Source organism: Streptomyces sp. NPDC053431 (genome assembly GCF_044544925.1).
Taxonomy (GTDB): Bacteria; Actinomycetota; Actinomycetes; order Streptomycetales; family Streptomycetaceae; genus Streptomyces.
The window spans coordinates 242567-296612 of sequence record NZ_JBITXX010000008.1 but is presented as its reverse complement, the minus strand read 5'-3'; the positions used below and the strand labels follow the sequence as shown (position 1 = coordinate 296612).

Annotated in this window: 50 protein-coding genes, 1 tRNA gene and 2 pseudogenes (1 of these 53 only partly in view); 24 read left to right on the top strand and 29 right to left on the bottom strand. The window is 74.5% G+C overall.

The window, feature by feature from the left end; translation table 11 throughout:
* A protein-coding gene (locus tag ACIGXE_RS21255; protein ID WP_399749554.1) for a M64 family metallopeptidase crosses the window boundary here: on the top strand, nt 1–1862 show its 3' portion. Its footprint begins 40 nt before the window's first position; 1862 of the gene's 1902 nt are visible here — the last part of the coding sequence; its start codon lies off the left edge, out of view; it ends in the stop codon at nt 1860–1862.
* 127 nt (nt 1863–1989) lie between these two features.
* Here ACIGXE_RS21255 and ACIGXE_RS21250 read toward each other — a convergent pair whose 3' ends face one another.
* The 3 genes from ACIGXE_RS21250 to ACIGXE_RS21240 all read right to left on the bottom strand — a co-directional run bounded on the left by ACIGXE_RS21250 (nt 1990) and on the right by ACIGXE_RS21240 (nt 3985).
* Nucleotides 1990–2808, bottom strand: coding sequence for an SAM-dependent methyltransferase (locus tag ACIGXE_RS21250; RefSeq protein WP_399749552.1), 819 nt, complete (start codon nt 2806–2808; stop codon nt 1990–1992).
* Nucleotides 2809–2884: 76 nt separating this feature from the next.
* Complete coding sequence (locus ACIGXE_RS21245) at nt 2885–3121, bottom strand: DUF397 domain-containing protein (protein WP_015037566.1); 237 nt, start codon at nt 3119–3121, stop codon at nt 2885–2887.
* Complete coding sequence (locus ACIGXE_RS21240) at nt 3122–3985, bottom strand: helix-turn-helix domain-containing protein (RefSeq protein ID WP_399749550.1); 864 nt, start codon at nt 3983–3985, stop codon at nt 3122–3124.
* A 256-nt stretch (nt 3986–4241) separates the two neighbouring features.
* Here ACIGXE_RS21240 and ACIGXE_RS21235 point away from each other — a divergent pair, with 256 nt between their 5' ends.
* From ACIGXE_RS21235 to ACIGXE_RS21225, 3 genes are read left to right on the top strand one after another with little or no spacing between them, the layout of a single operon-like run.
* Nucleotides 4242–4670 (top strand): ATP-binding protein, encoded by a 429-nt coding sequence (locus tag ACIGXE_RS21235; RefSeq protein WP_399749682.1) that lies wholly within the window; start codon nt 4242–4244, stop codon nt 4668–4670.
* A gap of 5 nt (nt 4671–4675) precedes the next feature.
* Nucleotides 4676–5116 (top strand): hypothetical protein, encoded by a 441-nt coding sequence (locus ACIGXE_RS21230; RefSeq protein WP_399749548.1) that lies wholly within the window; start codon nt 4676–4678, stop codon nt 5114–5116.
* A gap of 29 nt (nt 5117–5145) precedes the next feature.
* Nucleotides 5146–5865, top strand: coding sequence for a class I SAM-dependent DNA methyltransferase (locus ACIGXE_RS21225; protein ID WP_399749546.1), 720 nt, complete (start codon nt 5146–5148; stop codon nt 5863–5865).
* Nucleotides 5866–5969: 104 nt separating this feature from the next.
* Here the strand turns inward: ACIGXE_RS21225 and ACIGXE_RS21220 are convergent.
* Nucleotides 5970–6057: transfer RNA gene (locus ACIGXE_RS21220), tRNA-Leu, on the bottom strand.
* Nucleotides 6058–6306: 249 nt separating this feature from the next.
* On the opposite strand from ACIGXE_RS21220, the gene ACIGXE_RS21215 reads away from it, so the two are divergent.
* Nucleotides 6307–7584 carry a DUF2254 domain-containing protein gene (locus ACIGXE_RS21215; RefSeq protein WP_399749680.1) on the top strand — a complete coding sequence of 426 codons (1278 nt, stop codon included), beginning with the start codon at nt 6307–6309 and terminating at the stop codon, nt 7582–7584.
* Nucleotides 7585–7706: 122 nt separating this feature from the next.
* On the opposite strand, the gene ACIGXE_RS21210 is transcribed toward ACIGXE_RS21215, so the two are convergent.
* From ACIGXE_RS21210 to ACIGXE_RS21195, 4 genes are all read right to left on the bottom strand, one after another.
* The gene (locus ACIGXE_RS21210; protein WP_399749544.1) at nt 7707–8405 is read right to left on the bottom strand and encodes a class F sortase; all 699 of its coding nucleotides are present in this window, start codon (nt 8403–8405) and stop codon (nt 7707–7709) included.
* A gap of 87 nt (nt 8406–8492) precedes the next feature.
* A complete protein-coding gene (locus ACIGXE_RS21205) occupies nt 8493–9023 on the bottom strand; it encodes a hypothetical protein (RefSeq protein WP_399749542.1) in 531 nt (176 codons plus the stop codon).
* Between the two features lie 274 nt (nt 9024–9297).
* Nucleotides 9298–11235 (bottom strand): serine/threonine-protein kinase, encoded by a 1938-nt coding sequence (locus ACIGXE_RS21200; protein WP_399749540.1) that lies wholly within the window; start codon nt 11233–11235, stop codon nt 9298–9300.
* A gap of 51 nt (nt 11236–11286) precedes the next feature.
* Nucleotides 11287–12231 carry a beta-ketoacyl-ACP synthase III gene (locus ACIGXE_RS21195; protein ID WP_399749538.1) on the bottom strand — a complete coding sequence of 315 codons (945 nt, stop codon included), beginning with the start codon at nt 12229–12231 and terminating at the stop codon, nt 11287–11289.
* 229 nt (nt 12232–12460) lie between these two features.
* Between ACIGXE_RS21195 and fdhD the strand changes: the two genes are divergently transcribed.
* Nucleotides 12461–13306, top strand: a complete 846-nt coding sequence (gene fdhD / locus ACIGXE_RS21190) for a formate dehydrogenase accessory sulfurtransferase FdhD (protein WP_399749536.1) — start codon at nt 12461–12463, stop codon at nt 13304–13306.
* 15 nt (nt 13307–13321) lie between these two features.
* Here fdhD and ACIGXE_RS21185 read toward each other — a convergent pair whose 3' ends face one another.
* The 3 genes and pseudogenes from ACIGXE_RS21185 to ACIGXE_RS21175 form a co-directional block, all read right to left on the bottom strand.
* Nucleotides 13322–13705: a (2Fe-2S) ferredoxin domain-containing protein gene (locus tag ACIGXE_RS21185; protein WP_399749534.1), complete on the bottom strand. Its 384-nt coding sequence runs from the start codon at nt 13703–13705 to the stop codon at nt 13322–13324.
* Nucleotides 13702–14221: pseudogene (locus ACIGXE_RS21180) on the bottom strand (isochorismatase family protein). Before ACIGXE_RS21180 ends, ACIGXE_RS21185 begins: the two are co-directional and overlap by 4 nt.
* A 25-nt stretch (nt 14222–14246) precedes the next feature.
* Nucleotides 14247–14756, bottom strand: a complete 510-nt coding sequence (locus ACIGXE_RS21175) for a MarR family winged helix-turn-helix transcriptional regulator (protein WP_399749532.1) — start codon at nt 14754–14756, stop codon at nt 14247–14249.
* A gap of 175 nt (nt 14757–14931) precedes the next feature.
* Between ACIGXE_RS21175 and ACIGXE_RS21170 the strand changes: the two are divergent.
* Nucleotides 14932–15858 (top strand): annotated as a pseudogene (locus ACIGXE_RS21170) (zinc-binding alcohol dehydrogenase family protein); the annotation flags it as partial.
* Here ACIGXE_RS21170 and ACIGXE_RS21165 read toward each other — a convergent pair.
* Nucleotides 15815–16954, bottom strand: coding sequence for a bile acid:sodium symporter family protein (locus ACIGXE_RS21165; RefSeq protein WP_399749530.1), 1140 nt, complete (start codon nt 16952–16954; stop codon nt 15815–15817). The pseudogene ACIGXE_RS21170 and the gene ACIGXE_RS21165 overlap by 44 nt on opposite strands.
* A 97-nt stretch (nt 16955–17051) precedes the next feature.
* Between ACIGXE_RS21165 and ACIGXE_RS21160 the strand changes: the two genes are divergently transcribed.
* The 6 genes from ACIGXE_RS21160 to ACIGXE_RS21135 all read left to right on the top strand — a co-directional run bounded on the left by ACIGXE_RS21160 (nt 17052) and on the right by ACIGXE_RS21135 (nt 25942).
* Nucleotides 17052–17927: a LysR substrate-binding domain-containing protein gene (locus tag ACIGXE_RS21160; protein WP_399749678.1), complete on the top strand. Its 876-nt coding sequence runs from the start codon at nt 17052–17054 to the stop codon at nt 17925–17927.
* Between the two features lie 421 nt (nt 17928–18348).
* Nucleotides 18349–20172, top strand: coding sequence for an AMP-dependent synthetase/ligase (locus tag ACIGXE_RS21155; RefSeq protein WP_399749528.1), 1824 nt, complete (start codon nt 18349–18351; stop codon nt 20170–20172).
* A gap of 111 nt (nt 20173–20283) precedes the next feature.
* Nucleotides 20284–21549 carry an ABC transporter substrate-binding protein gene (locus tag ACIGXE_RS21150; RefSeq protein ID WP_399749526.1) on the top strand — a complete coding sequence of 422 codons (1266 nt, stop codon included), beginning with the start codon at nt 20284–20286 and terminating at the stop codon, nt 21547–21549.
* A 12-nt stretch (nt 21550–21561) separates the two neighbouring features.
* Nucleotides 21562–24294, top strand: a complete 2733-nt coding sequence (locus tag ACIGXE_RS21145; RefSeq protein ID WP_399749524.1) for an ATP-binding cassette domain-containing protein — start codon at nt 21562–21564, stop codon at nt 24292–24294.
* Entirely contained in the window at nt 24291–25055 is a 765-nt protein-coding gene (locus ACIGXE_RS21140; RefSeq protein WP_399749522.1) for an ABC transporter ATP-binding protein, read from the top strand. The genes ACIGXE_RS21145 and ACIGXE_RS21140 overlap by 4 nt, the downstream gene beginning before the upstream one ends.
* 92 nt (nt 25056–25147) lie before the next feature.
* Nucleotides 25148–25942 (top strand): aldo/keto reductase, encoded by a 795-nt coding sequence (locus ACIGXE_RS21135; RefSeq protein WP_399749676.1) that lies wholly within the window; start codon nt 25148–25150, stop codon nt 25940–25942.
* Between the two features lie 105 nt (nt 25943–26047).
* Here ACIGXE_RS21135 and ACIGXE_RS21130 read toward each other — a convergent pair whose 3' ends face one another.
* Both ACIGXE_RS21130 and ACIGXE_RS21125 read right to left on the bottom strand, forming a co-directional pair.
* Nucleotides 26048–26968 carry a class I SAM-dependent methyltransferase gene (locus ACIGXE_RS21130; protein WP_399749520.1) on the bottom strand — a complete coding sequence of 307 codons (921 nt, stop codon included), beginning with the start codon at nt 26966–26968 and terminating at the stop codon, nt 26048–26050.
* Nucleotides 26969–27072: 104 nt separating this feature from the next.
* A complete protein-coding gene (locus tag ACIGXE_RS21125) occupies nt 27073–28005 on the bottom strand; it encodes a cupin domain-containing protein (protein WP_399749518.1) in 933 nt (310 codons plus the stop codon).
* 81 nt (nt 28006–28086) lie between these two features.
* Here ACIGXE_RS21125 and ACIGXE_RS21120 point away from each other — a divergent pair, with 81 nt between their 5' ends.
* Nucleotides 28087–29082: an NmrA family NAD(P)-binding protein gene (locus tag ACIGXE_RS21120; protein WP_399749516.1), complete on the top strand. Its 996-nt coding sequence runs from the start codon at nt 28087–28089 to the stop codon at nt 29080–29082.
* Here ACIGXE_RS21120 and ACIGXE_RS21115 read toward each other — a convergent pair.
* A complete protein-coding gene (locus ACIGXE_RS21115) occupies nt 29073–30023 on the bottom strand; it encodes a helix-turn-helix transcriptional regulator (protein WP_399749514.1) in 951 nt (316 codons plus the stop codon). The genes ACIGXE_RS21120 and ACIGXE_RS21115 overlap by 10 nt on opposite strands.
* Nucleotides 30024–30062: 39 nt before the next feature.
* Here ACIGXE_RS21115 and ACIGXE_RS21110 point away from each other — a divergent pair, with 39 nt between their 5' ends.
* Complete coding sequence (locus ACIGXE_RS21110) at nt 30063–30551, top strand: hypothetical protein (protein WP_399749512.1); 489 nt, start codon at nt 30063–30065, stop codon at nt 30549–30551.
* A gap of 35 nt (nt 30552–30586) precedes the next feature.
* Here ACIGXE_RS21110 and ACIGXE_RS21105 read toward each other — a convergent pair whose 3' ends face one another.
* Nucleotides 30587–31330 carry a class I SAM-dependent methyltransferase gene (locus ACIGXE_RS21105; protein WP_399749674.1) on the bottom strand — a complete coding sequence of 248 codons (744 nt, stop codon included), beginning with the start codon at nt 31328–31330 and terminating at the stop codon, nt 30587–30589.
* A 42-nt stretch (nt 31331–31372) separates the two neighbouring features.
* Entirely contained in the window at nt 31373–31675 is a 303-nt protein-coding gene (locus tag ACIGXE_RS21100) for a 4a-hydroxytetrahydrobiopterin dehydratase (RefSeq protein ID WP_399749510.1), read from the bottom strand.
* A gap of 105 nt (nt 31676–31780) precedes the next feature.
* Here ACIGXE_RS21100 and ACIGXE_RS21095 point away from each other — a divergent pair, with 105 nt between their 5' ends.
* Nucleotides 31781–32590 (top strand): helix-turn-helix domain-containing protein, encoded by an 810-nt coding sequence (locus ACIGXE_RS21095; RefSeq protein ID WP_399749508.1) that lies wholly within the window; start codon nt 31781–31783, stop codon nt 32588–32590.
* Here the strand turns inward: ACIGXE_RS21095 and ACIGXE_RS21090 are convergent.
* Nucleotides 32580–32996: a hypothetical protein gene (locus ACIGXE_RS21090; RefSeq protein WP_399749506.1), complete on the bottom strand. Its 417-nt coding sequence runs from the start codon at nt 32994–32996 to the stop codon at nt 32580–32582. The genes ACIGXE_RS21095 and ACIGXE_RS21090 overlap by 11 nt on opposite strands.
* Nucleotides 32997–33322: 326 nt before the next feature.
* On the opposite strand from ACIGXE_RS21090, the gene ACIGXE_RS21085 reads away from it, so the two are divergent.
* Nucleotides 33323–34540: a low temperature requirement protein A gene (locus ACIGXE_RS21085; RefSeq protein ID WP_399749504.1), complete on the top strand. Its 1218-nt coding sequence runs from the start codon at nt 33323–33325 to the stop codon at nt 34538–34540.
* Between the two features lie 58 nt (nt 34541–34598).
* On the opposite strand, the gene ACIGXE_RS21080 is transcribed toward ACIGXE_RS21085, so the two are convergent.
* The 5 genes from ACIGXE_RS21080 to ACIGXE_RS21060 all read right to left on the bottom strand — a co-directional run bounded on the left by ACIGXE_RS21080 (nt 34599) and on the right by ACIGXE_RS21060 (nt 39757).
* Nucleotides 34599–34760 carry a hypothetical protein gene (locus ACIGXE_RS21080; RefSeq protein WP_399749502.1) on the bottom strand — a complete coding sequence of 54 codons (162 nt, stop codon included), beginning with the start codon at nt 34758–34760 and terminating at the stop codon, nt 34599–34601.
* A gap of 53 nt (nt 34761–34813) precedes the next feature.
* Entirely contained in the window at nt 34814–35116 is a 303-nt protein-coding gene (locus tag ACIGXE_RS21075; RefSeq protein WP_399749500.1) for a hypothetical protein, read from the bottom strand.
* An 85-nt stretch (nt 35117–35201) separates the two neighbouring features.
* A complete protein-coding gene (locus tag ACIGXE_RS21070; protein WP_399749498.1) occupies nt 35202–36707 on the bottom strand; it encodes an amino acid permease in 1506 nt (501 codons plus the stop codon).
* A gap of 66 nt (nt 36708–36773) precedes the next feature.
* The gene (locus tag ACIGXE_RS21065; protein ID WP_399749496.1) at nt 36774–38966 is read right to left on the bottom strand and encodes a phage holin family protein; all 2193 of its coding nucleotides are present in this window, start codon (nt 38964–38966) and stop codon (nt 36774–36776) included.
* Nucleotides 38967–39352: 386 nt separating this feature from the next.
* The gene (locus ACIGXE_RS21060; protein WP_399749494.1) at nt 39353–39757 is read right to left on the bottom strand and encodes a hypothetical protein; all 405 of its coding nucleotides are present in this window, start codon (nt 39755–39757) and stop codon (nt 39353–39355) included.
* Between the two features lie 230 nt (nt 39758–39987).
* On the opposite strand from ACIGXE_RS21060, the gene ACIGXE_RS21055 reads away from it, so the two are divergent.
* Nucleotides 39988–40761 (top strand): MBL fold metallo-hydrolase, encoded by a 774-nt coding sequence (locus tag ACIGXE_RS21055; protein ID WP_399749492.1) that lies wholly within the window; start codon nt 39988–39990, stop codon nt 40759–40761.
* A 124-nt stretch (nt 40762–40885) separates the two neighbouring features.
* Nucleotides 40886–41530 carry a DedA family protein gene (locus ACIGXE_RS21050; RefSeq protein ID WP_399749672.1) on the top strand — a complete coding sequence of 215 codons (645 nt, stop codon included), beginning with the start codon at nt 40886–40888 and terminating at the stop codon, nt 41528–41530.
* Nucleotides 41531–41627: 97 nt separating this feature from the next.
* On the opposite strand, the gene ACIGXE_RS21045 is transcribed toward ACIGXE_RS21050, so the two are convergent.
* The 4 genes from ACIGXE_RS21045 to ACIGXE_RS21030 all read right to left on the bottom strand — a co-directional run bounded on the left by ACIGXE_RS21045 (nt 41628) and on the right by ACIGXE_RS21030 (nt 46574).
* Nucleotides 41628–42443 carry a HEAT repeat domain-containing protein gene (locus ACIGXE_RS21045; protein WP_399749490.1) on the bottom strand — a complete coding sequence of 272 codons (816 nt, stop codon included), beginning with the start codon at nt 42441–42443 and terminating at the stop codon, nt 41628–41630.
* A 114-nt stretch (nt 42444–42557) separates the two neighbouring features.
* Nucleotides 42558–43595, bottom strand: coding sequence for an MBL fold metallo-hydrolase (locus ACIGXE_RS21040; RefSeq protein ID WP_399749488.1), 1038 nt, complete (start codon nt 43593–43595; stop codon nt 42558–42560).
* An 83-nt stretch (nt 43596–43678) separates the two neighbouring features.
* Complete coding sequence (locus ACIGXE_RS21035; protein WP_399749486.1) at nt 43679–44926, bottom strand: aminotransferase class I/II-fold pyridoxal phosphate-dependent enzyme; 1248 nt, start codon at nt 44924–44926, stop codon at nt 43679–43681.
* A 454-nt stretch (nt 44927–45380) separates the two neighbouring features.
* Nucleotides 45381–46574, bottom strand: a complete 1194-nt coding sequence (locus ACIGXE_RS21030; RefSeq protein WP_399749485.1) for a sulfite oxidase — start codon at nt 46572–46574, stop codon at nt 45381–45383.
* Nucleotides 46575–46691: 117 nt separating this feature from the next.
* Here ACIGXE_RS21030 and ACIGXE_RS21025 point away from each other — a divergent pair, with 117 nt between their 5' ends.
* From ACIGXE_RS21025 to ACIGXE_RS21010, 4 genes are all read left to right on the top strand, one after another.
* Complete coding sequence (locus ACIGXE_RS21025; RefSeq protein ID WP_399749483.1) at nt 46692–47210, top strand: GNAT family N-acetyltransferase; 519 nt, start codon at nt 46692–46694, stop codon at nt 47208–47210.
* Nucleotides 47211–47326: 116 nt separating this feature from the next.
* Nucleotides 47327–47953 (top strand): GNAT family N-acetyltransferase, encoded by a 627-nt coding sequence (locus ACIGXE_RS21020; protein ID WP_399749481.1) that lies wholly within the window; start codon nt 47327–47329, stop codon nt 47951–47953.
* A gap of 88 nt (nt 47954–48041) precedes the next feature.
* Nucleotides 48042–48854 (top strand): methyltransferase domain-containing protein, encoded by an 813-nt coding sequence (locus ACIGXE_RS21015; protein WP_399749479.1) that lies wholly within the window; start codon nt 48042–48044, stop codon nt 48852–48854.
* A 191-nt stretch (nt 48855–49045) separates the two neighbouring features.
* Nucleotides 49046–49912, top strand: coding sequence for an alpha/beta hydrolase family protein (locus ACIGXE_RS21010; RefSeq protein ID WP_399749477.1), 867 nt, complete (start codon nt 49046–49048; stop codon nt 49910–49912).
* Between the two features lie 66 nt (nt 49913–49978).
* Here ACIGXE_RS21010 and ACIGXE_RS21005 read toward each other — a convergent pair whose 3' ends face one another.
* The gene (locus ACIGXE_RS21005) at nt 49979–52039 is read right to left on the bottom strand and encodes a DUF5107 domain-containing protein (protein WP_399749475.1); all 2061 of its coding nucleotides are present in this window, start codon (nt 52037–52039) and stop codon (nt 49979–49981) included.
* 149 nt (nt 52040–52188) lie between these two features.
* Between ACIGXE_RS21005 and ACIGXE_RS21000 the strand changes: the two genes are divergently transcribed.
* Nucleotides 52189–52521 (top strand): DUF6204 family protein, encoded by a 333-nt coding sequence (locus ACIGXE_RS21000; RefSeq protein ID WP_399749473.1) that lies wholly within the window; start codon nt 52189–52191, stop codon nt 52519–52521.
* Here the strand turns inward: ACIGXE_RS21000 and ACIGXE_RS20995 are convergent.
* Nucleotides 52509–53072, bottom strand: coding sequence for a GNAT family N-acetyltransferase (locus ACIGXE_RS20995; RefSeq protein ID WP_399749471.1), 564 nt, complete (start codon nt 53070–53072; stop codon nt 52509–52511). The genes ACIGXE_RS21000 and ACIGXE_RS20995 overlap by 13 nt on opposite strands.
* Nucleotides 53073–54046 lie beyond the last annotated feature (974 nt).

Here is a 54046-nt window from a genome sequence, read left to right as displayed (position 1 = left end):
CCCGGCTCGTCGCGGGCTGTCTGCTGGCCGCGGGCCTGGTGAGCACGGGCACCGCGGCCGTCGGCAGTCCGGCCGCCGCCGAGACGGGCGGGGCCACCGTCGTGCCCGTCCAGACCACCGGGCCCGCCGATCGGCGGTTCAATCTGGTGATCATGGGTGACGGGTACACGGCCGAGGAGATGCCGGCCTTCCGGGCGGACCTGGAACGGCATCTGAGCATGTTGTGGAGCATCGAGCCGTTCGCCTCGTACCGCTCGTACGTCAACGTGTGGGCGGTGGAGGTGCCGTCGCGGGAGTCGGGCGTCGACTGCGATCCGGGGCTCGACGCGCCGGCCCGTGACACCGCGCTCGGCATGGGGTTCTGGGGCGGCTGCAACGCCGGCAGCGTGCAGCGGCTGCTCACGGTCGACGGCGCGAAGGCCGCCGGGTACGCCGACCTGGTGCCGGGCACCAGCCGTGCGAACCGGCAGATCGTGGCGCTCGCCCACAGCTCCACCTACGGCGGCGCGGGCGGCAGTTACGCGACCGCGTCCGGCGGCAACGCCCTCTCGGCGCTGATCACCCCGCACGAGATAGGCCATTCGCTCGGCGGACTCCAGGACGAGTACGACTACTACGGGCGCGGTGTGCCCGGCGGCGCGTACACCGACGCCACCGAGCCGGCCTCCGTCCATCACACGCTCCTGACGGAGCGGCAGATGCGGGAACAGCGGGCCAAGTGGTGGCGCTGGCTCGGCGAGGAGAGCGAGTCGGGCGGCGTCATCGGCCGGCACGAAGGCGGCCTCTACAGCACCACGGGCGTCTGGCGGCCGAGCCGCCACTCCATGATGAAGACCCTCGGCTACGCCTTCGACCAGGTCGAGCGCGAGGTGATGGTGCAGGCGATCTCGGCCAAGGTGAACCTGGTCCAGGACCACACCCCGAACGACACGCCGATCGGGGCCGACCGGACGGTCTGGGTCGACACCCTGCATCCGCTGGGCGGCGAACTCGGCGTGGAATGGCGGCTCGACGGCCGGCCCCTGAAGACCGACGGAGCCCGGACGGTCGACCTGCGCGCCCTGGGCCTCTCCCCCGGGCGCCCCTACGCGCTGACGGCGACGGTCACGGATCCGACCCCGTTCGTCCGCGACCCCGCGGTGCGCGCCTCGGCCGCGCTGACCCGTACCGTGAAGTGGACCGTCGACCCGGCGCTCCGCACGCCGGACGACGCCACGCCGACGGCGTTCACCGGGCACACGGCGACCACCGCCCCGGTCGGGGCGCGGTCCGTCGTGCACGCCGACACCACCCATCCGGTACGCCGGACGCCGGACGTGCGCTGGAGCCTGGACGGGCGGACGGTCCCGAATCCGGGCAACGACCGTGACCTGGACCTGCGTTCGCTGCGCCTGGCCCCCGGCACCCACTCCCTGACGGCCCGCGTCCCCGGCACGCGCCAGGAGCTGCGGTGGACCGTCGACGCGCTCGCCGCCTCCGCCGCGTACGAGCTGTCGCCCCCGCTGCGGACGGTGCACCGGCCGGGGCGGCCCGTCGAGTACGTCTACGACAAGGAGTTCACCCTGCGGCTGACCGCGCGGGACGACCAGCAGGGTGCCGTGGTGAGCCAGTTCCGGGTGGACGGCGACGGCTGGTACACGTACTACGGCTGGCCGACGGACGCGGCGGCGCCGTTCCGCTTCTCGCCCTCGGGCACGGTGATCGACGACCTCGTCTACGGCAAGCTCGGCCGGAGCCGGGCGGTGCCGTGGGACGACGCGACGCCCGACTACGGCACGCACACCGTGGAGTACCGCACGGTCGACGCGGCCGGGAACGTCGGCCGCGCGCACAGCTTCCTGGTGACGCTGGTCAGGCCGTGAGTCGAGGACCCTCAGCCGCGAGGCAGCAAGGCCGCGGCGCCCCGAGGCCGTGAGGCCTGAACGTACGGGCACGAGGAGAGGCCCCCGCCGGTGCCGGCGGGGGCCTCTCCTCGCGTACGGGGTGCGGTCAGCGCTTGCGGCCGACCGCGGCCCAGCCCGGGATGGGGTCGTCGCCCTGGACCGGGACGGGCTCGCCGAGCTCCGGGTGCCACTCGGCGGTGAGGGAGACGCCGGGCTCGACCAGGTCGAGGCCGTCGAAGAACGCGGCCAGCTCGTCGCGCGAGCGGGGCCGCAGGGTCAGGCCGCGCGCCTTGTACATGGCGGCGGCCTTCGCCGCGCCTTCCGGGTCGAAGTCGCCGGTGACGTGCGAGAGGACGAGGTAGCTGCCCGGGGCGAGCTTGTCGACGATCTTGCCGACGAGTTCGTAGGCGCCGTCCTCGTCGCCGACGAAGTGCAGCAGCGCGAGCATCGACAGGGCGATGGGCTGGTCGAAATCAAGGACCTTTCCGGCCCTTTCGAGGATCAGTTCGGGGTCACGGGCGTCCGCCTGGATGTACTCGGTGGCCCCTTCCGGGGTCGAGCGCAACAGCGCGGCGGCGTGCGCGAGCACGATCGGGTCGTTGTCGCAGTAGACGATCCGGGACTCCGGCGCGGCCGCCTGCGCGATCTGGTGCAGGTTGGGCTCGGTCGGGATCCCGGTGCCGACGTCCAGGTACTGCCGTACGCCGTCGGCGCTCAGCCAGCGGATGGCGCGGTGCATGAAGGCCCGGTTGACGCGGGCCATGTCCCGGCCGCGGGCGTCGACGGTGAGGAGCTGGCGGGCCATCTCCTCGTCCACGGGGTAGTTGTCCTTGCCGCCCAGGAACCAGTCGTACATGCGCGCGGGATGCGGCTTGCTGGTGTCGATGCGTATGCCGCTCTGCGGTGATGCGGGTTCCTGGGTCATCGGGCCTCTCCTCGGCGGGACGAACGGTGTTGCGTACAGCAAGAGTTACGCGATGTGAGGGGTGGGGCGGAAGGGTTCAGGTGAGCAGGAAGTCAGCCTGACCGGATTTCGCCCCCTGGATGAACGCGGCGATCTCGCCGTGGGTGTAGATCAGCGCTGGTCCTTCAGGGTCTGCGGACTGTCGCACGGCGACCCTGCCGTCGGCCAGCTTCATGGCCTCCACGCAGTTGCCCCCGTTCCCGCCGCTCCACGGCTTGTGCCATCCCTCGGCACCGAGCTCAGCGGCGGGCATGCCGTTGTATATGCGATCCATTCACAGCTCCTTGCGGAGATCCCGGAGGATCTCCTTCGTGCGTTGTGCAGTCGCGGCCTGGGCCGCCATGCGGTCCATGACCTCGAGGTGGGAGGCCACCTCGGGGCGCGCGTCGAGGTAGACGGCGCCGGTCAGGTACTCGCTGTAGACCATGTCCGGGAGTTCGGGCATGGCGAAGCGGAAGAGGACGAACGGTCCGTAGGTGCCGGGGTGGTGGCCGGACCGGAACTCCGCGATCTGCAGGGTGACGTTCGGCAGCTCCGACGCTTCGAGCAGCCGGTCGAGCTGGGCGCGCATCACTTCGGGCCCGTCGCCGACCGGTCGGCGGAAGACCGTCTCGTCCATGATCACCCAGAACTTGGGCGCGTCCTCCCTGGTCAGGAGGGACTGCCGCTCCATGCGGAGGGCTACATGACGCTCGGTCTCCTCGGCATCGCTGCCGCCGACGGCCCCGCTGCGCAGAATGGCGCGGGCGTACTCCTCGGTCTGCAGCAGACCGGGGACGAACTGGGGCTCGTAGGCCCGGATGAGGCTCGCGGCCCCCTCCAGGCTCACGTACATGGAGAACCAGCCGGGCAGCACGTCGTGGAACCGCTGCCACCAGCCGGGGAGATTGGCCTCCTCCGCGAGGGCGACGAAGCCCTCGGCCTCGGAGTCCGTGATGCCGTACGCCTTCAGCAGGAGCTGGACGTACGGGATCTTCAGCGCGACCTCGGCGGTCTCCATGCGCCGGATCGTGGCCGGAGCGACCCGCAGGATCTTGGCGGCCTCTTCCCGCTTGAGGCCGGCCCGCTCGCGCAGATCCTGCAGACGCTTGCCGAGGACGACCTGTCCCACCGTGGGGGCGGACCGCGGCTCGCTCACTCTGAAGACCTCCCCGACGCGCTGATTTCGATGAGAGTGTGCCACGAACCCGGCCAGAGAGAACACAGCACTCTGCATTTTTCAGAGTGCCACTTGCCAAGTGTCCGACTCGGGAGCAGAGTATTCCGGTGAACCAGTACGCGTCGTGCGCTTCTGCGCGCGGAGGGCGTACGGCACTCCCTCCTGCCCACAGTTGTGAGGATCGGTCGTGGCTTCTGGTAACGCGCACCCCTCGGGTCTCATGAGCCCCCGCGTCATGAACCAGCGCTCCCGACCGCACATCGAGGACCGCCGCTTCGCCTTCGAGCTGCCCGCCCGCACCGACTCGGTCGCCCGGGCCCGGCTGCTCGCCGAGGAGCGCCTCATCCTCTGGGGCTGCGACACCGAGATCCGCGAGACCGTCGCGCTCGTCGTCTCCGAGCTCGTCACCAACGCCGTCGTGCACACCGCGAGCGCCCGCTTCGTGTGCGAACTGCGCGAGGGCGAGGAGCGGCTGCGGATATCCGTCCGCGACGAGGGCGGCCCGGCCGGGCCGCGCATCCGGGACTGCGGCGAGGAGGAGCGCGGCCGCGGACTCATCCTCGTCGACGCGCTGTGCAGCGCCTGGGGCGCGGACCGCACCGGCCACGGCACGGCACAGATCGTCTGGGCTGAGCTGGCGCACGGCATGGGAGAGCCGTGCTGAGGTCCATGGCGACGCTGCTCGTCCCGCGCGCCCGCAAGAACCCCGAGAACCCCTCCGGCAGGTCCCCCTCCCCCGCGCCCCTCGGCGTGACCCGGCTGCCCGTGCCCGTCGACCTCCCCGCCACCCTGGGCTGCGACGCGGTCGGCGTCCCCGCCCGCTACGGATTCCGCATCCTCTCCCGGCTGCCCGCCAAAGGCTGCGTCTACGCCGACGTCGACTGGTGGTGGTGGCTGGTGCCGGCCGGCTCCGACCACGACCTGACCTGGCCCTTCCCGGCCTGCTACGCCCCCGGCGCGGTGATCCCGGACCGCCGGCCGCGGCTGATCCACCTCCCCGACGGCGACTCCCCGTACACCCCGCCCATCCCCCTCTATCTGCTGATCTGCCAGCTGACCGGGATCGCGCCGGCGTGGAGCGTGCCGCCACAGGTGCGCAGTGCTCTGTGACACGGGGCGGAAGACCGTAGGGTCGAAGCATGTTCTCCCCCGAGGGCCCCACGCTCCGTGAGCTGACCCGCCAGGCACTGTCGTCGGTCGAGCAGGGCTACGACCTGCTCGCCGGCAAGTTCGACGCCACCCCGTTCCGCACCCCGGACCGCCTGCTCGCGGCCGTCGCCGACGCCCTGGAGCCGCTCGGCCCCTTCGACTCGGGGCTGGACGTCTGCTGCGGGACGGGCGCCGGGCTCCCGGTGCTGCGCTCGGTCTGCGCGGGCCGGATCGCCGGGGTCGACTTCAGCGCCGGCATGATCGCCGAGGCTCGCGCCGCCCACCCCACGGCCACCCTGGTACGGGCCGACGCCCTGGCCCTGCCGTTCGGGCCGGTCTTCGACCTGGCGGTCAGCTTCGGCGCCTTCGGCCACTTCCTGCCCGCCCAGCAGCGGGCGCTCTTCGCGCAGGTGCACGCCTCCCTGCGGCCCGGCGGCACCTTCGCCTTCCCCCTGCCGGCCCCGCCGCGGGTGGGCTCCGCCCCGTACTGGACGCTGTGGGGCTTCGACGCGGTGATGCGGCTCCGTAACGCGCTGTGGCGGCCCCCGTTCGTCATGTACTACCGGACCTTCCGCCTCGCGGACGTCCGCGAGCGCCTCCGGTCGGCCGGCTTCCGGGTGGAGCTCCGCCCGATCCGGTCCCTGGGAACGCGCGAGGACGGCAGCCCGCAGTGCCGGCTGGTCGTGGCCCGCAAGAGCCTGGCGGCGTAGCACGGCGAGCCCGGGGCCGGGGTCTCGCCGGCCCCTGCCCCGTACACACGAGGACCTCGGCGCACACGCGAAAGGACCCCGACTTTCGTCGGGGTCCTGTTCTGTGGTGTCCGAGGGGGGACTTGAACCCCCACGCCCGATAAAGGGCACTAGCACCTCAAGCTAGCGCGTCTGCCATTCCGCCACCCGGACAAGGTGTCTGCCGCTGCGGTGTTCCCCGCGGCGACATGGATAACTCTACCAGGGGTTCGAGGTGCCTTTCACCAGCGTTTTCCGTGGTCAGTGGGGGGAGCCGGCCGCTCGTACGTCCGGAGGACCGTTCCGCGTACGACGCGGGGCGCACGGGGCGTCGCCGCTCCCGCGGGGGCGGCTGCGCCTAGCCTGCGCCGGGTGAGTCACCTTCCCCCTACGCCGCCCGGCTCCTCGTACCGCAGGCCGCGGATGCTGTCGCCGCTGCGGGAGCATCTGCGGGACACCTTCTGGTTCGCCCCGGTCGCGGCCATGGTCGCCGTCTTCCTCGTCTGGTGGGCGTGCGCCGAGATCGACCAGGCGATCGTCGCGGCGCTCCAGGATCAGGGGGAGTACGAGGCCGTCGCCGACCTCGCCGCGATCGCCCAGGACGCGCAGACCGTCGTGACGACGGTCAGCTCGGCGATGATGACCTTCATCGGTGTGGTCTTCTCCATCTCGCTGGTGGCGGTGCAGATGGCGAGCGGGCAGTTCAGCCCGCGCGTGGTGCGGATCTTCGTCCGGAGCCGGATCACCAAGGCGACCCTGGCGGTCTTCCTCGCCACCTTCCTGCTGTCGCTGCTCGTGCTCGCCTCGTACGAGAGCGACACCGACCCTCGGCACGTCACGACCGTGCCGCTGCTGCAGTCGGTCCTGACCCTGCTGATGGTGGGACTCAGCCTGCTGCTCTTCGTGGCCTACGTGAACTCGACCCTGCGCCTGATGCGGGTGAGCCACGTGGTGGACCGGATCACGCAGGAGTCGTTCCGGGTGCTCACGAAGATGCCCTGGGACGAAGGCGGGGGCGGCGAGCTCGGACCGGTGACCGGGCACGTGGTGCACCGGGGGCGGGCCGGGGTGCTGCGCGACGTGAACGTGGCGCGTCTCGTGCGGGCGGCGCGGCGGCACGGGCTCGTGCTGCGGCTGCTGCCGCGGACCGGGGACTTCGTGGTGCCGGGCACGCCCCTTCTGGCCGTGCACGGCGGCGCCGCCCCGAAGGGACTCGCGTCCTCCGTGTCGGTGGGGATCGAGCGCACCTTCCACCAGGACCTGGGCTTCGGGCTGCGGCAGCTCGCCGACATCGGCCTGCGCGCGCTCTCCCCCGCCGTCAACGACCCGACGACCGCCGTGCAGTGCCTGGACCGGATCACCCAGTTCCTGGCGGCGGTGGCCCGACGGCCGCTCGGCGCGGTGGCGTACCGGGACGGGCGGAACGGCGCCGGAGCGGTGCGGCTCGTGCAGGACGTGCCGGGGTGGACCGACCTGGTGGATCTCGGCTTCGCCGAGCTGCGGGGGTGCGCGACGGCCAGTCCGCAGGTGTCGCGGCGGATGCTGGCCGGGTTGGACGACCTGCTGTCGCTGGTGCCGGAGGAGCGCCGGGCGCCGCTGCTCCGGCACCGCGCGCTCCTGGTCGAGCTCGTGGAGCGTACGGTGCCGGTGGCCGCGGACCGGGACTTCGCCCTGGAGGCGGACCGTCAGGGCATCGGCTGACGCGCGGCGCGCGGCGGCGTGGCACGTGCCGGTGGGAGCCTGACGCCCCCCGACGCCGGCTCCCGCGACACCACCATTGACCACCACGACCCGGTCCAGGTCCAGTCCATTGCCGAAGTACGTCAGGTCCGCGGAGGATGCCGGTGACCGGGCCCCGGCGCCCCCGGCGACGGGGCCCGGAGGGGTGAGCGCACCTCGGTCAGGCGGGCGGAGACGACCACGTTGCCCGCGTATCCGCCGTCCTGCGCGTACGGACCGCCGCAGGTGATGAGCCGGAGTTCCGGACGGCCGGTGGAGCCGTAGACCCGTTCGGCGGGGAACCCCTCCTTCGGGACCACCTCGACGCCGTACACGGTGAACACCGCCGTGCGTCCGTCGCCACGCGTGATCTCGATCCGTCCGCCGGGGGCCAGCGCGCCGAGGTCGTAGAAGACGGCGCGGCCCTCGGGGGTGTCGACGTGCCCGACGACGACCGCCGTGCCGCGCTCCCCCGGGGAGACGGCGCCGGTGAACCAGCCGGCGAGGTTGCGGTCGTCCGGCGGCGGGGCCTCGATCCACCCCTCGGCGTCCAGACCGACCCGGACCACCGGCGCGTCGATCCGGATGCCCGGCACCCGCACGCGGACCGGTGGCGAGGCGGGCAGCGGCTCGGCGACCGCGGCCGGGGCCCGGCCGCCCGGCGCGGCGGCGGCCAGCGGCTGCGGCGGCCCGGTGGCCGGCCACTCCCCCGTACCGCCCCGGACGAGGTGTACGCCCACCAGGAGCACGACGGCGACGACGCCCCAGGCGCCGCGCCGGTTCGGCCCGTTCGACCCCTGCACGCCGTCCCGCCCTCTCCTCGCTCGTAACGCCTCAGGTGTGGCGCCCCTTCGCCCCGGACCTCGTCACACCGGGGCGAAGGGGCCGTTTCAGGACCCGGTGGTCTGGCGGCGGCGCATGAGGACCACGGCGGCGCCGAGCGCGCCGGCGATCAGCACGCCGCCGGTCACCATCTCGGTGGTGCCGACGCCTGCGGAGCCGCTGTTGCCGAAGCCCGCCTTCACGCCCTTGTGGGCGCCGGTCGCGCCGGTGGAGGCGCCGTCGATGGTGACCTTCGCGGTGCCGCGCTCGCCCTTGCAGTCGAAGGTGACCTCGTACTGGGCGCCGATCTTGGCCTCGAAGTCGACGGTGGCGGTGCTCTGGCGGCCCTCGTTCAGGGTGACGGTCTCGAAGATCCCCGAGGTGACGGTGACGGTGGGGACCTCGCATCCGTCGGACTTGAGCGTGACCGTGCCGCCCGGGGCGACGGTCTCGGGGGTGACGGAGTAGCCGAACGACGTGACGCCGTGCGCGGTTCCCTCCTGGGGAAAGCCGTCGTCCTCCGCGGACGCGGTGGGGGCCGCGAGGGTGAGCGGGGCGACGGCGAGCAGGGCAGCGGCGGCGGCACGTATCGCGCGCATGATGGTCCTCCCGATCACGCGAGGGCGGATTGCGGAAGGGTTCCGCAGGGGGGCCGGTGGAAGACCCTCGCCGCGATCGAAGCTAGGCGCGCCCGGACCCCCTCGCCACCGCTCTCCGCCGAACGGGTCATCCCCCCCACCGGCTCCGCCGCCTCCGTGCGGGCCGTCGCCCGCAGGGCGGGACGGGTGGGCACGCGGGACGTCGCCCCCGCCGCGCCGAGGCGCCCCGCGCGGGAACGCCGCCCACCACCGTGCCGCGCCAGCCCCGGTGGCCTCAGGGGGCGAGACGGGACCTGACGGTGCGCCAGCCCTGGGTGACCTGGTCGTGGAGCGACCGCCCGTCGGGCACGGTGCTCCCGGGCCCCTCCGTGAGCAGCGCCACCAACGCCGCACCGTCCGCCGGACGGTCCTGCGCCCGCGGACTCAACGCCCGCCGCACGACCGCCGCGAGTCCCGGGTCGATCCTCTCGACCGCGGCCAGGGCGGCCGGTTCGGGCCCGGTCTCGGTGATCTTGCGGTACGCGGCGCCGATGCCCGTCGCCGCGAACGGGCTGTCGCCGTGCACCGCGCAGACCACGCAGCAGCCCCACGCCCAGATGTCGGCGGCGGGCCCCACCGGCCCGTCCTCGAACTGCTCCGGCGCCATGTACGTGAGCGTGCCGGGCCCGCCGCCGGCCGCGGTGAGCCGCGTACGGTCCACGATCGTCGCGATGCCGAAGTCGAGCAGGCGGGGCCCCGCGCTGGTCAGCATGATGTTGCCGGGCTTGAGGTCCCGGTGGACCAGGCCGAGCCGGTGGACGGCGGAGAGCGCCGCCGCCAGGGCGAGGGCGAGCGCGCGGAGCGCCGGCGCGCCGCCGAGGGGGCCGAGTTCGCGGAGGTGCGCGTCGAGCGGGCGCCCGTCGAGCAGTTCCATGGCGAGGTACGGCCGTCCGGCGTCCACGCCGCTGTCGAGCACGCGGGCCGTGTAGGCCCCGGAGACCATGGACAGCACCTCGGCCTCGCGCTCGAACCGCCCGAGGAGTTCGGCGTTGCCGAGCAGCTCGGCGTGGATGGTCTTCAGGGCGACCTGGGTCGCGGAGCCGTCCCGCCGCGCAAGGTAGACGGTGCCCATGCCACCGGACCCGATCCGGCCGAGGAGTCGGTAGGTGCCGATGGTCCGCGGCTCGTGCGGGTAGAGCTCCTGGACGGCGGGGGCCGAGTCGGCGGGGGCCGAGTCGGCCGCCGCCGCGGGCCCGCGCCGGGCGACGTCCCGCGGCCCGGGTACGGCGGAGGCGGCGGCCTCGGCGGCGGGCGGCGGCGCGGGGGTCGGCGCGGGCGTGGGCGTGGGCGTGGGAGTCGGCGGGGGCGCGGGCGCGGGCGTGGGAGTCGCCCCGGTGGGCTCCTCGCCCGAGGGCTTCGGACCGGCGGTCGGTTCGGCAGAGGCGGTCGGCCGGGCGGAGGCGGACGGCTCGGGGGAGGCGCTCGGCTCGCCGGATGCGCTCGGTCCGGTGTCCGGCCCGGCGGCGGCCGCCCGTCCGGCGGCCTCGCCCGACGGCGCCGCGAACGCCACGCCCGACGGCGAGCCGGACGCGTCGACCGACGGCGGCGACCCCCCGGCCTCGCTCACGAGCGGCTGCTGCCTGCGGGCGGCCACCAGCGCGACGACCTGGCACACCAGCGCCACGGCGGTGACCCCCACCGGCAGCACGACGACGAGCAGCACCACGTACAGCACGAACCCGGCGATCACCCGGACGCGGGTCCGCTGCGCGGCCCACAGTCCCGTGGGCATTCCGGCGGTCAGCAGGCTCTGCCGGGTCAGGAACCACAGGACGACGCCCAGCACCGCGAACACGCTCGCCGTCACGCTCGCGTCCTGCGTCAGATAGGCGTGCGCGCCCGCGATCTCGCCGAACAGGCTGCCGAGGTCGAGCGGGTTGTCCGGCCACTGCGCCATCGACAGCTGCTCGAAGTCGATCGGCTCGTCGACGTTGGCGAGGAAGGCGAGCAGGCCGACGCAGAGCGCCACGGTCAGCGCCCGTTCGACGAACGGGGCCGTCCAGTCGGCACCGGAGGGCCCGCCGCCCGTGAAGGCCGCGGCCTCCCGCTGCCGGAACGCGCGCTGGGTGCGCAGGAGCAGCGGAAGCGTCGCCAGGCGCACCACCAGGGCGGCGCCGATCAGTACGAGCCAGGCCTCGCCCGGTGTCGACGCGAGCTCCGCGGCCTCGACCATCTCTCCCCCGTCCGACGGCTCAACGACCGCTTGGAGTATAGGAGATGGGACCTACGGCAGCCGGACGACCTGACCCGCGTAGGAGAGGTTGCCGCCGAAGCCGAAGAGCAGGACCGGCGCGCCGGAGGGGAGTTCGCCGCGCTCGACGAGCTTGGCGAGGGCGAGGGGGACGGAGGCGGCGGAGGTGTTGCCGGAGTCGACGACGTCGCGGGCGACGACCGCGTTGACCGCACCGATCTTCGCGGCGAGCGGCTCGACGATCCGCAGGTTGGCCTGGTGCAGGACGACGCCGGCCAGGTCCTCGGGGACGATCCCGGAGCGCTCGCAGACCTGGCGGGCGAGCGACGGCAGCTGCTGGGTGGCCCAGCGGTAGACGGCCTGGCCCTCCTGGGCGAAGCGCGGCGGGGTGCCCTCGATGCGGACGGCGTGGCCCATCTCGGGGACGGAGCCCCACAGGACGGGGCCGATGGCACCCGTGTCGGTGTCCGTCGCCTCGACGACGGCCGCGCCGGCGCCGTCGCCGACGAGCACACAGGTGGTGCGGTCCGTCCAGTCCGTCACCTCGGTCATCTTGTCGGCACCGATGACCAGGGCGCGGCGGGCGGCCCCGGCCCGTACGGCGTGGTCGGCGGTGGCGAGGGCGTGGGTGAAGCCGGCGCACACCACGTTGAGGTCCATGGTGGCGGGCGAGCCCATGCCGAGGCGGGCGGCGACGCGGGCGGCGGTGTTCGGCGAACGGTCGATCGCGGTGGAGGTGGCGACGAGCACCAGATCGATGTCCCCGGGGCCGAGGCCGGCCGCGGCCAGAGCCTTGCCGGCGGCGTGCGCGGCCAGCTCGTCCACCGGCTCCTCGGGTCCGGCGACGTGCCGGGTGCGGATGCCGACCCGGCTGGTGATCCACTCGTCGCTGGTCTCGACGAGGGCGGCCAGGTCGTGGTTGGTGAGCACCTTGGCGGGCTGATAGTGCCCGAGCGCGGCGATTCGAGTGCCCGTCATGCCCGGGACCCCCTAGGTCTTTCGATCGGTGGTTCGTCGTGCGGTGTTCGTGCGTGCGGCAGGACCACCCAGTCTTGCCAGCGACTGATGGGTAACAGGTGACGTAAACCACCAAGATTCACCCGAAGTGCCTGTCCGACCGTGACAAGAGGAGAATGGGCCGGTCAGGCCTCTCAGGGCGGGCCGCGGGAAAGCGGCCACCCGCACGACAGAAACGAGTGCAGCGACCATGGGACGGGTCACCGAGCGACGGCGCGTGCTGCGCATACGGGGCGGGGCGGTGAACGAGCGGCCGGACACCCTGGTCGCGGAGGAGCCCCTGGAGATCCGGCTGAACGGCCGGCCGATCGCGATCACCATGCGGACGCCGGGCGACGACTTCGCGCTCGCGGCGGGGTTCCTGGTGAGCGAGGGAGTGCTGGCGACCGCCTCCGACGTGCGGAACATCGTGTACTGCGCGGGCGCCAAGGACGACGGCTCCAACACCTACAACGTGGTGGACGTCCAGCTGGCCCCCGGGGTGGCCGTCCCGGACATCACCCTGGAGCGGAACGTCTACACCACCTCGTCCTGCGGCCTGTGCGGCAAGGCGAGTCTGGACGCGGTCCGCACCACGGCCCGCTTCCCGATCGCCGACACTCCCCCGGTGCGGCTCACGCCCGAGCTGCTCGCCGTGCTGCCCGAGCGGCTGCGGGCGGCGCAGCGGGTCTTCGACCGGACCGGTGGCCTGCACGCGGCGGCGCTGTTCTCGGAGGACGGCGAGCTGCTCGACGTGCGGGAGGACGTGGGCCGGCACAACGCCGTGGACAAGCTGGTGGGCCGGGCGCTGCGCGAGGGTCTGCTGCCTCTGGAGCGGGCGGTGCTGCTGGTGTCGGGGCGGGCCTCGTTCGAGCTGGCGCAGAAGGCGGTGATGGCGGGCGTTCCGGTGCTGGCGGCGGTGTCGGCGCCGTCCTCGCTGGCGGTGGACCTGGCGGCGGAGTCGGGTCTGACGCTGGTCGGCTTCCTGCGGGGGCGGGACATGAACGTGTACGCGGGCGAGCACCGGATCGCGCTGGAGACGCCGACGGCGCCTTGAGGGGTGTCCGGACGATCAGTTCTTGGGCGGGTCGATCATCTGGAGTTCGAGCGTGGCCGGGGGCGGGGCGATGCCGGGGCCGCCGGCCGCGGTCCAGGCGAGGACCTCGTCGAGGCAGTCCTCGTCGGCGCTCCAGCCGATCCAGGCGGCCCGCCCGCCCCGTCGCCGTCCCTCGGTGGACGGCTGGACCACGAGCACGTTGGCCTGGGCGCAGGGGCCGAGGCAGTCGCTGGTACGGACGATCAGCCGGCCGGCCGAGGCCGCGGCGGCCGCCCGCAGCCGGGCCAGCTGCCCGTCGTGGTCCATGCCGGGGTTCTTCCGGGCGTCGCCGCAGCAGCAGCCGCGGCAGACGACCAGGGAGCAGGGGCGGGCCCCGTAACGTATCGGCACCCGGGTCACGCGGCCCCGCCGAGGGTGATGGCGTCGGCGGGGGCGACGGTGCCGAGCCGCGGGAAGTCCAGCTGGACGGAGGCGCGGTGCTCGTCGGCGGTGAGGGCGGTCATGGCGTCCTCGGCGAAGACGAGGTCGTAGCCGAGGTCGCCGGCGGCGCGGGCGGTGGACTCGACGCCGAGATTGGTGGCGATGCCGCCGAAGACGACGGTGTCGACGCCGTGCTTCTGGAGGAGCTCGTGGAGGCCGGTGTCCTGGAAGCCCCCGATGCTGCGCTTGACGACGACGGCGTCGCCGTCGTGGACGAGGGCGGCGACGAGTTCGCTGCCGGGCGGCTGGGTGTCGACGCCCGGCCGTTCGACCCGGATGTGGACGACGGGCGCGCCGGCGGCCCGGAAGGCGTCGGCGAGGCGGCCGGCCGCGGCGAGGACTTCGGTGCCGGGGCGGGGGGCGGGGCAGCGCGACGATGCGCTCCATCAGGTCGACGAGGACGAGCGCGGTACGGCCGGGATCGAGTGCGGGCATGGGAGCACCGTAGCGGCCCCGATGATCACCGCGGGGCGGTCGGGGATGTGATCCCGCCAACGGAGTCCGGCCCGGCCTCCGTACCCGTCACGTCCGGCTCGAAGGCGACGCGGCGCAGCAGGGCCAGGAACCGGGTGCGCTCGGCGGGGTCGAGGGGCGCGAGGAGTTCGTCGTTGGCGCGGTCGGCGAGGCGCCGGCAGCGGTCGAGGAGGTGGCGGCCGTCGGGGGTGACGGTGATGGCGTTCTTGCGCCGGTCCGTGGGATCGGGTTCGCGGCTGACGAGACCGCCTGCCTGGAGGTCGTTGAGGACGCCGACCATGTCCTTGGGGTCGATGGCGAGGCTGCGGCCGAGGGCGGCCTGGGCGACGGGGCCTCGCTCGGCGACGGCCGCGAGGACGGCGTGGTGCCACATGCGAAGCCCCTCTTCGGCGAGGGCGGCGGCGACGAGTCCGCGGCCCCGGGCGGCGGCGCGGCCGAGGAGCCAACTGGGCAGGTCGGCGATGGCGCGGGGGGCGGGCGGGGTGTCGGCGGCCATGGCCGGAGTCTACGCCGCATCACGAGAAACCGTTGGACTTCCCCACGATGCCCGCTCTAAGGTGACTAATCGTTGGGGGCCCCAATGATCCTGCCGGCAGTGTCGGACGGCGCCTTCCGGGCCGGGTCCCCACCCCTCACCCTCTCCCCTCACTCGACTCCTGGAGGTGTCGCCCATGCGGCGGGTGCGTCATACGGTGAACGGCGGTCCCGAGGTCCTCTTCGTCGAGGACGCGCCCGTCCCGGAGCCCGGCTCCGGCGAGCTCCTCGTCCGGGTCGAGGCGGTCGGCGTGAGCCTCGCCGGGGTTCGGCGCGTGCGGGGCGGCGACGGACCTCAGCCGCTCGGCGGCGAGCTGGCCGGGGTCGTGGAGGCACTGGGCCCGGAGACCGCCGGATCGGGCTTCGCGGTCGGCGACCGCGTCACGGGGATCTGCTTCGGGCACGGCTACGCCGACCACGCCCTGCTCCACACCGCGACAACCTCCGCCGTGCCGGACGGGGCGAGCGCGGAGGACGCCGTGTCCCTGGTCCGCAGCGGTCTGGTGGCCCGGGGGGCCCTGGACGCCGGCCGGATCCGCTCCGGGGAGTCCGTCCTGGTCACGGCGGCGGCCAGCGGCGTGGGCCAGCTCGCCGTGCCGCTCGCGAAGCTGCTCGGCGCCGGCCGGGTGGTGGCCGCGGCGGGCTGCGCGGACAAGGCCGCGTTCCTGCGCGGACTCGGCGCCGACGAGGTCGTCACGTACGACCAGGAGTCCTGGGGCGAGCCGGTCGACGTCGTCCTGGACGCCGTGGGCGGTGACCTGCTTCCCCGCGCCGTGGCCGCGCTCGCGCCGGGCGGCCGGCTCGTCGCGTACAGCTCGGGCGGCGGCACCGTCCAGGCCTACGACCTGTTGGCCGGCGCCAAGTCGGTGATCGGCTTCCAGATGGCCCACCTGGTACGGAGCCGGCCGGCCGAGTACGCGGCCTGGCGCGACGAACTGTGGGCCCTGCACGCGTCCGGCCGGCTGCGGCCCGTGATCCACGCGCGCGTGCCGCTGGCGGAGGCGGCCGAGGCCCACGCGATCATCGAGCGGCGGGAGAACCGGGGGAAGGTCGTCCTGGTCCCGTTACGACGGGGGCGGTCGGGGCGTCCGGGGCGGCTGAGGCGGCTGGGGTGGCTGCGGCGACTGCGGCTGCGGCAGCAGTCTGGGCCACCGGCTCGACCGCCGCCTCCGGGTCGCGGGCCCGGCGCCTGGCGATGACCGCGCAGACCATGAGCTGCATCTGGTGGAAGAGCATCAGCGGCAGCACGGCGAGCGAGGCGTGCGCGCCGAAGAGGACGCTCGCCATCGGCAGCCCCGCGGCCAGGCTCTTCTTGGAGCCCGCGAACTGGATCGCGATCCGGTCCTCCCGGCCGAAGCCGAGCCGCCCCGCGCCGTACCAGGTCAGCGTCAGCATCACCGCGAGCAGCACCGCCTCCACCACGAGCAGCAGACCGAGCCGGGCCGGGGTCACCAGGTGCCAGACGCCCCGGTTCATTCCCTCGCTGAAGGCCGTGTAGACCACGAGCAGGATCGAGCCCCGGTCGACGTACCCCAGCACCTTCTTGTGCCGGACGAGGAAGCCCCCGACCCACCGGCGCAGGAGCTGCCCCGCCAGGAACGGCACCAGCAGCTGCAGCACGATCTTGACGGCGGAGTCGGCGGAGAACCCGCCCGCGCTGCTGCCGAGCAGGAACGCGGCGAGCAGCGGGGTGACCACCATGCCGGCGAGGGAGGAGAAGGAACCGGCGCAGATCGCGGCGGGCACGTTGCCGCGGGCGATCGAGGTGAAGGCGATCGACGACTGGATCGTGGACGGCACCAGGCACAGGAAGAGGAATCCGCTGTAGAGGTCGGGGGTGAGGACCGTCGGGACGAGTCCTCTCGCGGCCAGCCCGAGCAGCGGGAAGATCACGAAGGTGCAGGCCAGCACGGTGCCGTGGAGCCGCCAGTGCCTCAGGCCGTCCAGCGCCTCACGCGTGGAGAGCCGGGCGCCGTAGAGGAAGAAGAGCAGCGCCACCGCCCCGGTCGAGGCACCGCTCGCGACCGTCGCCGCCGCCCCGGAGGCGGGCAGCAGCGCGGCGAGGCCGACCGTGCCGAGCAGCGCCAGGATGTACGGGTCGACGGGCAGCCAGGACGGCAGAAGGGGCCTGCGGGGCCCGGGGGGCGTACGGGAGCTCATACGTCCATCCTGGTGGACGCCCCCGCGATCGGGAATCCCGCACAGCGCACTGACTGTCATCACGAATCGCGATAACGTCGCGGTCGTGAGCGCCAGCGTGTACGAGCCGAGCCAGCTGCGGACCTTCCTCGCGGTCGCGCAGACCCTGAGCTTCACGCAGGCGGCCCGGCGGCTCGGGTTGCGCCAGTCCACGGTCAGCCAGCACGTACGGCGCCTGGAGGAGGCGACCGGGCGGCCGCTCTTCGTGCGGGACACGCACGGCGTGGAGCTGACCGAGGACGGCGAGGCGATGCTCGGCTTCGCCCGGACGATCCTGGAGGCGCACGAGCGGGCCGCGGCCTTCTTCACCGGCACGCGCCTGCGCGGGCGGCTGCGCTTCGGCGCGTCCGAGGACTTCGTGACGACCCGGCTGCCGGAGATCCTGGAGGCCTTCCGGCGCGAGCACCCGGAGGTCGACCTGGAGCTCACGGTCGAGCTGTCCGGCACGCTCCAGAGCCGCCTGGAGGCGGGCCGGCTCGATCTGATCCTGGCCAAGCGGCGCGGCGGGGAGGAGGGGGACGGCGGCGGGGAGCTGGTGTGGCAGGACGTACTGGTGTGGATCGGTTCGCCGCGGCTGCGGCTCGATCCGGACCGCCCGGTGCCGCTGATCGTCTTCCCGCCGCCCGGCATCACGCGGGCCCGCGCCCTGGAGGCGCTGCAGGCGCAGGGCCGGCCGTGGCGGATCGCGTGCACGAGCTCCAGCCTGAGCGCGAACGTGGCGGCGGCCCGGGCCGGACTCGGCGTGATGGCGCACACCCGCGGGCTGCTGCCGCCCGGCCTCGTCGAGCTCCCGGCCAGGGCCGGGCTGCCCGAGCTGGGCGCGGTCGACTTCGTGTTGCGCAAGGGGCGACGGCGCGGGGCGACCCAGGACGCGGCGGACGCCCTGGCCACGGCGATCCTGGCGGGCGGCGACCGCCTCCACCGGCCCCGCTGAGCGGCGACCGCCTCCACCGCCCCCCGCTGAGCGGCGTGCGAGTACACGCAGGGCCGGAGCGAAGCCGGTGCTCGCCGTCCGGCACCCGCCGAGGACCCTCCGCCCGCCGGCCGCAGGCCGGGCCCGCCGTCGCCCTCTGGCGTACATCCCCCGCACCCCTGGTGAGAGCGCCGTCGGCGCTCTCGGCGGGGGGTCGCGGTGAGCGCGTCGTACAGATTCCGTGGAGATTCCGGCCACCAGGGCTTACCGCCGGTTAGGCAGCGGGCCCGCCGAAGCGTTCACTTGTCCGGTTTCCGGCCGCTGACCTGTGGATACGCGCAAGGTCGCGGCTTGGTGAAGGCCCTCCCGCCGCATCGCGCCGTGGGGTAGGTTCACCCGCGCCGTACGGAATGCGACATCGAGCGGGCGAGGGAGCAGGTCAGTGCGCGAGTTCACCGTGCCGCCCGTCGAGGCGGCGCCTCAGGTCGGCGGTCTGGCGGACGCCGTGTTCGACCATGCCGAGCGGGATCCGGAGCGGGTGGCGCTGGGCCGCAAGGACGCCGAGGGGCAGTGGCGGGACGTGACCGCCGCCGAGTTCCGGGACGAGGTCCTGGCGCTCGCGAAGGGCCTGATCGCGGAGGGCGTGCGGTTCGGCGACCGGGTCGCGATCATGGCGCGAACCCGCTACGAGTGGACGCTCTTCGACTTCGCGCTGTGGGCGCTCGGCGCCCAGTCGGTGCCGGTCTATCCCACGTCCTCGGCCGAGCAGGTGCTGTGGATGCTGCACGACGCCGAGGTGACGGCCTGCGTGGTGGAGCACGAGGACCACGCGATGACGATCGGCTCGGTGATCGACCGGCTGCCGCGGCTGCAGCGGCTGTGGCAGCTGGACGCGGGTGCGGTCGGCGAGCTGATGGCGGCGGGCGTGGACATCGACGAGGACGTGGTGCAGCGGCACCGCAAGGCGGTGACGCCCGAGTCGGTGGCGACGGTGATCTACACCTCGGGCACCACGGGCCGCCCCAAGGGCTGTGTGATCACCCACGCGAACTTCATGTTCGAGACGGACATGCTGATCGGGCGGTGGGAGCCGGTCTTCCATTCCCGGCCCGGCGACGAGGCGTCGACGCTGCTGTTCCTGCCGCTCGCGCACGTCTTCGGGCGGATGGTGGAGGTGGCCGCCGTCCGGGGCGCGGTGAAGCTGGGGCACCAGCCGGTGCTCGCCGCCTCGGAGCTGCTGCCGGACCTGCAGGCCTTCCGGCCGAGCTTCGTGCTGGCCGTGCCGTACATCTTCGAGAAGGTCTTCAACGCCGCCCGGCGCCGGGCCGAGTCGGAGGGGAGGCGGGGGCCGTTCGACAAGGCCGTGGACGTGGCGGTCCGCTACGCGGAGGCCCTGGAGCACAAGGCCTTCGGGATCGGGCCGGGACCTTCCGCGGGGCTGCGGATGCAGCACCAGTTCTTCGAGAAGACGGTGTACGGGAAGGTGCGCGAGGCGCTCGGCGGACGGGTGCGGCACGCGATGTCGGGCGGTTCCGGCATGGACCGGCGGCTCGGGCTCTTCTTCGAGGGCGCGGGTGTGACGATCTTCGAGGGGTACGGCCTGACGGAGTCCTCTGCGGCGGCGACGGCGAATCCTCCGGAGCGCACCAAGTACGGCACGGTGGGCCAGCCCGTGCCGGGCACGACGGTGCACATCGCGGAGGACGGGGAGGTGTGGCTGCACGGCGGCCATGTCTTCTCCGGGTACCTCAACAATCCGCGGGCGACGGGCGCCGTCCTCAACGACGGCTGGCTGGCGACCGGGGACCTCGGGGTGCTCGACGAGGACGGCTATCTGACGATCACCGGGCGGAAGAAGGAGATCCTGGTGACGTCCGGCGGCAAGAGCGTGTCGCCGGCCGGCCTGGAGGAGCAGGTGCGGGCGCATCCGCTGGTGGCGCAGTGCATCGTGGTCGGCAACGACCGCCCTTACATCGCGGCGCTGGTGACGCTCGACCAGGAATCCGTGGACCACTGGCTCTCGATGCAGAACCGGCCGCCGCTGCCGCCGGCCGAACTGGTGCGCGATCCGGACCTGGAGGCGGAGATCCGGCGGGCCGTGGTGGCGGCCAACGTGCGGGTCTCGCAGGCGGAGTCGATCCGCACCTTCCGGATCCTGGCGCATCCGTTCAGCGAGGAGCACGGGCTCCTCACCCCGTCCCTGAAGCTGAAGCGGAAGGCGATCGAGCAGGCGTACGCGGCCGAGGTCGAGGCGCTGTACCGCTGATCCAGGGGGCCCGCCAGCCATCTGACGCGTCATCAATTGACGTTGTATCAGTTATTGACGGTTCATCAGCTCGCTCACAGAATGCGGTCACCCGACGGAGGGATGACCGCCGTGCCCAGAACGCTCCGCACCCTCGCCGCCGCGGCGGCGGCCCTGCTCCTCGCCACCGCCTGCAACTCCGCCTCCACCGGCGGAACTTCGCCCAAGCCGAACGGCTCCGGCAAAACCGTACGCGGAGTGACCGCCGACACGGTCAAGGTCGGCGGCATCGTCTCCATGACGAGCGCCAGCGGCTACTCCAAGAAGGACACCGACCTCGGCGCCAGGGCCCGCTACGACCGGGCCAACGCCGAAGGCGGAATCAACGGGCGCCGCATCGAGTACCTCGGCGCCGAGGACGACGGCCAGGACCCGGCGCGCAATCTCGCCGCGGCCCGCAAGCTCGTCCAGCAGGACCAGGTCTTCGCCGTCGCGCCCATGAGCTCGGTGACCTTCGCGGGCGCCGACTTCCTCGACTCCCAGGCCGTGCCCACCGTCGGCTGGGGCACCCTCCCGTCCTTCTGCGGGCCGAAGCACCTCTACGGCTTCAACGGCTGCCTCGTCCCCACCCCCGGCGGCACCCTCAACCAGACCTGGCCCGAAGGCCTCGCCACGGTCCTCGGCGGCGCCCGGGGCCGGTCGGTGGCGCTGATCGCCGGCGACAACGACGCCGGCAAGTTCGGCATCCGCACCTTCACCCAGGGCTTCAAGGCCGCCGGATTCGACGTCGCCTACGCCAAGGCCGCCGTACCCGCCGGCTCGCTGCCGAACGACTGGTCCGCCTACACCAAGGAGATCCTCCGCTCCGGCCCCGGCGGCAAGGCCCCCGACGCCGTCGTGTCCGTCATGCAGACCCCGTACAACATCGGCCTGTTCACCGCCCTCAAGCGGGCCGGCTACCGGGGCGTGCTCTCCGACCCCACCGACTACGACCCCGGGCTGCTCGCCAAGGACGCCACCCGGCAGGCCCTCGACGGCGTGGTCGTCCTGCTGCAGTTCCAGCCGTTCGAGGCGGACAGCCCGGCGATGCGGCAGTTCAAGGCGGACATCAGGAAGACGGCGGGCAGGGACGTCCCCCTGAACATGCACATGATGACCGGCTACATGAGCGCCGACCTCTTCCTCTCCCTCGCCGCCAAGGCCGGCAAGGACCTCACCGTCGAGTCCTTCCAGAAGGCGGCCGACGGATTCTCCGACACCGGCACCCTCGTCGGCGACCGGTCGGAGCCCAGGGGCCGGAAGGAGAGCTTCGGCTGCGGCGCCCTCGTCCGGCTCACCGGCGGGCGCTACGAGGTGGCCGTGCCGTTCCGCTGCTACCCGCCGATCCCCTTCCGGTAGGGGCGCGGATCCGTGGGCGACCTGCTGGCCTTCGGCCTGAGCGGTCTGGTCTCGGGCGCGCTGTACGCGCTGCTCGCCACCGGCCTCGTCCTGTCCTCCGCCGCCTCCGGGGTGTTCAACTTCGCGCACGGCGCCACCGCGTACCTGTGCGCGCTCGCCTTCCACGAGCTCCACTCCGGCTTCGGCTGGCCCGCCGTCCCCACCGCGCTGCTGCTCGTCCTGGTCGTCGCCCCCGGGCTCGGCTGGGGGCTCGACCGGCTGATGTTCCGCAAGCTGGCCCGGGTCGGCGCGACCGCGCAGATCACGGCGACCATCGGGCTGCTCGTCGCGCTGCCGGCCGCGGGCCTGTGGGCCGTGGAGCTCCTGGAACGGGCCGGGGCGCCGGTCGTACCGGCCGAGAACCAGTTCGGACTGCCGGGGGTCGGGCCGAGCCCGGCGGTCTCCTGGCAGCCGTTCGAGGCGCTCGGGATCGACGGCGTCGGCATCGACTCGGACCAGCTGATCACCTGGCTGGTGACGGCGGCCGTCGCCGCCGGCCTGTGGGTGCTGCTCCGGCACACCCGGCTCGGGCTGCGGCTGCGGGCCGCCGTCGACAACCGCTCGCTCGCCGAGCTGCGGGGCGTGGACGCCGACCGGCTGTCCTCCCTCGCGTGGATGCTGTCCTCGGCGCTCGCCGGTGTCGCCGGCGTCCTCGCCACCCCGCTCCTCGGCCTCTCGGCCCACGACTACACGCTGTTCCTCTTCGTCTCCGCGACGGCCGCGGTCCTCGGCCGCTTCACCTCGGTGCCGCAGGCCTTCGCGGGCGGGCTCGGGCTCGGCGTCGTCCAGAACCTCGTCGCCGGCTACGCGGGCTTCGCGGAGAGCGTCACCGGGCTGCGCACGGCGGTCCCCTTCCTCATCCTCTTCGCCGGTCTGGTGCTGCTCGCCCGGCGGGAGCGGGTCGCGGGCACCGCGGCCGCCGATCCCCCGCCGGACGACCGGCCGGCCGGGCTCGGCCCGGTGCGCCGGTGGGGGCCGTGGGCGGTGGCGGCGGCGCTGCTCGCCGTCGCCTTCTACACGGTCACGACCCCGTTCTGGAGCGGCATCCTCGCCCAGGGCCTGGCGATCGGTCTGGTCTTCCTCTCCTTCTCCGTGGTCACGGGGCTCGGCGCGATGGTCTCCCTCGCCCAAGCGACCTTCGTGACCGGCGCGGCACTGGTGGCCGGGCTGCTGATGAGCCACGGCTGGCCGTTCTTCGCGGCGACGCTCGCCGGTTCGGCCGTGGCGGCGCTGCTCGGCGCCGTGGTCGCGCTGCCCGCGCTGCGGCTCGGCGGGCGGTCGCTCGCGCTGGCGACCCTCGCGCTCGCCTTCCTCGCCGACCAGGTGCTCTTCCAGTTCGGCGACCTGCGCAACGGCGACACCGGCTGGGAGATCCCCCGCCCCGTCGTCGGCCCGCTCGACCTCTCCGACGACCGCGCCATGGGCGTGGCGCTGGTCGTCCTGTGCGCGGCGGGCGTGGCGGCGCTGAGCCGTCTGCGGGGCTCGCGGCGGGGCCGCGCGATGCTCGCGGTCCGCTCGGCCCCGGCCGCCGCGGCGGCGTCGGGCGTCTCGGTGGTCCGTACGAAACTCCTGGTCTTCACGCTGTCGGCGGGCGTGGCGGGCTTCGGCGGCGTCCTCTACGCCTCGTACAACACGCGGGTCACGGCGACGGACTTCCCTGCCATGGCGGGCCTGGTGTGGCTGGCGGTGGTCGTCGCCGCGGGTGTGCGCCGGCCCCAGTACGCGGTCGTCGCCGGCCTCGTCTTCGCGGTCGCCCCGCACCTCCTCGCCACGTACGTGACCGACTCGGCCCACCTCCCGGTCGTCCTCTTCGGTCTCGCGGGCCTGGCGCTGGCGAACGACCCCGACGGCTACGTGGCGGCGATCCCGGCCCGGTGGGCGGGCCGCCGGGCCGGCCGCCCGGCGCCGTCCGCTCCCCCGCCTCGCCCCTTCCCACGGCCGGAGGCGAGGCCCCCGACCCCCGAGGTGGCCGGCGGCCCCGGGAACGCGGACACCTCGGCGGGCCCCGTCGCCCTGGAGTTCACCGGCGTCCGGGTCGGGTACGGGGCCGGTGCGGACGTGCTGCACGGCGTCGACCTCGTGGTGCGGCGCGGCGAGATCCTGGCCGTGCTGGGGGCCAACGGGGCCGGGAAGTCCACCCTGTGCCGGGTGGCCGGCGGGTTGCTGCGGGTGCGGGACGGGGACGTCCGGGTCGGCGGGGCGGGGGCGCGGGGGGACTCCGTCGTGGGGCGGGCACGGCGGGGGGTGCGGCTGGCCCCCGAGGGGCGGGGGATCTTCGCCGGGCTGTCCGTCGAGGAGAACCTCGCCCTGCACCTGGGCGAAGGGGAGGAGCGGGAGCAGGTGTACGCGCGCTTTCCCGCACTCGCGGCGCGGCGGGGCGTCTCCGCGGGGGCGCTGTCGGGAGGCGAACAGCAACTGCTGGCGCTCGCGCCGCTGCTGCAGCGGCCGCCCGGCGTGCTGATCGCCGACGAGCCGTCGCTCGGGCTCGCACCCCGGGTGGTCGACGAGGTGTTCGCGGTACTGAGCGAGCTCCGCGAGCGGGGGACGGCGCTGCTGCTGGTGGAGGAGAAGGCGGCCGAGGCGCTGGGGATCGCGGACACCGTCGCGTATCTGGCCGAGGGGCGGATCGTGTGGTCCGGGGCGCGCGCCGAGGCGGACGTCGAGCGGCTCGCCGACGCCTATCTCGGGATGGGGGTGCGGTCATGACGGCGCTGCTGGAGGCGACCGGGGTCGGGGTGCGCTTCGGCGGGGTCCGCGCGCTGGACGACGTGGCCGTCACGGTCCGCGGTGGGGAGGTCTGCGGGCTCATCGGGCCCAACGGGGCCGGGAAGACGACGCTCTTCGACGTGTTGTCCGGGATACGGCGGCCTGACCGCGGGCGGGTGCTGCTCGACGGGGTCGACATCACGCGCCGTTCGCCGGTCTGGCGGGCCCGGCACGGGGTGCGGCGGACCTTCCAACGGCAGCAGCTGTTCGGACAGTTGACCGTCGAGGACAATCTCGTCGTCGCTCAGGAGTGGCGCCGCGGCCCCGTCGCCGCGCGCCGCGCGCGGGCCGCCGAGCTGCTGCGCGTGTGCGGGCTGGAACGGCTCGCGGGGACGTACGCGGGCGTGCTGCCGGTCGGGCAGGCCCGGATGGCGGAGCTGGCCCGGGCGCTCGCCGATCCGCCGCGGCTGCTGCTGCTCGACGAGCCCGCGTCCGGCATGTCGGCGGAGGAGCGCGGCCGGCTGGCCGCCGTGGTGCGGCGGGTGGCCGAGGAGGAGGGCTGCGCGGTGCTCCTCGTCGAGCACCACGTCTCCTTCGTGATGGAGCTGTGCGCCCGCGTGGTCGTGCTGGACCTGGGGCGGGTGCTCGCCGAGGGCCCGGCGGAGGCCGTCCGGGCGGATCCGCGGGTGCGGGCCGCGTATCTGGGCTCGGCCGGTAGCGTCTCCGGCCCGGCGGAATGCGATCCGGCCGTTGATCGTTGACGCTGGACGGAGTGAACCGACGACGTTAGGAACGACCCCTCGTGAGCACGGACAACAAGGTCCCCTTCCTCACCCTCAACAACGGCGTGCGGATGCCGCAGCTCGGCTTCGGTGTCTGGCAGGTCCCGGACGACGAGGCCGAGAGTGCCGTCGCCACGGCCCTGGAGGCGGGCTACCGCTCCATCGACACCGCCGCGATCTACGAGAACGAGACTGGCACCGGCAAGGCGCTCGCCGCCTCGGGGCTCCCCCGCGAGGAGCTCTTCGTCACGACGAAGCTGTGGAACAGCGAGCAGGGCTACGACTCCACCCTGCGGGCCTTCGACGCCTCGCTGGCGAAGCTGGGCCTCGACCACGTCGACCTGTACCTGATCCACTGGCCGGTCCCGGCGAAGGACGCGTACGTCGACACCTACCGGGCCTTCGAGAAGATCCTTGCCGACGGCCGGGCCCGGGCGATCGGCGTGTCCAACTTCCTGCCCGAGCACCTGGAGCGGCTGATCGGCGAGACCTCGGTCGTGCCCGCGGTCAACCAGATCGAGCTGCACCCGCAGCTCCAGCAGACGGAGTCCCGCGCGGCGCACGCGAAGCACGGCATCGCGACCGAGGCCTGGTCGCCGCTCGGCCAGGGCCGGGGCCTGCTGGAGGTCCCGGCGCTGGTGGCGATCGCGCAGAAGCACGACCGCAGCCCGGCCCAGGTGGCGCTGCGCTGGCACCTCCAGGTGGGGAACGTGGTGATCCCGAAGTCGGTGACCCCGTCCCGGATCCGGGAGAACATCGACGTCTTCGACTTCGAGCTGGACGCCGAGGACCTCGCGGCGATCACCGCGCTCGACGAGGGCCGCCGACTGGGCCCGAACCCGGGCGAGTTCAACGTCGGCGCCTGACCCGCGGAGGGCGGTGCGGACGTGTGCCCCTGGGCGGGCACCGGCTCCCCGTCACCGTGACGGCGGTGGGAGCCGGTGTCCTGAGCCGGGGGCGGCGCCCGGGTGTCAGGCGGGCCGGCGGGCGGTGTGCACCGTGCGGGCGGCCAGCAGGAACACGTCCGGCCGGCGGTGCAGGGACAGCGGGTCGGCCGGGTCCAGCAGCCGGTCGAGGGCGGCGCGGTCGTCGTCCGCGAGGCAGTCGGCCAGGCCGGCCCGCTGCCGCTCGTAGTGGGCGACGACCTGCTCGCGCACCGCGTCGGGCAGCGGCGCGGGGAGGTCGGAGAGGAAGCTCCGGGTGCCGCTGGGCGTGAGTCCGGCGTCGGCGAGCAGGCCGGCCCAGTCGTCGATCTCCTCCTTGGAGTCGGGGAGCGCGGCCCGCATCTCGCCGAACCAGTCGGCGCTCGCCGCGTCGAGCCGGGCCTCCAGGCCGGGCCGGCCGACGCCCGCGTTCCACGGCAGGTGCCGGGCGGGGAGGCCGCCCTCGGCCAGGGCGATGACACCGCCGGGGTTCAGCACCTCGGCGAAGGACGCCAGGGCGGCGCGCTGGTCGCCGATGTGGTGCAGCGAATGGCTGGCCCAGATCAGGTCCGCGGTGCCCAACGCGGCGAAGTCAGCCGGGAGTTCGGCCTTCAGGGTGCTCACCCGGCTGCCGAGCCCGCGGGCGTCGGCCCGCTCCTGGGCGAGGGCGAGCAGCTCCGGGCTCGCGTCCACGGCGACGACCTCGGCCCCGGGGAAGGCCTCCGCGAGCAGGGCGGTGACGACGCCCGGTCCGCTGCCGATGTCCAGGACCCGGCGCACCGAGGCCGCGGGGGCGAGGAGGGCGAGCCAGGCGGCGACCTCGGCGTAGAGGGGGCTCTGGGTCTCCGCCTGCCGCGTGAGCAGGGGGGCCAGCTCGACCCAGTCGAGGTGGGCGCGGTCGTGGTGGGCTTGGTGACCATGCTGGTGGTCGTGGCCGTGCTGAGGGCCGTGGCGCTCGATAGTGCTCATGAGGACAGCGTGCGCCCGTACCCGCGGGATCCGCGAACGAACTTGCCGAACCGGCAAGTCTCGCACACACGCCCGACCGGTCTCGCGCAGGCGTGCGAAGAATGTCAGGTCCCCCGGTGCTGCTGCGGACTGATCCCGCGGACCCGCTTGAAGGCGGCGCTGAGCGCGAAGGCACTGCTGTACCCGACCTGGCGGGCGACGGACTCGACGGTGGCGTCGGTCTGCCGCAGCAGGTCGGCGGCGCGCGCGATCCGCCAGCCGGTGAGGTACGCCATCGGGGGCTCCCCCACGAGGTCGGTGAAGCGCCGGGCCAGCGCGGCCCGCGAGACGCCCGCCTTGTCCGCCAGGGAGGCGACCGTCCAGGGGTGGGCCGGGTCGTTCTCCATGAGCCGCAGCGCCCGCCCGACGACCGGGTCGCCCATGGCCCGGTACCAGGCCGGGGCGGCGGCCCCGGGCCGGGAGAACCAGGCCCGGACGGCGGCGATCAGGAGCAGGTCGAGCAGCCGGTCGAGCACCACGCTCTGGCCGGGCTCGTCGCGGGATATCTCCTCGTCCAGGAACGGCATCAGCGGGCAGTCCCACACCTCGGCCGGCAGGTGGAGCAGGCCCGGCAGGGCGTCCAGCAGCCGCCGGCTCACCTCGCCGGCCAGCAGGTAGGTGCCCACGAGGACGGTCGTGCCGCCGTCGGGGGCGTTGCCCCAGGTCCGTACGCCCAGGCTCATCGACTCCGCCAGCGGTTCGCCGCCGAGCGTCGAGCAGTGGCCGCCCGGGCCGATGACGGCCGTGGGCGGGGCGTCGGCGGCGTGGGCGACGGTGTACGGCTCGGGGCCGCGGGCGATCGCGATGTCACCGGGCCGCAGCAGGACCGGCGCCCCGTCGCCGTCGGGCACGATCCAGGCCTCGCCGCCGGTGACGCACATCAGGCAGAGCGGGGCCTCGTCCGCGATCCGTACGGACCAGGGCGGGGCCATGACCATGCGCAGGATGAAGGCGCCCTTGGCGCGGGGCCCGTCGAGGAGGCCGGCGAGTGCGTCCATGGCGGCCAGCGTAGACGGAGGCGTATGCGGGTGAGCCGGTGGAGCATGGGAACTCCGGCCCGGGACGACGAGTCTTGAGCCATGACGACGCACACGAACGACACACGGACGGACAACACGCGGACGAGCGGCGCGCGGACGGTTCTGGTCACGAGCGCCACCGGCAAGACCGGGCGCCGGGTGGCCCGCGTCCTGGAGGAGCGCGGCGCACGGGTCCTGGCCGGCTCCCGCGGCGGCCCGACCCGCTTCGACTGGGAGGACCCGGCCACCTGGGGCCCCGCCCTGGACGGCGCGGACGCCGCGTACGTCTCCTACCACCCCGACCTGGCCGCGCCGGGCGCCGAGGAGGCGATGCGGACCTTCGGCGAGCTCGCGGCGGCGCGCGGGGTGCGGCGGCTCACCCTGCTCTCCGGGCGGGGCGAGCCGGCGGCGGTCCGGGCGGAGGAGGCGCTGCGCGCCTGCGGGGCCGAACTCACCGTGGTGCGGGCCTCGTTCTTCGCGCAGAACTTCGACGAGGGGCTGCTCGCGGAGGGCGTCGCGGCCGGGGCGATCGCCTTCCCGGCCGGGGACACGGCGGAGCCGTTCGTCGACGTGGACGACCTGGCGGAGGTCGTCGTGGCGACGCTGGTCGAGGACGGGCACGCGGGCCTCGTGCACGAGGTGACCGGGCCCCGGGCGCTGACCTTCGCCGAGGTGGCGGCCGAGCTGTCGCGGGCCTCGGGGCGGGAGATCGCGTACGTGCCGATGGAGGAGGGCGAATTCGCCGGGATGCTGGTCGGGTTCGGCATGCCGGAGCCCGAGGCGGCGGGCCTCGCGGCCTTGTTCGCGATGCTTCTCGACGGGCACAACACCCCGGTGACGGACGGCGTGAAGCGGGTCCTCGGCCGCGCGCCACGCGACTTCACGGCCTACGCGGACCGGGCGTTCGGCCCGGCCCCGACGGCGGGCCCGGCCCCGACGGCGAGCCCGGCCCAGGCTCAGAACCCGGTGCCGGCTCAGGGCCCGGCCCCGGCTCAGGACCCGGCCCCGGCCCGGGGCCCCTCCGCGGCACCGGCCACGGCCCCCGCTCAGGCGTAGCGCGCGGCCAGGGTCCGGACGGTGGCGGCGATCCGCTCGCGGAGGTCGTCCGGCGCGAGGACCTCCACCTCCGCGCCGAGGCCGAGCAGGCTGTCGTGGGCGTGCTCGGGCCCTTCGACGGGCAGGGCGACCCGGATCCAGCCGTCGGGGTCCTCGGTGCCGTGCTCGGCGACGGCCCGGGCGGCCGCGCCGCCGAGCCGGGCGGCGCCGCGCGGGGAGATCCGTACCAGGGCCTCGCCCTGGTACAGCCGGGCGTGGAAGTCGTCCTGGGCCGCCCGCCAGTGGGCCGCCAGGTCGAAGCCGTCCGGGACGACGGCCTCCTCGTCGGTCACCGTGAGGTCGAGGATCTGGTCGACCCGGTAGGTGCGCGGTCCGGGCCCGGCGACCAGGTACCAGCGGCCCGCCTTGAGCACCAGGCCGTACGGCTCCAGGCGCCTGTCGACGTCGGTGGGCTCCTTCCAGCGCCGGTAGCGGACGGCCAGGACGTGTCCGCCGCGGACGGCGTCGGCGACCGCCGGAAGGAACGGGGCCTCGGTGCACTCCGCGTACCAGCCGGGCGTGTCGATGTGGAAGCGGGCCTGGAGCCGGTCCACGTGGTCCCGCAGCGGCGCCGGCAGCGCGGCCCGCAGCTTCAGCTGGGCGTCGGCGAAGTGCGCGCCGAGCCCGAGTTCGGCGGCGGCGACCGGCAGTCCGGCGAGCACCAGGGCCTCGGCCTCCTGTACGCACAGATCGGTGAGGCGGGAGCGGTGGCCGGCGAGCAGCTGGTAGCCGCCGCGATGCCCGGCCTCCCCGTAGAGCGGCACACCGGCGGCGTGCAGCGACTCGACGTACCGATAGACGGTGCGGACGGAGACCTCCAGCTCCTCGGCGAGCTGGGCGGCGGTCATCCGGCCGCGGGTCTGCAGCAGCAGGAGGATCGACAGGAGTCGGCTGGACTTCACTGACACAAGGTGTCAGTGAAGTCCTCCTAGAGTCCAGCCATGGCTTTCGCAGAGAAGCACCTCTTCGTCCTGGAGCCGGTCGTGATCGCCGGCCGGCACGTCAAGCGCTACCACGTCACCGCCGACCCGGCGGGCATCGAACCCGAGGTGGAGAAGGCGGCGTACGCCGTCCTCCCCGAGCTCCTTCCGGAGCCGGACGGCACCCCGCCGGCGAGCTTCGCCGTGCTGCACCGCGGCGGTGACAGCGGTGCGTACCTCAACGTCTACAGCTGGGCCTGGGACAACGTGATCCACTTCGGCTGCGCGGCGGCGGGCCAGCCGGCCCTCGACTGTCCGGACCTGGACCCCACCCACTTCGTACGGATCGAGCCGGGCGCGCGCAACTGGATCGGCTGCGTCTGGGAGTTGGCGCCGTTCGGCCACGAACGGGGCGCCTGGGTACGGCACATGCTCGCCGCGGACGCCCCCGACCTCGACGCCTACCTCGCGGACACGCTCAGCTCCGGCACCACGGGCGTGGACGCCTGAGCGGCGCCGGTGGGCGGTCGCCCGGGTGACGCCGTTCAACCGCGGGCGGCGCCCTTGACGTAGCAGGCGAGCCGGTACGCGGGATCGGCGCGGGGGCGGTCCTGGTCCGGGAGGGCGGCGAGGGCCCGGGCGAGGGTCTCCACGGTCACGGGGGTGCCGTGGAACCAGGACGCGTAGTGGCCGCGGCGCAGCTTCTCGGCCGTGCCGCGCGGTGTGCTGCCCTGGCCGTGGCCGGTGAAGCCGGTGCCGGGCGCCGGGGTGAGGCCGTGGGCGGCGGCGTACGCGGTGACGAGGCCGACCCGGTCGGAGCCCGCGTCGGGGGCCCGGTGCGGGCGGAGCACGGCGTCGATGTCGCTGCCGACATCGTGGGCGGCGTCCTTGTCGACGGTGGTGACGAAGACGCCGCCGGGGCGCAGCACCCGGGCCGCCTCGGCCACCACGTCCGCGGCGAACGGGACGAGGTGCAGCAGCCAGACCGCGCTGACCGCGTCGACGGCGCCGTCCGGCAGCGGCAGCCGGCGGGCGTCCGCGCGCACGACCCGGCCGGGGAGCCGGCCGGCGGCCGTGCGCAGCATCGCCTGGGCGGCGTCGGCGCCGTACACGGCGAGCCCGGGCCGGGTGAGGCGTTCGGTGACGAGGCCGGTGCCGCAGGCGAGGTCGAGCAGGGTGCGGGCGCCCGGCGGCACGAGCCGCAGCACGGCCTCGGCCGCCGCCCGCGCCCGCGGCACCCCGCCGCGGGTCTCGTCGTAGCGTGCGGCCTCGGCCTCGTAGTCGAGGATCGTCCCCGTGTGCTCCCCCATGCGGGGATCGTACGCGGGGGGTCAGCGCGCCCCGTGGCCGGGCGCCACCGCCTCCACGCGCTCGGCGAGACCGAAGTCCTTCTCGGTGACGCCGCCGGCGGTGTGGGTGTTCACAGACAGGGCGACGCTGTTGTAACCGAGCGTCAGATCGCTGTGGTGGTCGAGCTCCTGCTGGATCTGGGCGACGTGGACGACGAGCGCGGTCGCGGCAAAGTGGTCGGCGAGCTCGTACGTCCGGGTGATGCGGTCGCCGTCGAGGGTCCAGCCGGGGAGCTCCCGCAGACGGTCCTCGATCTCCTTCTGCGACAGGGGCTGTGTGGGCACGTGGTGCTCCCTCCGGTCGTGCTGGCTGGTGGCGGTGCGCTGGGTGGTGACGGAGCGGTCCCGGGGAGAACGTACCCGGCTCCCCCTCTGAGATACCGTCTGGCCATGACAACTGTCGTGACCGACACGGGTGTGGGGCCGCTGCTGCGCGGCTGGCGGGAGCAGCGGCGGCTGAGTCAGCTGGAGCTGGCGCTGCGGGCGGACTCGTCCGCGCGGCACATCTCCTTCATCGAGACCGGCCGCTCGCGGCCCAGCGAGGAGATGATCCTCAAGCTGGCCGAGCATCTGGAGGTGCCGGTACGGGAGCGCAACGCCCTGCTGCTGGCGGCCGGTTACGCCCCGCAGTTCACCGAGTCGGCGCTCGACGAGCCGATGCTGGAGACGCTCCGCGAGGGCATCGAGCGGCTGCTCCAGGGTTACGAGCCGTTTCCGGCGCTCGTCGTGGACGGCTCGTACACGGTGGTGGCGGCCAACCAGGGGATCGGGATGCTGCTCGCGGGGCTTCCGGAGCACCTGCTCACCCCGCCGTTGAACGCCATGCGGATCACCCTCCACCCGGAGGGTCTCGCCCCGCGCATCCGCAACCTCCGCGAGTGGCGAGGGCATCTGCTGGCCCAGATGGAGCGTCAGATCGGCCTGGCCCGCTCGGAGGCGCTGCGCGCGCTGTACGAGGAGGTGGCGGCCTATCCGCTGCCGGAGGGGGCCGGGGACGCGGACGACCGGGAGGACCCGGAGCCGTACCCCTACTTCGCGCTGCCGCTGCGGATCGAGCACGACGGGCACGTGCTGTCGTTCGTGTCGTCGATCTCGACGTTCAACACGCCGCTGGACGTGACCGTCGCCGAGCTGGCCATCGAGACCTTCCTCCCGGCCGACCCGGCGACGGTCGCCTACCTCCAGGCGCTCAAGGCGTAGCGGCCCGCAGGGCGGACCACTGGAGTCCGGCGAAGCCGGCCACGGTGCCGGCCTGGAGCAGGGTCCACACCGTGCCCGCCGCGGTGGGCTCCAGCCAGGCGAGGAGCGCGACGACGCTCAGCACCGTCCACAGCAGGTTGGCGTCGACGACGGCCTTCACCCCGAGGGCCGACGGCCGCGGGCGGCTCGCGAGCCAGGCCACGCCGGCCGCGAAGGCGGTGAGGAAGAGACCGATCTCGAGCAGCAGCCCCCGGTCGACGCCGAGGAACTCGCCGAGCGGCCCGGAGGCGCCGACGTAGGCGAGGCCGTTGGCGCCGGTGACGACGGCGTCCAGGGCGAGGAACCGGCGCACCATGGACCGCGGCTGGGTGGTGCGGGCGAGACCGGCGAGCAGGGCCTGGGACATGGCGGATCACTCTCCTGGGAGACGTATCTGACGGGGTGTCGGGGCCGGTGCCCGGGCGGAGTGCGCCGCCCGGGACCCGGTGATCCGAGCATGCCGGGGACGGCGGGGACCGTCGATTACGTCCCAGGTAATGCGGACCGGGAGGACCGGGTGGACCGGGTGGTCCGCGCGGACGGGGTGCGGGACCGGGGCGCGGGAACCGGCCGCCGGAACGGGACACGGGACCGGGGCGCGGGACCGGGGCGCGGGACCGGGGCGCGGGACCGGGGTAGGGTTCGCGCCTGGATGGCCGGATGAGGCCGGCCCGTTCGTTCAGGGGGATTGCCGTGGGGGGCAAGGGACGGTCGCATCTCGTCGCGACCGGCGACGACCACAAGGTCACACCGGCGGAGCTGTTCTTCGACCTGGTCTTCGTCTACGCGATCACGCAGGTGACGGCGCTGATGGCGGCCGACCCCTCGCCGGTGCGGGTGGTCGGGGCGATGGCGGTGCTGGCACTGATGTGGTGGTGCTGGTGCGCGTTCTCGTGGCTGGGCAATGTCGTACGGGCCGACTCGGTCGCCCTGTTCGGGGTGCTGGTCACCGTGATGGCCGTGGTGTTCGTGGTGTCGCTCGCGGTGCCCGAGGTGCTGGCCGACGCGCCGGGCGGGCTGCCCGCGCCGCTGGTGTTCGTGCTCAGTTACGGCGTGGTGCGGGTGCTGCACCTGGTCTCGTACCGCCTGGGCAGCCCCGGCGACACGGTGCTGCACCGCGTCCTGCTGCGGACGGCGCTGATGTCGGTGCTGCCGCCGTTCGTGCTGCTGCTCGTGGGCTGCGCCTACGAGGGGACGACCCGGCTGCTGCTCTGGCTGGGCGCGGTCGCCGTGGACTACGGCGCGATCTTCGTGACCGGCTCGTCGGGCTGGCGGGTCAACGCGCCCGGACACTTCTCCGAGCGGTACGGGCTGATCGTCATCATCGCGCTCGGCGAGTCGATCGTCGCGATGGGCGTGGGCATGGAGGGCTTCCCGCTGACCCTCGCGGTGATCGGGGCGTGCGGGGCGGGCCTGCTGCTGTCGGCCGGGCTGTGGGCGCTGTACTTCCGCCGCTTCGGCCAGGGCGTCGAGCACCGGCTCGCCGGGCTGGAGGGCGACGAGCGGACCCGGTTCGCCCGGGACGCGTACACCTTCCTCCATCTGCCGCTGGTGGCGGGCGTGGTGCTGTGCGCGCTCGGCATGAAGAAGGTCCTCACCCAGGTCGCCGACACCGGCCACTACGGGCTCGCCGAGCCGCTGCACGGGACCGTGGCCTGGTCGCTCACGGGCGGGGTCGGGGTGTTCCTGCTCGGCTCGGCGGCGATCGTGCTGCGCGCGGGCGGGCCGCGTCCGACCCTGCTGCTCGTGGGCGGCGTGTGCTGCCTGGCGGCCGGCCCCCTGGTCGCCCGTGTCCCCGCGCTGCTCGCGCTGTCGCTGCTCGCCGTCGGGGTCCTCGTGCTGGTCCTGACCCACGGGCGCCGCACGGCCGGGGCCCCGGCCGCCGCCGAGGACCTGCCGCACGCGGCGTGAGGACGTCCCCGGCGGCGGAGGCCGGTGCCGGGCCCGGTCGGGCTCGGGTGCGGGGCGGTCAGTCCGCCCGGCGCTCCGGTTCGGCGGAGCGCTCCGGCGCGGGGCGGGCGACGGTCGGTTCCGTTTCGTGTGCCCGCTCGGCGCGGTGGGCGGTGCCGCGTTCGCGGGCGGCCTCGGCGCGCAGCAGGGCGTGCAGGACGGCGTAGGGGTCGAAGGGCATGGTGAGGCTCCTTGCGGTGAGGGGGGTGAAGGGTGCGGGAGAGGCCTGGCCTCTCAGCACCGCATCACCGCCGACCGGGGAGCGTCGCCCTGCGCGGACGGTACGGGGACGGGGACGGCGTCGCCGCCGGGCGGGGCGCACCGGGCGGCCCGCGGCGGTGCGGGACGCCGTACGCCGCGGATCGGCGGGGCGGCCTCGGTCTCGGCGGCGTCATGGCTCTCGGCGCCCGGATCGGCCGCCGCGGAGACGGAGCGCGGCTCGCTCTCGGCGCCCGGCAGCCCCGCCCCGGCGCCCGCGCCCAGCAGCGCGGCGAGCACGAGCAGCACCGCGAGCGCGAACCGGGCGAGGGGCCTCATGGAGATCCGTACTGCCCCGCGGGAAGGGCGGTAGGCCGCCCGGGCGGCAGATCCGCCCGGGCGGCCTACGCCCCCGGCCCGCTTTTCACCGCACCGGGCGTCCGGAGGTGCGGGCCTTGCGGGCCGCCATCACCGCGTACACGAGGACGCCGACGAAGAGGAACAGCACGCCCTGGTAGACGGCGGCGTAGCCGGAGCCGGCGACCAGCCAGAGGGAGAAGCCGAAGGCGGCGAGGGCGAGCACGCCGTCGCGGGCGAGGCGGGCCCGGGAGACCTTCTCGCGCTGTCCGGACAGCAGGAAGTGGATCTGGGCGGCCGTCGAGAGCAGGTACGGCACGGTGGCGGTGAAGGTCGTGACGAGGACCAGGATCTCGAAGACGCCCTGGGTGCCGGCCGTGTAGTTGTAGACCGTCAGGAGCGAGGCCAGCACGAGGGTGACGACGACACCGGCCGTGGGGACACCGCGCCGCTTGACCGTGAAGACCTTCGGGAAGAGGCCGTCGCGGGCCGCGGCGTAGGGGGCCTGGGCGCTGAGCAGGGTCCAGCCGTTGAGCGCGCCGAGGATGCTGACCATGGCCATGCAGGCGACGGCCACGCCGCCCCAGGAGCCGCCGAACATGACGTTCGTGGCGTCGGAGAAGGGCGCGGTGGAGGTGACCAGCTTGTCGTGGGCGACGGTGCCGAAGACGGACAGGGTGCCGAGGAGGTAGACCGCGGCGGCACCGAGGGTGCCGAGGACGGTGGCGCGGCCGACGTTGCGGCGCGGGTCGCGGACCTCGCCGGCGCTGACGGCTGCGGACTCGACGCCGAGGTAGCTGAAGAGCAGGATCGCGGCGGACGCGGAGACCGCGCCGAGAGGGCTGCCGCCGCTCGCCTGGAAGGGGCCCAGGTTGGCGCTGTCGAAGAAGAGGAACCCGCCGACGGCGACCAGCAGCAGCGGCACGAACTTGAGCACGGTCGCGACGACCTGCACCGCCCCGACGTAGCGGGTGCCGGCCAGGTTGGCGAGGCCGGGCAGCCACTGGAAGGCCAGGGCGGCGGCGATGGTGGCGAACGTCGAGCCGTGGACGGGCACGACGACGTCGAGGTAACCGACGGCGGCGACGGCGAGGGCCGCGTTGGAGACCCAGGCGGTGATCCAGTACGACCAGGCCGCCAGGAAGCCGGCGAAGTCGCCGAAGGCGGCCCGGGCGTAGACGTAGGGGCCACCGGTCTGCGGGAGCCGGTGGGCGAGCCGGCCGAAGACGAGGGCGAGGGCGAGGGCGCCGAGGGTGAGCACGCCGAAGGCGAGCAGGCTGATGGTGCCGAAGGGCGCGACGGAGGCGGGGAGGAGGAAGATGCCGCCGCCGATGATGTTGCCCATGACGAGGGCGGTCGCGACCGGCAGTCCGAACCGCCGGGCGTGCTTGCCGGCCCGGGGGTCCGGCCCGTCGACGGCGGGGTCGTGCTCGCCGACGACCGGGACCTGCTCACCGGCGGAGGTGGGGCCCGGTGATGCGGGGGCGGGGGATGCGGGGCCCGGTGATCCGGGGGCAGGGGATGCGGGGGCAGGGGATGCGGCAGCCGGGGGTACGGGGGTGGCCGTGCTCATGGGGGGTGGTGCGCCTCTCGTCGTACAAACGTCCCCATGGTCCAAAAGGCGGGACAGCGTTCCAAATCAGCCGTTTTTGTCCCGCACGACTGGCCCGTCGACCGGAAGAAGTTCTTCCGCACCGCTCTTCGACGGGGAAATCTCCAGGGGCACCTGCGGCCCCTCGCTCTCCCGCAGCCAGCCGCGCAGCACCTGGTGCACCTGCTCGGCGCCGACCAGATCGTCGGGAGGGGCGGCCAGCTCGCGCGGCCAGAGCAGGAAGGGGCGCCCTTGTTCGCCCCCCAGCCCGCCGTGCGAGCCGATCTGCTCCTCGAAGGCGTGGACGGTGCCGGTCGCCGGGTCGTACATCGAGTTGACCATGATGTCGGCGACGTGCGGAAACCCGTCGGTGCGCCGTACCGCCGCCGCCGCGCCGGGGCCGAAGCCGGCGAGCGGCCCCTCGGCGGCACCGTCGGCGAGTTCGGCGACCGGCACCTCGACCCCGTCGCGGGCGAGCACGACCGAGCCGTGCTCCTCGCTCGCGACGAGCAGGAAGCCGATGCCCGGGTGGCGGGCGAGGGTGGGCAGCAAGGCCGGGTGCAGCCGGTCGATCTCCTCGCGGGTCATCCGGTGCGGCACGCCAGGGAAGGAGACGAGGCCGAGGTTTCCGGAGGCGAGCACGACCGGCTCGGGCGCCCGGGCCGCCGCGACCGCCGCCGCCTCCGCGCCCTCCTCCCCCTCCTCGTCCGCCGTGTCCAGGGGCCGGTGCAGCGCGCTGCGCAGGGCGTCGCGGGCGGCGTCCCTGGCCTCCGAGCCTCCCCCGGACTCCGGCCGGGAGTGCCTCCGGCGGGACCGGCGCACCCGGCGCGGCACCGGCAGTCCGCAGCCGGCCCGCACCAGATCGCGCAGCGTCAGCCCGTACGCGGACTCGAAGGTCTCCCCCGGGCTCTGGCCGTGGTCGGAGAGGAGCACGATCCGGTACGGGCGGGGCGCGTGCTCGGCGACCTTGGCGATCAGGGCGATCGCCCGGTCGAGCCGCGCCAGGACCTGGTCGGTGTCGGGGCCCTGCGGCCCGGAGTGGTGGGCGACCTCGTCGTACGCGACCAGGTCGGCGTAGACGGCGGTACGGCCGGCGAGCATGTCGCCCATCACGGCCGCGACCACCACGTCCCGCTCGACGACCGTGGCGAAGGCCCGCACGAAGGGGTAGAGGCCGCCGCGGGAGACCCGCGGGGACACGCGGCGCAGCCGGGCCCGGACCGACTGCAGGATCTCGCGGCAGGCCTCGGCCACGAAGGAGCCGGCGGTCCGGACGGCGTTGGCGGGGTCGGAGAAATAGGCGAAGTAGCCGGCCCGCGAGCGGTTGCGCCGGCCGCGGCGGGCGGCCATCGACAGGACGAGCGCGAGCTGGTCGGCGCCGCCGCTGAACAGATTGCCCCGGGAGGCGCCGTCGAACGTGAGCAGCCCGCCGTCGCCGGTGCGCGCGACGGCGCGGCGCTGAAGCTCGACCGCGCTGGCGGGCCGGTTGGAGACCATGAGCCGGCCGGTGTCCTTCTCGTACCAGCGGAAGGCGGGCACGTCCTCGTTGGACCCGTGCAGGATGCCGAGCTGGCTGGCGCCGGTCTGGCTCGACCAGTCGGTGCGCCAGGGAGCCAGGGTGTGGCTGCCGGCCAGCCAGTCGGCGACGGTGGGCATCCGGCCGTCGGCGACGGCGTCGCACAGCACCCGGTGGCCGACGCCGTCGAGTTGGAGGAAGACGATGCCGGGAACGGGTTCGGCGCCGCCCTCGCGGACGATGCGGGGGCGCTTGCGGTCCGTGAGCCGGTAGAGGCGGCGCCGGTAGGCCTCGTCGTCGCGGACGGCGAGCGCCGTGGAGGTGGCCGAGGCGACGGCGGACATCACGGCGGCGACCACCACGGCGGTCTCGGGCGCGGCGGCGCCCCGGCCGTCGGGGATCAGCCAGAGCGCGACGAGCAGCAGCGAGCCGTTCAAGAAGAACACCAACAGGCCGAGCAGGAGCGCCGGTACGAGCAGCAGGGCGCGCACGATCAGCGGCCAGACCAGCGCCCCGAGCAGCGCGAAGGCGCCCGCGCCCCAGGCGGCGGTGAGCGCGGTCCTGGTGACGCTGTCGCCGTCGGCGGACTGGAGCTGGAAGTCGGGGAGGAGAGCGGCCAGGACGAGGAGGGTGAGCGTGGAGACCGCCCACACCGTGACCACCCGGAACAGGGCCCGCCCGGCGCTCCGCCAGCGGCCGGGGGTTCGCCCTCGCCGTTCACCCACGCCTGGTTCACCTTTCACCCGTTCCCTTCCTCAAGCGTGGCACAGCGGCCGGGGGGCGGGACGGGGAGACGGGTGTTCGAACGGGCGGGTGGCTCCCGGGGCCCGACCTGCCCGACTTCGAGCGGGGGCAGGTCGTGGTGGTGGTGGGGGTGTGCGTGCGGGCGGGACCAGGAGGTGGCCTGTCGGGCGGGGCGAGGACGTGGCCTGCCGGGCGGGCGCAGGAGGCGGCCAGGCGCGGGAGCGCTGCGGGAGCGCTCGGGAGCCGTCGTACCGGCGCCGTGCCGGGGGCGCGCGCTCAGGGTCCGGCGTATCCCGCGGGCGCGCTCAGGAGCCGCCGTATCCGGCGGGCGGGCGCTCGGAAACCGGATCGTTCCCCGCGGGCGTGCTCAGGAGCCGTCGTATCCGGCGGTGGGCATGGAGAGCCGGCGGTGCACCCCGGCCTTCATCGGCGCGTCGTACGCCGGTTCGTCGAGCCCGGCGGTCTCGAGCCGCACGCCGCGCCGCTCGCACTCGGCGAAGAACTCCGGCACGTCCGTCAACGCGCGGGCGAGGACACGTTCGTTCGGGGCGACGAAGAGGTCCACGGTGCCCTCCTCCACGTCCGCCCACAAGGCCTGGTGGTCGGGCCTCATGCCGTAGCAGAGCAACTGCCGCGTCACCACGTACCCCTTGTCCCGGGCCCAGCGGACGCACATGGCGTACTGGCTGCGGGTGTCCACCAGGAAAGGGTCTTCGTCGAGCTCTTCGAGCGGGGTGAGGCTGGCGATCGCCGCCACCCGAACGTCGTCCATGAACCGACCCTACTGCGTCCCGGGGCACCCGAGCAGCCCTTCGGTATACCAAGTGCGGGTGGTCCGGCGAAGACCGGCCACACCGACGGCCCCGGACATCTACCCTCGTTTCGGAGGCGTCGTGCGTTCGGCAACGGGAACCATGGGAACGTGGCCGGCGGCACCCGGCCACGGGAACTCGCTCGGGAACTCGGCTACGGGAACTCGGCTACGGGAAGGGTGGCGTACCGGTGGAGGTCACCTGGTGGGGTCATGCCACGTGCACGGTCGAGGACTCCGGGGTCCGCTTCCTGACCGATCCGCTCTTCGCGCGCAGGCTGGCGCATCTGCGTCGCCGCCGCGGCGCGCTGCCGCCGCCGGTGGCGGCGCGGGCCGAGGCCGTGCTCGTCTCGCACCTGCACGCCGACCACCTCCACCTCCCGTCGCTCGCCCGCCTCGCCCCGGGCACTCGCGTGATCGTGCCGAGCGGCGCCCCCCGGGCCGTGCCGGCCCTGCGCCGGCTGGCCGGCCGGGGGCTGCGGCTCACGGAGCTCGGGCCGGGCGACGAGGTGTCGGTCGAGGGCGTGACCGTACGGGCGGTGCCGGCGCTGCACGACGGGCGCCGGCTCCCGGTCGGCCCGCACCGCTCCCCCGCCCTGGGTTACGTGGTGGAGGGCGAGGCCCGGACGTACTTCGCCGGTGACACCGGCCTGTTCGACGGCATGGCGGAGGCGGTCGGCCCGGTGGACGTGGCGCTGCTGCCGGTCGGCGGCTGGGGGCCGTACCTGGGTCACGGCCACCTGGACGCGGGCCGCGCCGCCCAGGCACTCGCCGCGCTGTCCCCGGCGGCCGCGGTCCCGGTCCACTACGGCACGTACTGGCCGATCGGCATGGACGCGATCCGTCCGCACGAGTTCCACGCACCGGGCGACGAGTTCGTCCGCCACGCCGCCCGGCTGGCCCCGAAGGTGACGGTGCACCTGCTGGAGCACGGCGGGCGGGTCCGCCCGGAGGTGGCGCGGTGAACCGACCCGGCGGGAGAACGGGGGCAGGGAGGGGTGCGCGTACAGGCAGGGGTGCGGGGTCGGGGTCGGGGACGGAGAGGGGTACGGGTACGGGTACGCATGCGGGTACGGCGGGGGCCGCGTGGTGATCGAGCGGCTCGTGACGGTGGTGCGGGAGCTGCCGCCGGAGTCGACGCAACAGGCCGTCGGGTATCCGTCCCTCTTCCTGCTCGTGGCCCTCGGCGCGCTCGTGCCCGTGGTGCCGACGGGCGCGATCGTGAGCTCGGCCGCCGTGGTGGCCTTCCACCAGACGACGCCGCTCTCGCTCCTCTTCGTCTTCCTCACGGCGTCCGGCGCCGCGTTCCTGGGCGACCTGGCGCTGTACTGGCTCGGGCAGCGGGGCGTCAGGTCCCGCAACGGTTCGCGCTGGCTCGCGGCCCTGCGCGGCCGGGTCACCCCGGAGCGACTGGCCCACGCGCAGGACCGCCTGGACAGCCACCAGGTACCGGTGCTGGTGCTGTCCCGCCTGGTGCCGGCGGGGCGGATCCCGGTGATGCTGGCCTGCCTGCTCGCCGGCATGCCGTTGCGGCGCTTCGCGCGCGGCGATCTGCCGGCGTGCCTGGCGTGGGCGGCGACGTACCAGCTCATCGGCATTCTGGGCGGCTCGCTGTTCCCCGAACCGTGGCAGGGCGTGGTCGCCGCGGTCGGGCTCACGGTCCTGATCAGCGCCGCACCCGCGCTGTGGCGCCGCCTGCGCGGCGCTCGCCACGAACCCCCCGGGGCCGGCTAGGCATGTCCTCCGGATCCGGCCCGATCAGCACCGGGCCCGATCAGCACCGGACAGGCGGTGCCAGGGTGCGGGCGTCGCCCCCCGGCGGCGGACGCCGTCACCCGTCGGGCAGGTCCTGGTCGCGGACCTCCGCCACCGCCTCGCGGACGTCGGGGTGCGGATCGTCGGCGAGTCCGTCGAGCAGGTCCGCGACGCCGGGGGTGGTCCAACGGCCCACCGTCCAGACCAGGTTCTCCCGTACCCCGGGGTCGGGGTGGGCGGCGAGGGGAGCCAGCCGGTCGACGGGCCCCCGTCTGCGCATCCCGAACCAGTGCAGCGCCTCGGACAGCACCGCTGGGTCCCCGGGATCGCCGGCCGCCGCGATCCTGGCGAGCAGCACGCCGACGGGCGGCGGCGGCCCGTCGAGCGGATGGGGCAGCCGCTCGCGCAGCCGCCGGCCCCCGTACTCGCCGCGGACGCGACAACCGAAGCACGTGCAGGGCCGTACGCCGTGCGCGTCGGGCCGGTAGCGCCAGCCGGCGACCTGCGGCACGTTCCTGATCCGGTGCACCTCGCGCGGCCGGACCGCGCGGGGCACGAACACCTCCCAGCCGCGCGGGTCGTCGAGCGCGGCGATCCGCCGTACCGACTCGGCCGCGGACACCCTCGACCGGGCGTTCCGGGCCCGGTCCGCGTAGTGCCCGACCCACACCTGCTGCTCGTCGTCGAGTCGCACGTGCACGGCCACGAGTCCGCCGCGGCTGCCGAAGCGGGCCAGTTCGCGCAGCCATTGGTGGGTGAGCGTGTACGAGGGCAGCACCGGGAAGCAGTACACCCCCCGGTCACCGCCCTGCCCCCGCCCGTCCGCCCGGATCCCGGACCGCCGCACGCGCGGCGCGTTCGCCGCGGAGGTCAGGTGCACGAATATCGCCATGCCCCTGATCACACACCAGCACGCCGGCCCTCCGCACCCGGTTTCCGGTCGGCGGCCCGGCCGGCGGCCCCGAGGCCCGGCCCCAAGGCACGGCCCCTAGGCGTCGCACGGGCCCTAAGCGTCGAGGACGCGGGACGCGCCCACCGCCAGGTCCCACAGGTCCTCGCGGGGCAGGCCGGCGTCTTCCCAGGCGGCGAGGACGCGGGTGAGGGGTTCGAGGACGGGTTCCGAGGAGAGGACGAAGGTGGCCCAGTGCATGGGGGCCATGCGGCGGGCGCCGAGGTCCTGGAAGGCGCGGACCGCTTCCTCGGGGTCGGTGTGGACGTCGCTGAGCCACCAGCGCGGCTCGTAGGCGCCGATCGGCAGCAGGGCGAGGTCGATGCCGGGGAGGCGGCGCCCGATCTCGGTGAACCAGTGTCCGTAGCCGGTGTCGCCGGCGAAGTAGATCCGGCGGCCGGCGCGGTCGGTGAGCACCCAGCCGCCCCACAGCGAGCGGCAGGTGTCGAGCAGGGTGCGCTTGGACCAGTGGTGGGCGGGGACGAAGTCGAAGCGCACACCGCCGAGTTCGGTCGCCTCCCACCAGTCGAGCTCGGTGACGCGGCTGAACCGCCGGCGGGTGAACCAGCGGCCGAGGCCGGCCGGCACGAACACCGGGGTGCGGCGCGGGAGTCGCTTGAGGGTGGGGGCGTCGAGGTGGTCGAAGTGGTTGTGGCTGATGACGACCGCGTCGATCGGCGGGAGGTCCTCCCAGCGGACGCCGACGGGGGTGAGCCGGGCCGGGGTGCCGAGGATGCGGCGGGACCAGACGGGGTCGGTGAGGACGGTGAGACCGCCGACGCGCAGCACCCAGCTGGCGTGTCCGGCCCAGGTGACGGCGAGGGTGTCGGGCCCGGCCTCGGGCAGCGGCCCGGGGGCGAACGGCAGCAGCGGGATGTCGCGCAGCCCCTCCGGCCCGGGGCGTACGGCGCCCTCGCGGGCCAGCCGGGCCATGGCCCGGACGCCGGGCAGCGGGGCGGTGAGCCGGTCGGCGAAGCTGCGCGGCCAGTCGCGGCGCAGCCGGCCGAGGGGCTGGAGGGTGGGTGCCGGGTGCGGGGCGTGGGGGGTGGGGGCGGAGTGCGGGGCCCGGGGTGGCCGGGCCGTCTGTTCCGTCATCTCTGCGGCCTCCGTCTGTTCCGTCAACCGTTTGTCGAAGCGTCGCCGAGCCGTCGCCGTCGCGGCGTGGCCGGCCGGCTCCGCTAACCGGTCAGTTCGTCGAGAGCGGCTCCGAAGGAGCTCAACGCGCCTGCCACGTGCGGCAGTTCCTCGGGGCGCGGGGATGTGAGGGATTCCGTCCGTTCCTCCTCCGTGGCTCCCAGGAAGGACGCGGTGTCGAACCGGACGCGCAGCGCCCCGAGTTCGTCGCCGAAGCGGTGGCCGCCGGGGACCGGGGTGCCGAGGCGCTCGGTGAGGTGGTTCTCCAGCTCCAGGGAGTCGGTGACGCCGCGGGCGGCGAGGCCGGCCCGCAGCGGGCCGAGGTCGGCGTACACGTGCCGCCCGGCCTGCGGGGGCCGGGAGACGCCCCCGGCCGCGAGCACGGCGTGGTGGGCGGCGGCGGCCACCCGCCCGTGCACCCGGGCGGTCAGCCGGGCCCGTACGGTCACGTCCTCGGGTTCGTCGAGGGCGTGGGCGGCGGCCGCGGCGAAGGGCCCGGGGACGAGCGCGCCGAGCGCCGTGAGGATGTCGAGCGTGCGGGCCCGCTGGTCGCCGTAGCCGTCGGCCCGCGCGACGGCGACGGGCGGGAAACGGGCGACGGCCAGGGGCCAGGCGGCGGGGGCGAGGGCGCCGGCCAGATCCGTGAGGACGGTGACGTCGTCGGGGCACATCTCGGCGGGACTGAGCAGCACGGTCTCCTGGGGCCGGTGCAGGGTGTCCCGCCAGGTCTCGTCGCTGACGATGTGCAGCCCCTCGGCGACGGCCGCCTCGCAGGCCTCGCGCACGAGCTCGGGCGGGGCGACGGTGGCGGTGGGGTCGTCGGCGACGGAGATCAGCAGGAGGCGGGGGTCACCGCCCTCGGCGCGGATCCGGCGGACGGTCTCCAGAAGGGCGTAAGGGTCGGGGACGCCGCCGCACTCGGCGGGGGTGGGCACGTGGTAGGCGGGGCGGCCGAGCAGCCGGGCCTGCGGGGTCCACCAGGCGGGGCAGGGACGGGGCAGCAGGACGTCACCGCCATGCGCGGCGATCAGGGCCAGCAGGAGGGGCGGGGCGCCGGGCGCGGCGACGACGTCCTCGGCGTGGGTACGCAGTCCGCGCCGCCACCAGTAACCGGCCGCGGCCTCGCGCAGCACCGGCCCGCCCCCGGGGGGCTCGGGGCCGGTGCGGCCGGCCGCGGCGGCGAGGAGGGCGGTCAGGCCGGGCAGCACGGGCAGGCCGGGCTCCGGAGCGGGCGGTCCGTAGCGCACCGGCCCGCGGCCTTCCGGGGCTGTCCGCCGCGCGTCCCGCTGCATGTCCCGAACCTCCCGAACCTCCTGAGCCGGCGAACCCGCCGGGCAGGCCGGCCACCGACCGGGGCGCACGCGAAGCTCGCCCCGAGAGCCTTCAGAGCCCTTTATACGGAGGTTCGAGCGATTTCGCCGCTTGTGACGCCGTTCGCGAGGCGGTTCGCCCGGCGGCCCGAGCGGGGGCGGGGCCCGGACGACGCCCCGACGGGGGTTCTGGGACGAGGGTCGCGGACAACGTCCCGACGGGGCTCCGGGGCTCCGGGGCTCCGGGGCTCCGGGGCTCCGGGGCTCCGGGGCTCCGGGGCTCCGGGGCTCCGGGGCTCCGGGGCTCCGGGGCTCCGGGGCGAGGGTCGCGGACAACGTCCCGACGAGGTGCCGGGTGGCGAGGCCGAGGCGGTGTTCGGACAGGCGAGGTCCGGACAGGCGCTGTGCAGACCTGCGATGTTCAGACCTGCGATGTTCAGACGACGGTGACGGAATGCCGGACGACCGCGTCGAACAGATATCCCTGCGTGTTGTGCACGGCCCGCTCGGGCTGCGTGTTGCCGGCCGCGTCGGTGACCCGGGAGAGCAGGGTGACGGGCCCGGGGCCGTACGGACGCCAGGGCGTCTGCCAGCGGACCCAGGGCGCGTGGCGCGTGGGCCCGAGGAGCCGGGCGGGCCGCCAGCGGGCGCCGCCGTCGGTGGAGACGTCGACCCTGCGCACGGGCGCGTACGCGGACCAGGCGCGGCCTTCGAGCCGGTGCGTCCGGCCGGCTTCCAGGGTGGCGCCGAAGGGCAGCTCGTACGCGCTCTTGAGGGTCTGGCGGGTGAGCGGGGCGCTCCCGCCGGGCGGGTGGGCGGCGCCGAAGAGCCGGTAGTAGTCGGTGGACCAGGGCGAGGCGAGCGGGGTGCGCGACACCTCGATGTCGCCGAGCCACTTGACGGACGCGATGCCGACCCAGTGCGGCACGACGAGCCGGACGGGGTGCCCGTGGTCGTACGGGAGGGGCTCGCCGTTCATCTCGTACGCGAGGATCACGTCGTCCAGGGCCTTCGCGACGGACAGCGGGCGGCGCACCCGGCCGAGGTCGACGCCGCCGGCGACGTACGGGGCGTCGAGTCCGCGGGGCTGGACGTCGACCGCGTCGGAGGCGATGCCGGCCAGCCGCAGCACGTCGGACAGCCGCGCGCCGCGCCAGCGGGCCGCGCCGATCGCCCCGAGGGTCCAGGGGGTGCCGCTGACGGACTCGCCCTGCTGGGTCGCGTAGAGGCTGCGGCCGTTCCCGGCGCACTCGATCAGGGCCGAACGGGTGACGGACGGCAGGTCACGCAGCTGGCCGTACGTGAAGTGGACGGGCGTACGGCCGTGCAGCCCGTCGCCCCAGACGGTGAGGCGCCAGTCGGCGGCGTCGAGGACGGGCGTGGAGGTGTGGTTCCGGACGAAGAAGCGGTCGACGGGCGTGAGCGGCCCGGTGTCCTCGAAGGTCTCGAAGCGCGCCTCCGCGTTCGTACCGCGGACGGTGAAGTACTCGGGCGGGACCGGCTTGACGATCCCGGGCGCCGAGGACACGGTCGCGGTCGCGCTCGGGGCCGCGGTGGCCGACGGGACCCCGAGGGCGGAGAGCACGGGCGCGGCGGCGATCGCCTTCAGAAGGGTGCGGCGGGCAGGCACGGGCGGTCTGTCTCCTCGGCACGTCGGGAGCGGGTCCGCCACACCTTAGGGGCGGCGAGGGGCCGCGGACGGGGCGTTCATGAACCTGTCATGAAGCCCGTCAAGGAGACTGTCCGGATGAGCACCTACGAGCCGGATCGCGTGACCGCCGTCCCCCTGCGGGGCGCCCGCCTGGACCTGGAGCCGCTGCGGCTCGATCACGCCGCCGAGACGGCCCGGGCGCTCGCCGACCCCGCGCTGCACACCTTCATCGGCGGCGCCCCGCTCCCGGAGCCGGAGCTCCGGGCCCGTTACGAGCGGCTCCTCGCGGGTCCGCCGGACCCGACGACGACGTCCTGGTGCAACTGGGTGCTGCGACTGCGGGAGACCGGCGCGGCGGTCGGCACCGTGCAGGCCACGGTGACACCGGGCGGGGCCGAGATCGCCTGGGTGGTCGGGACACCGTGGCAGGGCCGCGGCCTGGCCCGCGAGGCGGCGGTGCTCCTGGCCGCCTGGCTGCGGGAACGGGGCGCGCCGGCGCTCGTGGCACACGTGCACCCGGAGCACCACGCCTCGGCGGCGGTGGCCCGGGCGGCGGGCCTGGCGCCGACGGAGCAGTTCGAGGACGGGGAGCGGCGCTGGGAGTGGCGGGGGTAGGGAGCACGCATCACGCCGCACGCCGCTCGCCGCACACGGCACGCCGCTCGCCGCACGCCGCTCCACAGACGCCGCTTGCCGCTCGCCGCTCCCCCTCCCCGCCGAGAATGGCGCTCATGTCGATCCGTAGAGCGCTCCCTTCCGACGCCGCCTCCATCGCGGCCGTCCACGTCCGTTCCTGGCAGGCGGCCTACCGGGGCCTGGTGCCCGACCCGTATCTGAAGGGACTCGACGTCGCCGAACGGACGGAGGTGTGGCGCGAACGCCTGACGGGGCCCGCCGCGCCCGTCGTCCTGGTGGCGGAGGACGAGAGCGGATCGGTGACGGCGTTCGCCTCGTTCCGGCCGTGGCCGGACGGCGAGGGAGACACGGGCGGAGGCGAGGGCGGCCGCGGAGGTGAAGGCGAGGGCGGCGGCGGAGGTGAAGGTGCGGGCGGCCGCGGAGGTGAGGGCGAGGGTGAGGCCACGCCCCTGGATGCGGCGGTCACCGCGGAGCTCTCCACGCTGTACGCCGCTCCGGAGGCGTGGGGACGCGGGGTGGGGCGGGCGCTGCTCGCGGCGACCGTGGAGGCGATGCGCGGCGCGGGTTTCCGGGACGCGGGGCTGTGGGTGTTCGAGGAGAACTCCCGGGCCCGCGCGTTCTACGAGAGGGCCGGCTGGCGAACGGACGGAGAGTCCGTCACCGAGGACACCGGCGGCCGCACTCTCCGGGAACTGCGTTACGCACTACCCCTGTTCGGCTAGCGAACTGTCCACATCATGAGAGCGGGGTCTCACATTTCGAGTGACCGGCGTACGGTGATCACACCCACTCACTCAAGGGAGTCCGGTCATGTCGCATGCCGAAACCGCCGTCTACACCCACGGGCACCACGAGTCGGTCCTGCGGTCGCACACCTGGCGCACGGTGGAGAACTCAGCCGCCTATCTGATCCCCGCGCTGCGGGCCGGACTGGACGTCCTGGACGTGGGCTGCGGACCGGGCACGATCTCGGCCGACCTGGCCGCGCGGGTGGCGCCGGGGCGGGTGACCGCCGTGGACGCGGCTGAGGACGTACTGGTGAAGGCCCGGGCCGCCGCGGACGAAAAGGGCGTGGACAACGTCGAGTTCAGGGTCGCTGACGTCCACGCCCTGGACTTCCCCGACGACTCCTTCGACATCGTGCACGCCCACCAGGTGCTGCAGCACGTGGGCGACCCGGTGCAGGCGCTGCGGGAGATGCGGCGGGTGTGCAGGCCGGGCGGGGTGGTCGCCGCCCGCGACAGCGACTACGGCGCGTTCACCTGGTTCCCCGCCTCTCCGGGCCTGGACCGCTGGCAGGACCTGTACCGGCGGGTGGCCCGCGCCAACGGCGGCGAACCCGACGCCGGCCGCCGCCTGCTGGCCTGGGCGCACGAGGCCGGCTTCACCGACGTCACGGCCTCGGCCGCGGCGTGGTGCTTCGCCGGGCCGGACGAGCGGAGCTGGTGGAGCGGCCTGTGGGCCGACCGCACGACCCAGTCGGTCTACGCCCGCCAGGCCGTCGAGGGCGGCCACGCGACCCACGAGGAGCTGTCCGAGGTCGCCGAGGCGTGGCGCGCCTGGGACAAGGAGCCGGACGCCTGGTTCATGGTCCCGCACGGCGAGATCCTGTGCCGGGTGTGAGGCGGGACAGGAAACGGGACAGGCGACGTGGCGAGGCCGCGCTTTGAACAGGCGGCTCCGCTCGTCGTCCCGCGTCGCGAGGACTGTGGTCCGGGGCGAGGGGCCTTTCCGACGAGCGGTGGGCGACGCCGGAGGCGCTGCTGCCGCCACGACCTGGCCCTCGTCGTTCGGGCCGAACCTACGATGTGGCCATGACGATCTCCGGGCGGCAGCCGCTGATACGGGTCCTGTACGACGACTCCCGCGGTGACCTGCGGGATCCGGCTCGTCCGCGACCCGTCCGCATCTACCAGTGGGAACCGGACCGTCCGCCGGCTCCCGCCGCTCCCCTGGTCGTCGTCTCGCACGGCACCGGAGGTTCCGGCAGCAGCATGGAGTGGTTGGTGGGACCGCTGCACGAGGCGGGATTCCGCGTCGTGGCCCTGGACCACCACGGCAACAACTTCGTCGACGGCTACGAGCCGGAAGGCTTTCTGCACGTGTGGGAACGGCCTCGCGACGTCTCCTTCGTCCTCGACGTACTCGCTCGCGAACAGCCCCTCGGGCCGGTCGGCGCGGCGGGTTTCTCCCTGGGCGGCTACACGGCTGCGGCACTCGCCGGTGCTCGTGTCGATCCGCAGATTCTGTGGGCGGTGATGGCGGGGACGGTTCCCCTGCCGGAGATTCCCGAGTTCCCCGGCGCGCTGGAGGCGCTGCGGAAGAAGTATCCGCTCGACGAGTCGTTGCGGCACGTGCTCGACGGCGCCGGGGCGGACCTGTCGGATCCCCGGGTCCGGGCGGTCTTCCAGGTGGCTCCTGGAGTCGGCGGTCTCGTGACCCGAGAGAGCCTGGCCACCGTGCGGGTGCCGGTGGGCATCCGCTGGTGTGGAGCGGACACGGTCAACCCCTACGAGGTCGACACCCGGCCGTACCTGGACCACATCCCCGGGGCGAGTGGCTGCTCAGCCGGCCCCGACGTTCGCCACGAGGACTTCTTCCTGCCGGGACCCGCCAAGTCCGCCGTCCGTGTACGGGTGGGCAGGGAGGCCGCCGCCTTCTTCGAGCAGCACCTTGGCTGAACGCACCTGAGCACGGCATCTGCATCGGCGTCGGCATCGGCATCGGCATCGGCATCGGCATCGGCGTCAGCTCGGGGGACGCATCCTGAAGTCGTAGGCGGCCGGGAGGGGTTCGTCCGTGATGCGGGACCAGAGCTCGCCGAGCTCCTCGGCACCCTCCCGCAGGTCGGCGACCTCGAAGCCCGCGTCGAACACGGCGCGGGCTTCGGCCTTCCGTCCCTCCGCGAGCAGCAGCCGGGCCTCCAGATGGCGAAACGCCCCGCGCGCCCGCACGTCCTCCGGCAGGCGGGACATCACGGCGCGGGCCTGCCCGGTGCGGCCGGTCTCCAGGAGCACGGTCAGCACCTCGCGCCCGAGGGCGGCCGTGACGACGGGGTCGCCGCCGTCCTGGTCGTCGAAGGCCTCCACGTAACGCTCGGCCGCCCGCTGCGGGTGGCCGCCCTCCCGGTCGGCGACGGCCAGGCAGTGGAGCAGCGGCCAGCGGACGGCCGCGTTCTTCAGGCCGCGCTCCCAACTCCGTACCGCCTGGGCGAGATCACCCGCCGCCCACTGGGCGACACCGAGGTGGTACTCGGTGACCGGATCGGCGGGGGCTGTCTCCAGCATGTCCCGCCACGCGTCGGAGACCAGCGTCGCCCAGGGCCGCGCGCCGAAGTCCGTTCCTCCGACGCCCTCCCTGTTCCAGCCGCCTCCCGCCTCCTCCGCAGCGTCCCCGGCGTCCGCCGCGTTCGCGGCATGCGCGGCAGGGAAGGCCCCCGTGCGGAGCAGGTGGAGCCAGGGCCGCTGCTCCTCGCCGAGCAGTTCCTCGGGGAAGGGTGTGCCGGGCAGGTCGTAGCCGCCGCGGAGCACTTCGAGCGCGCCCCAGCCGGAGCCGGTGGCCAGCGGCGGGCCGGGTTCGGCGTCGGCGAGGACGGCGCGCCACTGCTGGTAGGCGGCGTCGACCTCGGCCCGGGGCAGCGCCGCCTCCAGGGCGCTCTCGACGCTCGCGCGGGCGGCGGCCCAGTCCGTGCCGTGCGCCGCGGTGGCCGGGTCGGCGGTCAGCGGGCCGTACACCTCGAGCCAGGACACCTCCTCACCCGCCTCCAGGGGCGGGTGCTCCAACTGGGTGCGGGCGAGGCCGGCCTGGATCTCGGCGTAGCCCGGGGTGCCGGGCTCGGTGAGCCAGTCCTGCCAGCGCCGACCGCCGCGGCCGGTGCCCCACAGGAACAGTTTGCGGCCGAGCAGCCCGTCCGTGGAGGTCTGTACGAGTCCGGCGCCGTGCTCGTCGAGGGCGGCGATCCAGCGCCGGCCGCCGTCCGGCAACGCGTAGAAGTAGTCGGCGGCGTGGGTGCTCCGCAAGGGGTACGTACGGTCGGTGCCGTCGGGGGTTCGGGGCACCGGGACGCGGCGCAGGGCGTGCTCGTATCCGAAGTGCCAGGCCTCGTCCGCGGGGGCGAGGACGCGGCGGTCCTCGGGGACGGCGGTGTTGGACCACCAGTAGCAGGGGACGGCTCGCTCGTGCGGGTTGCGGACGCGGATGCCGACGCGCAGGTGTTCGGCGCCGTCCGGCAGCCACAGGTCGACCTGGAACGGCAGGTCGCGCAGCCGTTCCCACTCCCACAGGCGCACCATACTGCCGCCGTCGGGCGCGGGGACGACCGCCGCGTGGAGCGGGGCGCAGGAGAGGGTGGTGTGACCGCGGGCGCCGATGTTCCACTCGATGCCGCCGGAGAACCAGGCGCCGTTGAGGGCGAAGGCGGCGGGTTGCAACACCGGGTTGCGGTAGAGGAGTTCGCGGCCGGTCGGCTTGTGGAGGAGGGAGTGGACACGGCCGCCGAGGCCGGGGAGGACCGTGACGCGCAGCAGGTCGTTCTCGATCTCGATCGTGTCGAGGGCCGCGGGAACGCGCTCGCGTCCGTATCCGTCGCGGACCCGGGTGGGCAGCAGGGTGCGCAGCGGGGCGCGGCCGAGCTGACGGGCCATGTCGCGCGGGATACGGTCCCGGTCGCTCTCGTCGACGACGAGGACCGTGGGCTGGGCTCCGCTCGCGGGGCCGGTCGCGTCCAGCAGACGGAGCGCGGGCAGGGGGTTGTCGGGGCCCAACTGCGCCGCGGGCAGGGTGAGTACGGCACGTCGTACGGTCGTCATGCCGAGAATGGAACACGGCGGAACCACCGCTGGCCAGAGGGTGGACAACGGCCCTCGGGAGGCTTGACCCAGAAATTCCGTTGCGGCGTAAACACGCCGCCCTAGGGTGGTTCCGTCACGGATGAGACGGCGCGGAAAGGGCGCGGGGAATGAGCGAGCAGCACACCTACCGGGTGATCGTGCGAGGGACGTTCGACGGACTGTCGGAGGAGAGCCGGAGCCGGCTGCTCGCCGAGGTCGACGAGCACGGGCTCTCGGCGATGGAGTTCACGGAGGAGGGCTCCCTCACCTACGACCGGACGTTGAAGCACTTCTCGTACCGCCTGGTCGTCGTCTCCGACGCGGCGGACGGCGAGGAGATGGCGGGGGCGATCGCGGAGGATCGGGTGGAGCAGGCCCTGAAGGGGCTGGGCCACGGTTACGCGGGACTGAGGTCCACGGTCACCGACATGGACACGATGAAGATCAACTACAAGCGCTGAGCTGCGCTTCCGGGGCCGTCGGCGGTGATCGCCCAGCGCTCGTGGTCCCGCCAGGCGCCGTCGATGAACAGCATGGCCGGCGAGAAGCCCTCCAGCCGGAAGCCGGCGCGGCGGACCAGGGCGCGGGAGGCGGTGTTTCCCGGCTGGATGTTCGCCTCCAGGCGGTGCAGGCCGAGCGGTCCGAAGGCGTACGCGAGGACGAGTCCGAGGCCTTCGGAGAGGAGGCCGCGGCCGGCGGCGTGCGCGAAGGCGCCGTAGCCGAGGGCGCCGGAGAGGAAGGCGCCGCGGACGATGTTGTTGATGTTGACGAAGCCGGCGATCCGTCCGTCCGCGCGCTCGCAGACGAGCAGGCCGACCCGGGCGGGGTCCTCGATGAGCTGCCGCGCGTAGGCCTCGTAGGCCTCCGTCGTCCGGGGCGGGAACAGCCACGGGCGGTGCAGCGGGCGGCTCTCGCGGGCGCGGGCGGTGAACTCCTCGGCGTCGCCGAGGGAGAACGGCCGGAGCGCGACGCGGGGCCCGACCGTGAGATACCCCCCAAGATCGTCAACCATCCCCCCAGGCTAGCCGCCACGGCCCCACCCCGCGCCCCCCACCGGACGCCCCTATCTCTCGGTGCCTGACATGCCCCCGACCCCGGCACACGTGAAGCCACCCCAGACGAAGCGGGCGCCCCTCCGCCCCTCCGCCCCCCCACTCGCCACGTCTGCTCGGCCCCCCTCAGGCCCGCCTCCACCCACTCCACACGCCCGCCCGACACCTGCCTGGCGCCCCCAAGCACGCCTCCGCCCACCGAGGTGCGACTGAACTGCGCCCCCGACCAGGCCCGCCATCGGCGGTATGGGCGCACACTCCCCCCCGCCGCACACCTGACCGACACCCCTCCCGGCCCGCCTCCGCCCACCGCCAGGTGGGCACCCCGGCCTCGCCCCTCGACGCGGGGCGCCCGCCCACGCCCCGCGTGGGACGCTCGCCCATCTCCGTGTGGGCAATCGTCCCGCTGGGGCGGGACGGGTGGGCACACGGGACCGCGCTTGGCGGCGCGTCCGCTCCTTGCACCTACGCCCGCCCCTTACGGCGCCGCGCGGTCTCGGCGGGCGTCAAAGCGGTAGGGCCTGGGCGCGGCAAGGCGCTGCGTTCCGTTGTGCCCACCCGTTCCGCCCCAGCGGAACGACTGCCCACAACGGGGACGGCGGGCGGCGGGCGCGGCCCACAACGGGGCGGGCGCAGCCCACGGCGGGCGAGGGCGCGGCCCACAACGAGGGCGGCGGGCGCGCGCAGTACGCCGCGGGGGCCGCGAGGGGCGGGCGCAGCCCGAGGGGCGGGCGCAGTCCCGGAGGCCGGCGCAGCCCGGGGGCGGGCGCAGCCCCACCACGGGCGCAGCCCGGGGGCGGGCACAGCCCCACCACGGGCGCAGCCCGAGGGGCGGGCACAGCCCCACCACGGGCGCAGCCCGAGGGGCGGGCACAGCCCCACCACGGGCGCAGCCCGAGGGGCGGGCACAGCCCCACCACGGGCGCAGCCCGAG

What these genes read in the sequence shown, in the direction of transcription:
- ACIGXE_RS21250 (WP_399749552.1), bottom strand. Translation starts at nt 2,808, where the DNA reads ATGACCCAGGAACCCGCATCACCGCAGAGCGGCATACGCATCGACACC.
- ACIGXE_RS21245 (WP_015037566.1), bottom strand. Translation starts at nt 3,121, where the DNA reads ATGGATCGCATATACAACGGCATGCCCGCCGCTGAGCTCGGTGCCGAG.
- ACIGXE_RS21235 (WP_399749682.1), top strand. Translation starts at nt 4,242, where the DNA reads ATGAACCAGCGCTCCCGACCGCACATCGAGGACCGCCGCTTCGCCTTC.
- ACIGXE_RS21230 (WP_399749548.1), top strand. Translation starts at nt 4,676, where the DNA reads ATGGCGACGCTGCTCGTCCCGCGCGCCCGCAAGAACCCCGAGAACCCC.
- ACIGXE_RS21225 (WP_399749546.1), top strand. Translation starts at nt 5,146, where the DNA reads ATGTTCTCCCCCGAGGGCCCCACGCTCCGTGAGCTGACCCGCCAGGCA.
- ACIGXE_RS21215 (WP_399749680.1), top strand. Translation starts at nt 6,307, where the DNA reads ATGCTGTCGCCGCTGCGGGAGCATCTGCGGGACACCTTCTGGTTCGCC.
- ACIGXE_RS21205 (WP_399749542.1), bottom strand. Translation starts at nt 9,023, where the DNA reads ATGCGCGCGATACGTGCCGCCGCCGCTGCCCTGCTCGCCGTCGCCCCG.
- ACIGXE_RS21200 (WP_399749540.1), bottom strand. Translation starts at nt 11,235, where the DNA reads ATGGTCGAGGCCGCGGAGCTCGCGTCGACACCGGGCGAGGCCTGGCTC.
- ACIGXE_RS21195 (WP_399749538.1), bottom strand. Translation starts at nt 12,231, where the DNA reads ATGACGGGCACTCGAATCGCCGCGCTCGGGCACTATCAGCCCGCCAAG.
- fdhD (WP_399749536.1), top strand. Translation starts at nt 12,461, where the DNA reads ATGGGACGGGTCACCGAGCGACGGCGCGTGCTGCGCATACGGGGCGGG.
- ACIGXE_RS21175 (WP_399749532.1), bottom strand. Translation starts at nt 14,756, where the DNA reads ATGGCCGCCGACACCCCGCCCGCCCCCCGCGCCATCGCCGACCTGCCC.
- ACIGXE_RS21165 (WP_399749530.1), bottom strand. Translation starts at nt 16,954, where the DNA reads ATGAGCTCCCGTACGCCCCCCGGGCCCCGCAGGCCCCTTCTGCCGTCC.
- ACIGXE_RS21140 (WP_399749522.1), top strand. Translation starts at nt 24,291, where the DNA reads ATGACGGCGCTGCTGGAGGCGACCGGGGTCGGGGTGCGCTTCGGCGGG.
- ACIGXE_RS21135 (WP_399749676.1), top strand. Translation starts at nt 25,148, where the DNA reads ATGCCGCAGCTCGGCTTCGGTGTCTGGCAGGTCCCGGACGACGAGGCC.
- ACIGXE_RS21130 (WP_399749520.1), bottom strand. Translation starts at nt 26,968, where the DNA reads ATGAGCACTATCGAGCGCCACGGCCCTCAGCACGGCCACGACCACCAG.
- ACIGXE_RS21125 (WP_399749518.1), bottom strand. Translation starts at nt 28,005, where the DNA reads ATGGACGCACTCGCCGGCCTCCTCGACGGGCCCCGCGCCAAGGGCGCC.
- ACIGXE_RS21120 (WP_399749516.1), top strand. Translation starts at nt 28,087, where the DNA reads ATGACGACGCACACGAACGACACACGGACGGACAACACGCGGACGAGC.
- ACIGXE_RS21110 (WP_399749512.1), top strand. Translation starts at nt 30,063, where the DNA reads ATGGCTTTCGCAGAGAAGCACCTCTTCGTCCTGGAGCCGGTCGTGATC.
- ACIGXE_RS21095 (WP_399749508.1), top strand. Translation starts at nt 31,781, where the DNA reads ATGACAACTGTCGTGACCGACACGGGTGTGGGGCCGCTGCTGCGCGGC.
- ACIGXE_RS21090 (WP_399749506.1), bottom strand. Translation starts at nt 32,996, where the DNA reads ATGTCCCAGGCCCTGCTCGCCGGTCTCGCCCGCACCACCCAGCCGCGG.
- ACIGXE_RS21080 (WP_399749502.1), bottom strand. Translation starts at nt 34,760, where the DNA reads ATGCCCTTCGACCCCTACGCCGTCCTGCACGCCCTGCTGCGCGCCGAG.
- ACIGXE_RS21075 (WP_399749500.1), bottom strand. Translation starts at nt 35,116, where the DNA reads ATGAGGCCCCTCGCCCGGTTCGCGCTCGCGGTGCTGCTCGTGCTCGCC.
- ACIGXE_RS21070 (WP_399749498.1), bottom strand. Translation starts at nt 36,707, where the DNA reads ATGAGCACGGCCACCCCCGTACCCCCGGCTGCCGCATCCCCTGCCCCC.
- ACIGXE_RS21060 (WP_399749494.1), bottom strand. Translation starts at nt 39,757, where the DNA reads ATGGACGACGTTCGGGTGGCGGCGATCGCCAGCCTCACCCCGCTCGAA.
- ACIGXE_RS21045 (WP_399749490.1), bottom strand. Translation starts at nt 42,443, where the DNA reads ATGGCGATATTCGTGCACCTGACCTCCGCGGCGAACGCGCCGCGCGTG.
- ACIGXE_RS21040 (WP_399749488.1), bottom strand. Translation starts at nt 43,595, where the DNA reads ATGACGGAACAGACGGCCCGGCCACCCCGGGCCCCGCACTCCGCCCCC.
- ACIGXE_RS21035 (WP_399749486.1), bottom strand. Translation starts at nt 44,926, where the DNA reads ATGCAGCGGGACGCGCGGCGGACAGCCCCGGAAGGCCGCGGGCCGGTG.
- ACIGXE_RS21025 (WP_399749483.1), top strand. Translation starts at nt 46,692, where the DNA reads ATGAGCACCTACGAGCCGGATCGCGTGACCGCCGTCCCCCTGCGGGGC.
- ACIGXE_RS21020 (WP_399749481.1), top strand. Translation starts at nt 47,327, where the DNA reads ATGTCGATCCGTAGAGCGCTCCCTTCCGACGCCGCCTCCATCGCGGCC.
- ACIGXE_RS21015 (WP_399749479.1), top strand. Translation starts at nt 48,042, where the DNA reads ATGTCGCATGCCGAAACCGCCGTCTACACCCACGGGCACCACGAGTCG.
- ACIGXE_RS21010 (WP_399749477.1), top strand. Translation starts at nt 49,046, where the DNA reads ATGACGATCTCCGGGCGGCAGCCGCTGATACGGGTCCTGTACGACGAC.
- ACIGXE_RS21005 (WP_399749475.1), bottom strand. Translation starts at nt 52,039, where the DNA reads ATGACGACCGTACGACGTGCCGTACTCACCCTGCCCGCGGCGCAGTTG.
- ACIGXE_RS21000 (WP_399749473.1), top strand. Translation starts at nt 52,189, where the DNA reads ATGAGCGAGCAGCACACCTACCGGGTGATCGTGCGAGGGACGTTCGAC.
- ACIGXE_RS20995 (WP_399749471.1), bottom strand. Translation starts at nt 53,072, where the DNA reads ATGGTTGACGATCTTGGGGGGTATCTCACGGTCGGGCCCCGCGTCGCG.